Consider the following 48,916-nt stretch of genomic DNA (forward strand, 5'->3'; position numbering starts at 1 on the left):
GGAGTTGAAATGGCTTAGCGTATCGGGCTGCCCCTCAAGCGCATACTTGACCAGTCCGGTCGTTGTGCGGGCCGGGAGGGAGAGGCCAGGGTTATCATAGGTTTTCTCGGAGGCGTACAGCTCCCAGCAGCCCCGGCTGCCGCAGCTGCAAGGCTTGCCTTCCGCTTCAATCGTCATATGTCCGGTCTCGCCCGCATAGCCGCGCGCTCCCTTATACAACTCTCCGCCGATAATAATCCCCGACCCGATCCCCGAGCCTGCGCTGATATACAGCAGATGGCGAACATCGCGTGCTGCGCCGAAGTTCAGCTCCCCTTGCGCACCTGCATTGGCCTCATTATCAATGGTGACCGGCACCGCGAAGGCGCTTTCCAGAATCGAACGCAGATCAACCATCTCCCAGCCCAGGTTGGGTGCGAACAAGACAACGCCCTGCTCATCGACCATTCCCGGGACGCCGACACCAATGCCCACGAGTCCGTAATGAGAAGGCGGGGCGGTAGCGATCAGCTCCGAGATCATCTGCTGCATCTGCCCGAGCACATAAGGGAAGTCGTGGTTCTCCAGCACACTGTCCCGTTCATGAAGAATGCCGCCCCCCAGGTTGCAGAGTACAGCCTTAAGCTGTTTCACACGCAGCTCGAGCCCGATTACAGTTCCTGCCATTTCGTTAAAATGCAGCATTAGCGGCTTGCGCCCGCCGCTGGATTCCCCGGGTCCGGCTTCTGTAACCAGCTGCTGCCCGCATAGCTCGGCTACCAGATTGGAGACGGTAGCTTTATTAAGGCCTGTCACCCCGGATACCTTGGCCCGTGAGATAGGAGAATGCTTACGGATGGTATGTAAAATAATCGATTTGTTAATTTTTTTGACCAGCGCCTGATCACCGGTAACTTTCAAGCAGCACACTTCCTTTTGCAATATAAGAATTTATAGGTCTCATACAATAATGTTCGTCCGGTCTGCTGATCGGCGGCATGTAACAATGAGGAAAGCCGTTGTTTCAGGATAGAACGGGGGCCTTGCACGTGCGGGAAGAGGGTAGCTGTGAAGCTGCGCTCCGCTGCGCGGGTATGCCCCCTAGTCTAGAATGAAGAGCGCAAAAATGCAACTACATCCATTGAACTGGAGCGAAAGTGAAATTTCATAATTTTATATATATGGAATTTAAAAGGGTGGGTATAGGCTCTGGGATCAATCGAAATACCGAGAAAAATAAAAATAAAAAAACTTTGTTTAACCAATATACAAAGTCAAAGAGATGTGTTAAGATGATGCTGTAAACGCTTGCGGGCGAAGCAAAATATCGAGGAGGATTTTACAAATGGCTTATTTTGAAACAGTGAGCAAGATCTCTTACGAGGGAAGCCGTTCCACCAACCCTTATGCATTCAAATTCTACAATTCCAAAGAAATCGTAGCCGGCAAAACAATGGAAGAACACCTGAAATTTGCAATGGCTTACTGGCATACATTAACAGCTGGCGGTTCCGATCCGTTCGGCGCTGAAACTGCAGTCCGCGCTTGGGACAAACTGAGCACGCTCGACAAGGCTAAGGCCCGTGCTGAAGCAGCATTCGAATTCATGGATAAGATGGACCTGCAGTACTACTGCTTCCATGATGTGGACATCGCCCCTGAAGGCGCGTCCCTGCGTGAATTCTACAGCAACATCGATACCATCGTAGACATCCTTGAACAAGGCATGAAGGCTTCCGGCAAAAAATTGCTGTGGAACACTGCCAACATGTTCACCAACCCGCGCTACATGCACGGTGCAGGCTCCACATGCAACGCTGATGTATTCGCACACGCTGCTGCACAAGTGAAGAAGGGTCTGGAAGTGGGTAAACGTCTGGGCGCTGACAACTATGTATTCTGGGGCGGCCGTGAAGGTTATGAGACTCTGCTGAACACCAACATGCAGCTGGAGCAGGACAACATTGCCCGCCTGTTCAGCATGGCTGTTGATTATGCGAAGGAAATCGGCTTCGACGGCCAGTTCCTGATCGAGCCTAAGCCGAAAGAGCCTACCAAGCACCAATATGACTTCGATGCAGCAACCTGCATCGCATTCCTGCAGAAGTACAACCTGGATAAGCACTTCAAGCTGAACCTTGAAGCGAACCATGCTACACTGGCTGGCCACACCTTCGAGCATGAACTGCATGTAGCCCGTATTAACGGTATGCTGGGATCACTCGATGCGAACCAGGGCGATCCATTGCTCGGCTGGGATACAGATGAATTCCCTGCAAGCATCTACGATGCAACACTGACACTGTATGAAGTACTGAAGAACGATGGTCTGGGCAAAGGCGGAATCAACTTTGACTCCAAAGTACGCCGTCCTTCCTTCGAGCCTGAGGATCTGTTCCTGGCACACATCTCCGGTATGGACGTATACGCTAAGGGCCTGAAGGTAGCTGCTAAGCTGCTGGAAGACGGCGTATTCGAGAACTTCATTGCTGATCGTTACAGCAGCTTCAACGAAGGCGTTGGTGCTGACATCGTATCCGGCAAAGCGACACTGGCTTCGCTGGCTGACTACGCGCTGAACAACGAGAGCCCGCGTCCGAACAAATCCGGACGTCAGGAATTGCTGAGAGCTACACTTAACCAGTACATCCTGACTGCTGAGTAAGACGCTTCGGGATTTGCGGGATTGTCCGCAGATTCATTAGAGAATACACGCAACGGGGGTTGCTGAAGAGAGCATTCTTCGGCAGCCCCTTTTTTAATGCAGACTCGCGGGGTTTCCTGCGTAGTAGGGCATCGGAACTGCAGAAGTGAAATTATTCCATAAATGCGCTAAGTCTTGCGGATCTAGGACCGTGTGAGTGTATTTTGTGCAGTAGAATGCTCTAATTTCGCTGGGAAACAGCATTCTGCTGTATTCCGTACAACAGATATTTGAGGGTACCCTACAAAACAGACTTTTCAACAAATTCTAGTGTACAAAGTGCAATAGCTTACGATTTTTGGCCGATTTAACGAGAATCTATTGCAGGAAATACATTTGCGGCTGCATCTTAGGCGTACCTCTCGCGTACTTTGGCCGTCCCTTTAGTGAAAGGTGTTTTTGAACGGCTGCGGAGTCGTTTCAAGAGAAGTAATGCTTCATATAACTTTTAGGAGGATAACTATGAAATATGTAATCGGTGTCGATCTTGGAACCAGCGCGGTAAAGACTGTACTGGTAGATCCTCAGGGCAAGGTAGCCTTTGAGCACTCTGAAGCGTATCCGCTCAGCAGACCCCAGCCGAACTGGAGTGAGCAGAACCCGGAGGATTGGGTGAAGGGAACCATCGCCAGTCTGAAGCGTCTGATGGAAGTATCGGGCGCTAAGCCTGGACAGATCGACGGTATCAGTTTCTCCGGCCAGATGCACGGGCTTGTGCTCGTTGACGGCGAAGGCAAAGCGCTGCGTCCGGCCATTCTCTGGAATGATACGCGTACAACTGCGGAATGCCGTAAGATTGAGAAGAAGCTTGGCAGCAAGCTGATCGATATCGCCAGAAACCGCGCGCTCGAAGGCTTCACGCTTCCGAAGATTCTGTGGGTCCAGGAGCATGAGCCGGAGGTGCTCGCGAAGGCTGAATTATTCCTGCTGCCGAAGGATTATGTGCGCTACCACCTGACAGGTGACTATGCCATGGACTACTCCGATGCAGCGGGAACCCTGCTGCTCGACGTTGGCGCGAAGCAGTGGAGTGCGGAGATTGCCGGAGCGTTCGATCTGCCGGTCTCCCTCTGTCCGAGACTGGTGGAATCCTTCGAGCAGACCGGAACCCTGCTTCCGGCAGTTGCCGAAGCCTCCGGCCTGCTGCCTACCACCAAGGTGTTCGCCGGCGGGGCAGACAATGCCTGCGGCGCACTGGGTGCAGGCATTCTGGGTGAAGGCCGGACGATGTGCAGCATCGGGACTTCCGGTGTGGTGTTGTCTTACGAGAGCAATAAGGATCTTAACCTCGAAGGCAAGGTCCATTTCTTCAACCACAGTGAGAAGGATGCCTTCTACATTATGGGCGTGACCCTGGCGGCAGGACACAGCCTGACCTGGTTCAAGGAGACCTTTGCGCAAGACAAGAGCTTCGACGAATTGCTGCAGGGAGTGAACGAAATCCCGGCTGGCAGCAGCGGTCTCTTGTTCACCCCTTACATCAGCGGGGAACGTACACCGCACCCGGATGCAAGCATCCGCGGCAGCTTCATCGGTATGGATTCCGGACATACTCTGTCCCACTTTACCCGCGCTGTGCTGGAAGGCATCACCTTCTCGCTGCGTGAATCGATTGAGATTGTGCGTGAATCCGGCAAAGAGATTACCGAGGTTGTGGCGATCGGCGGCGGGGCCAAGAATGAAGCCTGGCTGCAGATGCAGGCTGATATCTTCGGCGCTACGATCATCAAGCTGGAGAGTGAGCAAGGTCCGGCTATGGGCGCAGCTATGCTGGCAGCCTACGGTGCAGGCTGGTTCGAATCCCTGGGTGAATGTGCGGAAGCCTTCATCCGTCCGGCAGAGACCTATACCCCTAATGCAGATCAGGCGGCGCTATATGACGGGATCTTCGCTTTGTATCAGAATGTATACGGCCAGACCCGCGAGCTGAATGAGAAGCTGGCTTCTTACCGGAAATAGAATATCCGCACGGAATGACTGCCATCCTGTACAGGGTGGCAGCTTATTTTCTTTTATATAGGTTATGGTATAAGCTTGCTGTAAAGTTTGTAATACGCTCTGTGAAGGGAGGCCCCAATTGATCAAAGTACTGATTGTGGATGATGAGCCCAAGCTGAGGGAAGGGATGCGCACCTTGATTCCCTGGGAGGAAAAGGGGTATACCGTAGTGGCGACAGCGGCTAACGGTTATGAAGCGCTGGACAAATTCCGTGAGCTGAAACCTGGACTTGTGATGGCAGATATCCGCATGCCGGGAATGACCGGGCTGGAATTGATCGCTGAGCTGCGCAAGGAGAATCCGGGCTGCCATGTGCTGATTCTGAGTGGCTATGCCGATTTTGAATATGCGAAGCAGGCCATCTCCTATCATATTGACGGCTATTTACTTAAGCCGGTGGATGAGGAGGAACTGATCAGCTATCTGCAGGAGCTGCGGGAGAAGATCAGCCTGGAAGAACGGATCAACGAATGGCAGGCGCTGGAGCCGGCAAGAACCACCGAGGTGCTGGTGCGGGAGCTGCTGCAGTCGAAGGAAGGCGGAGAGCCGGCGGCCGAGTTGGGTCTTAAGGACAGCAGCTGCGAGGTGGTGCTGCTGGAATTGAAAGGGCTTAACAAGGGGGAAGATGCCCGCGAAGATGCGGTGAAGCGGCTGATGGAGCGGCATTGGCAGGAGGAGGAGCGCGGCTTCTTCTTCACCCTTCCCCCATACATGGGAATTCTGCTGAAGGAGCCGCTCCGGGATGAACGCGCCCGGGCGGCGCTCTGGCAGGAGCTGTACCAGCTAATCTCGAAGGAGGGGCTGGAGTTCGTGGCCGCAGCGGGCGGAGCAGCTGTCCGGCCGGAGGAGGCCAGTGAGTCCTTCGGGGCCGCACGCGCCCGGCTGGAGGATGCCTTCTTCGGGCAGAAGAACACACTGCTCTGCGAAATGCCGGACCTCTGGGAGGAGCCTGCACAAGCTGCGGTTGAACCGGAGGAGGAGCCGGACCCCGAGCGTGACATCGAGGTGCAGCTGCTGCTGGCAGTGGAGGCTGGAAGCAGCGGGGTGGCCAGGGAGCTAACGCTGCAGATTATCCGCCAGCTCGTGCATACCCAGCGGGACGAGACCTATATCAAGGATCAGCTGCTGCGGATTGTCAGCAGCACAATTGCCCGGCTGGAGGCGGCGAGTCCTGAGCTGCGCCCGCTGATTGCCGGACAAGCCTCGCCGATGGGCGAGGTCTACAGCAGCAGATATCTGCATGATGCAGAGCGGCTGGTGTCGGGCTATATGGAGCAGCTCTCCCGGCTGACAGGCAGCGGAAGCGGGCGCGGCGATGAGATTAAGCGGATCACGGATCTGATCCAGCGGCGGTATAAGGAGAATTTGAAGCTGGGTACACTTGCGGAGATTTTTAACTACAATAGTGCCTATTTGGGTAAAATGTTCAAGAACCAGGTGGGCGAGCACTTCAATACGTATCTGGATAAGGTGCGGATCGAGAAGGCCAAGCAGCTGCTGTCTCAGGGCATGAAGGTCTATGAGGTAGCCGAGCAGGTTGGATACATGAACTCCGATTACTTCAACGCCAAATTCCGCAAATATGTCGGCGTCTCCCCAAGCGCGTACCGCAAGGAGAACTAGACTTAAAGCACTTAACGAAAAGCAAAAAGAAGCGGAAGGGAAATTTGGAACTGCAGGTCGCGGCAAGCTTGCAGATAATCAGGTATGAGGCTTATGATATACAGGCTGTTCCCCTTCTTGCAGAAGACCGGGAGCAGCCTGTTTGTATAGAGAGGGGAGATTGATATCAAAAAGCTGGTGCGGATGGTCAATAATATGAAGCTGAAATACAAGCTGATCTTCTTTTATATCATAGTGGTGATGATTCCCGTGCTGATTGCCGGGATTATTCTGACGAATTATTTTCGGGAGGGAGCCTTGAACAGAGCGATAGATCAGGCCACCAACAACGTGGAAAAGATCAAAAGCCAGTTGTACAGCAAGCTGCGTGTCCCTACAGATATTTCGAATCTGCTCTATTTCGATGAGGATCTGGAGCGGCTGGTTAATACGCATTATCCGAGTATCCTGGAGCTGACCAAGGCTTACCTGAATTATACCGACCTCAAGGAATATGTGCTGCGGTACCGGGAAATCTCCAATATCCGCTTTTTTATCGATAATCCCACACTGGTGGACGATATGTCCATCGCGCCGGTAACGCCGGAGATCCGTACGAGAAACTGGTATACACAGGCTATGCAGAACAATCAGATCTACTGGATGTATATCCACGATAAGGACCCTTATATCAACAGCCCCAAAGGAACCATCAACAAGCTGAGCCTGGTCCGCCAGGTGCCCTACCCAGAATATAGCAAGTCAGGAATTCTGATGGTGCAGGTGAATCAGAATGAGCTGAACCAGATGCTGCACCAGGAGCCGTTCGAGACCATTATTATCGATGAGCAGGGCTATATTGTATCTGCCAAAAACCCGCAGCTGGTGGGCAGCACGGTGGATGCTTTTGACATAGGGATTGATGTGCAGGCGCAGTCCAAGGGCGTGTTCACGACCCAGGTGAAGGACAAGGATTCCTACGTCATCATCGATGAGATGATCCCTGAGCTGAGTGTCAGCAGGCTGAAGATTATCTCGGTATTTGAGACCAAAAGTATTCTGAGCGATGCCAATAAGGTGAGTCAGCTGGGCCTGTTTATCGTAATCGGGGTGCTGCTGGTTGCGCTTGTACTGGTCTATACGATCTCGCTGCTGACGAGCAATCGGCTGCTGCGGCTGAGCCGCCAGCTCAATCAAGTGGCCCTCGGGAACCTGAATGTCGTCTCTCACATTGACGGAACAGATGAGATCGGCCAGCTGTCGCGCCAGTTCAACTACATGGTAGCCAGCATCAACCAGCTGATTACCCAGGTGATAGAGAGCAATGAGAAGAACAGTACGCTGGAGATCGCGCAGCGGGAGATTAAGCTGAAGATGATGGCCAGTCAGATCCATCCGCATTTTCTGTTCAACGCCCTGGAGTCCATCCGTATGAATGCCCATCTGAGGGGAGAGAAGGAGATCGCCAATATTGTCCGGCTGCTGGGCAAGCTGATGCGCAAGAATCTGGAAGTCGGCCGGGAGAGAGCGCCTATCAAGGAAGAGATTGAGATGATCCGCTCCTATCTGGAGATTCAGAAGTTCCGGTACGAGGACAGGCTGGAATATGAGATTACCTTCGATCCCGCCGCCGCTGAGGTGATGATACCGCCGCTGATTATCCAGCCGCTGGTGGAGAATTCGGTCGTTCACGGTCTGGAGAATAAGGAAGGCACGGTGCATGTCAGCATCGCTATTACCCTCACGGAGAATCAGGAGATTCAGGTGATTGTAATGGATGACGGGATCGGGATGAAGGAAGGACGGCTGTCCGAGATTATGGAGGTCATCACCAAGGTGGAGGAAGAGGAGCAGGGCCGGATCGGGCTGCGCAATGTGCAGCAGAGACTGACTCTGTATTACGGAGCGGAGCACGGGCTGAATATCTCAAGCCGGGAAGGAGAGGGGACACGGATTACATTTTCAATCCCTAGGGACAGTGATTTGAAGGCTTAAGGGGATACAGGCGGGGAGAATGTCTAATTTCTATAGGTTTTTACGTGAAATCTGTTGGGTATTCTCGCCCCCGGCGCTGGGATAAGATAAAGCTATCAAAGCGAAGGGGGAATATTGATCGTGAAAGCGCTCACTGAAAGCGGTGTTACAGCAAATGAAAGCGTAACCCCCCGCCCACCTGCGAAACGGAATAGTGGATTTTGGAAAAGCGTACTCCAGCAAAAGTACTTATACCTGATGTCCCTTCCATTCGTAATCTGGGTATTTATATTCAGCTATGTGCCTATATGGGGATGGCTAATGGCCTTCCAGAATTATAAGCCGGTCAGGTCGTTCAGCGAACAGAAATGGGTTGGACTGGATAACTTCAGGGAGCTGTTCCAGGATGAACGCTTCTACCTTGTATTAAGAAATACACTGGCGATGAGTATGCTGGGGCTGATCTTCGGCTTCGTGGTTCCGATTCTGTTTGCGGTCTTGCTCAATGAGCTGCGCGGAAGCGTCTTCAAAAGAACGGTCCAGACGATATCTTACCTGCCCCACTTTGTATCCTGGGTGGTTGTAGGCGGAATTGTCTACAAGACGCTTGCGATTGACGGGGGGATCGTGAATGATTTGCTGCTCTGGATGAATGTGATTGATGAGCCGATCCAGTTCATGGCTAAAGGTAAATACTTCTGGGGAGTCTTAACCGCAGCGGATATTTGGAAAGAAACAGGCTGGAATGCAATTATCTATCTGGCAGCGATTACAGGCATTGATAAAGAGCTGTATGAAGCGGCGAAGGTGGATGGGGCAGGCAGAATCAAACAGATGTTCAATATTACATTGCCGGGGATTCGTACGACGATTACGGTACTCCTGATCATGTCGATTGGTCATCTGGTCGGAATCGGCTTTGAGAAGCAGTTCCAATTGCAGAACAATCTTGTTACCGATTATTCGGAAGTGTTGGATTTGTATGCGCTTAAATACGGGATACAGATTGGACGGTTCTCCTATGGTACAGCGATAAGCATGTTCACCTCGGTAGTCAGTGTCATTCTGCTGTTCACGGCTAACGGAGTGATGAAGAAATTAACGAAAGAAAGCATTATGTAAGGAGGGGATCAAATGGGCGGCAAAGCTTTTCAAATGTCTAAAGGTGAACGCATATTCGACGTGTTTCTCTACATCACTCTGGGATTAGTCATGATTGTGACCTTATATCCCTTTCTGAACGTGCTGGCGATTTCCTTCAATGAATCTACAGATACGGTCCGGGGCGGCATCTATATCTTCCCGCGGGTCTGGACTCTGGAGAATTACCAGCGGATCTTCAGCTATACCGGCCTGATTCAAGGCTTCAAAATATCGATTCTGCGTACCGTTTCAGGTACACTGCTGGGTCTGGTGAGTTCCTCTATGCTGGCGTTTACGCTCAGCCGTCCGGAATTCAGAGCGAGAAGATTCATCTCGGTTTTTCTGGCCTTGACCATGTATTTCTCTGGCGGTATGGTGCCGATGTACATTCTGATGAAGGATTTGCATCTGATCGGGACGTTCTGGATCTACATTTTGCCGGGTGCGGTTGCCGCATTTAATGTGTTCATTATCCGCTCCTTTATGGACGGACTGCCCTTTGCCCTGCAGGAATCGGCTAAGCTGGACGGGGCGAATGACTTTATGATTTTCTACAAAATCATCCTTCCGCTCTGCAAGCCGGTACTCGCAACTGTCGCGCTGTTCCTGGCTGTAGGACAATGGAATGAGTGGTTCACCACCTATCTCTACAACGGCAACAAGCCGCATCTGACTACGCTGCAGTACGAGCTGATGAAGGTCCTGTCTTCGACCAATCAGGGCAGCGGCATGGCAAATGCGAATGATATGGCCAGACAGATGGCGCAGATTTCACCGGAGTCGATCAAGATGGCGATTACCATTGTCGTAACCGTGCCGATTCTCGTGGTCTATCCGTTCCTGCAAAAGTATTTTGTCGGCGGGATGACGTTGGGTGCAGTTAAGGCATAGGCTTTAACCCAGGAGTGACAGGGGAGAAGCTGCCGGGTTCAGTGCAGGGCCGGGCAGCTAACCCGCTTAGGTAATTAATGGAAACTTATATTTATAGTAGTTTTGCAAGCGTTCACAATGGTATATTCAGGTCTCACCTGATATGCATAGAGGCAATATATTAAGATACAAGGGGGATACACAATGAACCGCAAGAGTACCAAGACCATCTTCACACTCCTGCTGATGAGCTCGATGCTGATCGCTGGTTGTGGAGGCAACGGCAATAATGCAGCCAACAATACGACTCCTAACAACACAGGAACTACACCTGATGCTACTGCCGCAGCAGATGATACGGCTCTAGATACCTCGCCAGCTACATTCACCTTCTTCGGTGCCGATGCCAGTCCGAACTGGAACAAGATGCAGGATGATGTTGGTAAAGCCATTACAGAAAAGACAGGCGTCACCCTTGAAGCTGAATTCGATGTAGGCAGCGGCGGCGGCGACCAGAAGATTGCGATGATGGCAGCCAGCGGAGACGTTCCTGATATTATTTTCGCTAAAGGTAGTCTGAGTACCCTGGTGGATGCCGGCCTGATCCTTGATATGACGGACCTCATTGATAAATATGGCCCTAACCTCAAGAAGGTCTACGGCGAGAACATGAACCGTCTGAAGTACAGCCTGGACGATCAGAGTATTTATCAGATTCCTACGAATATGGGTGTCGGCCAGAAGTCCTTCGATGCCACAGGCGGATTTGAAATCCAGCATCGTGTGCTTAAAGAGCTAGGCTATCCGAAGGTACGGACTGTAGCTGATTTTGAAAAGGTGCTGAAGGATTATGTCGCTCTGCATCCGGAAACCGATGGACAGCCTACGATTCCGCTGACGCTGAATGCCGATGACTGGAAGATTATGATCACCGTGACCAACCCGGCCTTCACTACAACCGGCGCACCGGATGACGGTGAATATTATGTGGACCCTGAGACCTTCGAAGCGAAGCTTCACTACAAACGCGCCGAAGAAAAGGAATACTTCCGCTGGCTGAACGGCATGTACAATCAAGGCCTGCTCGATAAGGATACCTTCGTACAAAAGGATGACCAGTACAAAGCGAAAGTAGCCAGCGGCCGTGTACTCGGTCTGATCTCCCAGGAATGGGAATACTCTGATGGTGAGAATGCCCTGAAGGCTGCCGGCAAAGACGAGTATACCTATGGACACTTCCCTGTAACCCTGACCGAAGAGTATAAGGATCATTCCTTCATGCAGACCGGTATCGACGGTTACGGTATCGCAATTACTACAGCAGCCAAAGATCCTGAGCGGATCATCAAATGGCTGGACTGGATGTCCTCCGATGAAGGCCAGGTCCTGAGAACCTGGGGGATTAAAGACAAGCACTATACTGTGGATGCAAACGGCAAACGTGAGGTTCTGCCTGAGATCCGTGACGGCTTAGCCAATGATACAGCGAACACTCAAAAAACAACCGGGATCGGCCAGTACCTGATCTTCGGTGCACGGTATGGCGACGGCGTGAAGGATTCAACAGACAACTATTACACCACAAGCTTCCCTGAGCAGATTGTTGCTTCGTACTCAGAAGCTGAGAAGGAATCCCTTGCCGGATATAAAGCGACTACCTGGAAGGACCTGTTCCCGAAAGAGGATGAATTCCCTGTAAAAGAAACAGGTGCCCTGTACAACCTGCCGGTTCCGACAGACGGTAAATATCAAGTCATTTTCAAAAAGACCCAGGACATCGTACGTAAACGTATCCCGGAAGCGATTCTGTCCAAACCGGCTGATTTCGATAAAGTCTATGATGCCTTCCTGGCTGAGCTGGACAAAGCCGGCGCTCAGGATATGGAAAAAGAATTCACTGAGCTGGTGAAGAAGAGAGTATCCCTGTGGACAGGCAAAAATCTGTAAATCCTAATAGGATGTAGCATGATCCAGAGTATAGCAGAAGGCAGAAAGGCCCGACTTAGGTCAGGGCCTTTTGCTGTATTCAGAACTTAGTACGAAGGGTGAGGAGAATATGGAAACTAAACAAAAGAAATCCGCGTGGAAGCTTAGATACAGCCAGCCCGCAGCCGTCTGGGAAGAGGCGCTGCCGCTGGGGAACGGGCACATGGGGGCTATGGTATTCGGCGGTACCGCCAGAGAGCTGATCTCGCTGAATGAGGATACCTTATGGTCCGGGTTCCCCCGGGATACCAATAATTATGAAGCGCTCAGGTATCTGGAGAGAACCCGGGAGCTAATCGCTGCAGGCCACTATGGCGAGGCCGAGGATATGGTGAATGCCCATATGCTGGGGGTCAACGCCCAGGCCTACATGCCGCTCGGGGACCTGATTCTTACGCAGCCGGGCGCAGAGAACTGTACGGCTTATGAAAGAGAGCTGGATTTGGATAGCGGAGTTGCCAAAGTGACCTACCAGACGGAGCAGGGCAACTTCACCCGTGAGGTGTTCATCAGCACACCGGACCAGGTCGGTGTCGTGCATCTGACAAGCGGTCAGCCGGGAGGAATTCACCTGGAGCTTGCACTGGACAGCCAATTACAGCATAGCGTTAGTCCAGCGGAGGGGAACGGGCTGGTAATGAAGGGGCGCTGCCCCTCGCATATTGCTGACAATTACCACCAGGATCATCCGCTTGCGGTGCTCTATGAGGAGGGGCTTGGAGTTGCGTTCGAGCTGCACCTGCATGTACAGGTCACCGGGGGAAGTATCGGGAATTCCGCAGGCAAGCTGGTAATCAGTGGCGCGGAGCGTGTGCTGCTGCTGCTGGCTGCCGGGACAGATTATGAGGAGGTGCGGGCCAGAGCAAGCCATAGAGCCGCAGCGCCAGCTCAGTATTCCACAGCTATGCTAAGCCCGGCGGAGCTATGCGCCAGCAGATTAAGCGCTGCGGCGGGTAAGACTTATGAGGAGCTGCGGAGAAGGCATACCGGGGATCATCAGGCGATCTTCCGCCGGGTGGATCTGGATCTCGGCGGTCACGAGGCGGAGGAGCGGCCAACCGATGTACGTCTGGCTGCCTATCAGGAGGGGGTAGAAGACCCGGCACTGGAGGCCCTGCTGTTCCAATATGGCCGCTATCTGCTGATGGGCAGCTCACGGGCCGGAACACAGGCGGCGAATCTGCAGGGGATCTGGAATCCCCATGTTCAGCCGCCATGGAACAGCAATTACACGACCAATATTAATACGCAGATGAACTATTGGCTGGCGGAGGTCTGCAATCTCAGCGAATGCCATGAACCGCTCCTTGAGCTGACTAAGGAGCTTAGTGAGACCGGAGCCAGAACGGCTGCCATCCATTATGGAGCGCGCGGCTGGGCAGCCCATCATAATGTGGATCTGTGGAAGGCTTCCACACTGTCTGGCGGAGATGCCAGCTGGGCCTTCTGGCCCATGGGCGGCGTGTGGCTATGCCGTCACCTGTGGGAGCATTACGAATTCAACCCGGATTTGGAGTATTTGGGCGAGACCGCTTATCCGCTAATGAAAGGAGCAGCCCTCTTCTGCCTGGATTGGCTGGTGGAAGGACCGGAGGGCCGGCTGGTTACCAGCCCGTCTACTTCGCCGGAGAACCGGTTTGTCACGGAGGACGGCAGGGCTTGCAGTATATCTATGGGCTCGGCCATGGATATGAGCCTCATCGCTGAGTTAATGCAGCACTGCCTGGAGGCTGCGCGTATTCTCAGCGTGGACGCTAAGTTTCAGGAGGAGCTGGAGCAGACGCTTGCCCGTCTGTCTCCGCTGAAGATCAGCAAGAGCGGACGGGTGCAGGAATGGCTCTATGACTTCGCCGAAGCAGAGCCGGGGCACCGCCATGTCTCCCACCTGTACAGCCTGTATCCGGGCAACCGGATTAACAGGCGGGACACGCCGGAGCTGCTGGAAGCCAGCCGTTTAACGCTGGAGCAGCGGGTTGCTTCCGGCGGGGGACATACCGGCTGGAGCTGTGCTTGGCTGATCAATCTCTATGCCCGGCTCGCAGACGGCGATGCGGCTTACGGCTATGTGCGCACGCTGCTAACCCGCTCCATCTACACCAACCTGTTCGATGCGCATCCGCCGTTTCAGATTGACGGTAATTTCGGTGCGGCCGCCGGAATTGCAGAAATGCTGCTGCAGAGTCATCTCGGGGAGCTTGCGCTGCTTCCCGCGCTGCCGGGAGCCTGGAAGAACGGCCGTATCAGCGGCCTGAAGGCACGCGGGGGGTATGAGGTGGACATCGAATGGCAGGCTGGGGTTCTGGTATCCGCGCGGATTACAGCCCGGTTCGATGGAACGTTGCGCCTCGGCTATACGCAAGAGCTGATGCTACAGCTTGCAGACGGCCAACGACAGGCGCTGAACGGTACGCTTGAGGTTATGGCTGGCGGGGTGTATTGGGTGGGGGTGTGAGCACCTAAGGGACAAGTGATATGCGTAATTGCACTCTGTACAACTAAATCGTCTGATGTACCGCTGAATATCCGTTTAGCTGTATTCCATACAATTAAAATGCCTCTATATCGGTGTTCTCACCTAATCGGGCAGACTTAGTTGTACAAACTACAGTTAGAAGATGAAAGACTTCCTTTTCACTGTTTTTAAATGTACAGAATGCACCTATTCCTGTGTTCACCTCTATTCTCTATGCATTATTCTTCTGCTCGCAGCGGGAGAGAACTACTTATTATGCACGGAGAGGGCAGAGCCGATATAATGGATAGTACAGGCACGAACGCCTGCCTATTCTTCAGGTTGGAGTTGTAAACAGGGGATTATTGGCATTTACTATAGAGTATACGGCTATGGCCGATGATATAGATTGCAGGAGGCGCGCGGATCATATGGGGAAGAGACAGGGATCGCTGATGAAGACGGCGGTTGGACTGATGCTTGTGTTTGCAGCTCTACCGCCTGCGATGTACTGGGGATACGAGCATGCGTATGCTGCATCGGATTCGGCGGTGGTGCAGACCACACAAGGAATGATGCAGAAGCTGGCTGGTGCAATGAGTAACCGCAGAGAGACGATCACCTTCACTTATCAGGGCAAGACCACCAAGCTGAAGAGTGAGATTCAGACGGCAATTAATCAGGCGATGGGGAGCGACCCGTATCTGTATTATATTATTGACAGCTATGCCTTCTCCTACCGTGGAAGCACGCGTGCTGTTCATGTGACGGTTCAGGTGGAATACCGGGAGACGCTGCAGCAGACGGCATATGTGAATAAGCAGGTGAAGGCTATTCTGCAGCAGATCATAACACCGGGCATGAACAATCACCAGAAGGTAAAAGCGATCCACGACTGGGTCGTGCTGAATCTGGAATATGATCACTCGCACCGCAAATATACCGCTTATGAAGGACTTCAGACTGGAAGTGCGGTCTGCCAGGGCTATACACTGCTAACCTATAAGCTGCTGCTGGGGGCGGGGATTCCGAACAGAATTGTGGAAGGGACGGCCAGGGCCGCAGACGGTGTAACCCAGTCGCATGCCTGGAATCTGGTGCTCTTGAACGGGGCATGGTATCATCTCGATACCACCTGGGATGACCCCGACCCGAGTCCGGAGGGCGGAATCAGTACACTCTATTATATGAGGACCGATGCCCAGATGCGGCTTGACCACAAGTGGACCAAGTCCTATCCGGCGGCCTCCACCAGTTATGCCCAGACCTTGACTAAGCTGGTCAATCAGGGGGGCCAGGGGGTGGAGGCATACAAGACGCTGCAGAAGGATCTGAATTACTGGCTGTACGAGGAGAATCAGGTGGTTTCGTCGGCGGAACAGCTCAAGGAGCTTGCGATGCAGGCGGCAGAGTCCGGGCAGCAATCGCTGCTGTTCCGCTATCGCGGAAGCGACAAGTTGCTGAGGCAGGATCTGCAGGTGCTCTACGGGCTGGGACTGAACAACCTGGCCTTTAACAGCTCGCCGTTCGAGAATACAGGAGATCTTAAGGTATACGTGACCTGGAAATAAAAGAGTGTCAGCTATCCGGCGAACCAGCCAGGGTGGCACTTCAGGCATTGGTCTCCAGAAATTGAATGGTCTGAAGCTTGTTTGTTGAAGGGTTGAAGCGGACCATCACGATTACGCCGAATTCCCGGCCCGCCTTGCTTCGGACCAGCAGCTTGAATTTCTCTTCCGCAAGCTTGGGCCTGATCTGGGTCCGGCCGATGTGCTTGTAATCGATGATCTCGGCGTTGTATTTCTGCTGCGTCTCCTTTACGGCGATGGTTCCCCAATGGGCATAGTCAGGTGCAGCGGAGATGGAGTTTAACGGGCTGCTCAGGATTAGGGCTAACGTCAGCAAGGCTACTGTCCATATTTTTTTCATCATGGCCTCCTTGAGCTGGAATTACAGGTTAGCGTCCCCCGGCACCCGCGTTTTTATGCGATTCCCTAGAGCACAGCAGCTCTGGGGTTTTAGTGTTTTCCGAACCCGTCCTCACAGGTAATATCCATCTTTAGAAGCTTGTAAAGAGACTGCTTGGAAGCCTCCAGGTTTTTTTGTGCATCTTCAATTTCAGCTATTTTAGCCGTTATGATACGTGTTTGTTCATCCTTCGAAATTCCCTGCCTGGAGATCATCGATTAATATCCTGGATGGTAAATCCGACGGCTAAGCTATTCTTAATCACTTCAAGATAAGTAATAATCTCCGGGACATAATTCCGGTAATTATTTTCTTCTCTAAGGACATGGAGTCCGTTACTCACCCGATTGGCGACTTTCTTCCCAAATAAGAGCACCTCAGTCCGTTACGCTAAGCCAAACGCCCCTGAAGAACAACGCCCGCTTGGAAAAAAGATGTAATTTGAAGGGGGATTGCGTCTGCACCACTATTTTAAATCTGATAAGGTTCTAGCTATATATAAAAGACCGGTTTTGGCCCGCTGCTGCGGGATCAAAACCGGTCTTTTGCTGAAAGAGAAGAATTTATATGCTTCACGCTATAATTATCCTTATCTTTTTCGCTGAAACGGTACCGTCCTTTAAAAGGACGGCAATGCCGTTTCCACTTATGTTGCAAGGAATCAGTCAGCGTGGGTGCTCAGATCACACTTCTCCAGCGGGATCAGGCTGCTCTTGCGGAACCAGCCATAGCCCAGCCAGATCAGCAGGAACAGCGGCACGCTGACGTAGGAGACCAGAATGCCGTACCAATCGATCTTCGCGCCGGTGAAGGCGCCCATGTTCTGGCCGAATACGGCTACCATACACAGAGCGAAGGCAAACAGCGGACCGAACGGGAACCATCTTGCCCGGTAAGGCAGCTCCTCCAGGGAATGGCCCTGCTTCACGAAGGCCCGGCGGAAACGGTAATGGCAGACGGCAATCCCGAGCCAGTTGATGAAGCCGCACATTCCAGAAGCGTTAAGCAGCCAATTGTACACCGCGCCGTCTCCGAAGAAGGAGGCTAGGAAGGCAAGCATGCCGACAGCGGTAGTCACGAGCAGTGCGCCTACAGGAACACCTCTGCGGTTCAGCTTGCCGAGCGCGCGCGGTGCCATTCCATCCTTGGCCATGGCGTACAGGACACGGGTGGAGGCGTACATCCCGGAATTACCGGCAGACAGCACGGAACTGAGAATTACGGCATTCATTACCGAGGCGGCAATCGCCAGCCCTGCTTTGTTGAAGACGATTGTGAACGGGCTGACGCCGATATCATCAATACCGCCGCGGAGCAGATCGGGATTCGTATAAGGAATTAGCATACCGATGACGGCTATCGCGAAAATATAGAAGATTAGGATGCGCCAGAACACCTGGCGGATCGCGATCGGGACGTTGCGGCGCGGATTTTCGCTCTCCCCTGCGGCGACACCGACCAGCTCTGTTCCCTGGAAGGAGAACCCGGCGGCCATGAAGACCCCGACGAAGGCGAAGAAGCCGCCATGGAAGGAGCTGCCTCCAAGCTCAAAGTTGCTGAAGCCTACAGCTTTGCCGCCCAGAATCCCGAAGATCATCAGGACGCCGACCGTCAGGAAGACGACCACCGTAACAATTTTGATAATGGCGAACCAGTATTCCGACTCACCGTACCCTCGCGCAGACAGGAAGTTCAGGCCGAACATGAGTGCCAGGAAGAGCAGGCTCCACAGGAACGAGGGACTGTCCGGGAACCAGTACTTAATGATAACGGTGGCTGCTGACAGTTCAGCTGCTATGGTCACCGCCCAGTTGTACCAGAAGTTCCAGCCGATCGCGAAGCCGAAGGCGGGGCTGACGAACCGTGTGCCGTAGGTACTGAAGGAACCGGAATCGGGCAGATAGGTTGCCAGCTCCCCAAGGCTGGTCATCAGAAAATAGACCATAATGCCGACGGCCGTGTAGGCGAGCAGTGCTCCGCCTGGACCGGAGGAGGCAATGGCCCCGCCGCTGGCGAGGAACAATCCGGTTCCGATCGAGCCGCCGAGGGCAATCATGGTCAGATGTCTTGCTTTGAAGGATTTGCGCAGGCCCGGTGTATTGGCGCTACCCGCCTGTATTGCCGGCCGTTTAGGCTGCTGTTCTTGCATGAATAGGACACTCCCTTTAGATTGATGGTTCTGTTCACAGGGGGAGTGCTGCTGCCTGCATGTGCCGGTTCTTCTTCCCGGCATGATGCACGCAAAAAAACCGCAGACGGACGCTGCGGTTCCTCAATATGGGCTCCGCATCATACTCCCTGTTAAGATAGCGCAACACGGTGCAGCTCCCGCAGTCTCCTGACAGGCAGTATGCACAGTGACAGTTCCGCGCCTTTCGGCAAACGGCCCCAATCGTAGCTGCGGACTAAGAGCAGCAGTTACGACTTCGGCGGATATTCCTTTGGGCGCGTATCAACGATGGCTCTTAGGCATCTCCACGCGCTTACTCTTCTTATCCGCGACCTCTACCTCATCCTAGGTATGATGAGGCTATCTTTGAACGATATGAACAACAGGAATCAGTATAATGCATACCGGCTTCTCAGGCAATGACAAAATACGGCAGGTTCACGTCAGCTCCGCCGGCGCTCTGACATCTGCTGCCAGACGGTGCCCGCCGCCTCTTCGCCGGACAGAATCCGTTCCAGCGCCATCTTGGCCTGAAGCCCGACCTCGAATTCGGGGTCTTCGGCAGCAACGCTAAGTGCGTTCTGGGCCTCAGCGGTACCGACTTCGTAGAGGAAGCGTGCCGCCCGCCAGCGCACCAGCTTGCTGGCATCACTCAGCGACGCCGTCATCACCGGCGTCGCCGCCGGGTCGCCGATGTCGGAGAGCGTGTCCCCGGCTGTGCGCCGCACGGCCGGGGCGCTGTCCTTCATCGCCTCATAGAGCAGCTCCATCGCACCTGGCGTGCGGATGTCGCCCAGGTACACGACAGCCAATCTGCGAATCTGCAGCTTGGGGTCGTGCAGCGCTGCCCGCAGCTCCGGCAGGAGCTGCTCGCCCGGCGCCAGATCCTCCAGCGCGGCGTAGCGCACGCGCCAATCCGCATCCTGCAGGTCTCGCAGCAGCTCGGCCTGCTCTTTCTTGTGCCGCTGCTCGACGAACTCGCCGGCAGCCCCGTGCGCGATGGCCTGCTGCACGAGGGAGTCCAGGCGTTCCTGCGGATACGCCGCCTCCAGCTCCTGCTCGACCTCGCGGGCAATCTCCGGCGGCTCGCCGTAGCGCACGCCGTAATCGCTGAGCTTGCGCTCTTTGATCATCACGGCGCTGGCCACATCGGTCACCGCCTGGGTGAAGCGGCTGGAGAGGGCGATGCGCTCCTCCTTCGCGCCGGTCTTGACGCGGATCTGAATCGGGATGCCGCGGAACATCTGCACGAAGACCTGGGACTCCCCGTAGTGGGTACCGTCATTCTCATCGCCGAGACTGTACTCTGCGCTGAGGCCGTCCGCCCCGAAGCGGTTCTGGACCTCGCGCAGAATCGCTGCCCAGTCGGCACTGCCCTTGCGCTCCAGCGCAGCGAAGTCAGCGGCATGATAAATACTGGTGACGCCCGGAATCTCCAGCATCTCCTGCGCCCAGGAAGGGGCGGAGCGCCGGGACTCCGGGGTGTAGGTCCGGCGGATACCGGGGGCAAGGCTTTCGTCCAGATGAAGCTTCATGGTATTTGGACTCGGTGTCGGTTCAATAAATGTAATCTTCATATGTCAGCTCCTTGGGTTAAATGGCATAAGTTCCGTCCTGCGTTACCCGCATTTTACCTCATTTGAGCAGGTGAATACAAAGGGGCGGAGACGCGGACCCGCAAAATTTTAAATATTATTGAATTAGCAACCCAAACGGGAAGTGTTGCATATTTTGCAATTTTGACTTCTTGAATAATCGGGTTGTTGAGGGAATGTTGCAATTCGTGCAGGATTTCATCCTTCCTCATACCGCCCGCTAGATCCGCATCATCCCTGACAAAAGAGGCCCGGACGTTTCCCGCCCAGCCATTTGGGTACAATTTGTAGTGAGCGTTCTTCAGGGTCCTGTAATTTTGCAAATGATTCTGCGGAACCCTATAGTTAAGATATGTGGTTTGCCGCCAGTCAACAGAAACGGCAAATCTGCTATAAGGAGTGGTTCTTGGTATGGCCAAAATACGTTATAACAACATCGACAATGTCAGCACCGATAAAACGCTTAAGGAATTCCGCCAATGGCGTGAGGACCGCCGCAGGAAAAAGAAGGATTACACCTATAAAGTGCCGAATCATCCGCCGCGCCTCGACTATTTGGCCGGGAACCGGCTGGAGACGACGATAACGTGGATTGGTCACTCCACTTTTTTTCTGCAATACGAAGGGCTTAATATCATCACCGACCCGATATGGGCGCGGCGGCTGGGCTTCGAGAAGCGGATCGGTCAGCCGGGCATTCCGCTCGCGGATATCCCGCCCATCGACCTGATCCTGATCTCCCATTCCCACTATGATCATCTGCATATCGCGTCCATCCGCAAGCTGTACCGGGCAGGAACAACCATTGTGGTGCCTGCCGGGCTTAAGCGCAAAATGCTCCGCAAAGGCTTCCCTAACTGCCAGGAAATGCAGTGGTGGCAGGAGATTACGCTGGGCGCCGTCAAGCTGACGTTTGTCCCGACCCAGCACTGGACGCGAAGAACGCCGTTCGATACGAATTCCTCGCACTGGGGCGGTTATGTGCTTCAGCCGTCAGACCCGCAGAAGCACCCGGAGGGGGAGGAGGGCAAGGCGCAGCATAAGCTGCTTCCGCCGAACCTCTATTTTGCCGGAGACAGCGGCTTCTTCCCGGGCTTCAAGGAGATCGGCAGACGCTTCAAGCTGCATGTGGCGCTGATGCCGATTGGTGCTTATGAACCTGAATGGTTCATGAACTCTCAGCATGTGAATCCCGAGGAGGCCGTGCAGGCCTTCCTTGATGTAGGCGCAGAGCTGATGATACCGATGCACTTCGGAACCTTCAGGCTAGCCGATGATACCGCGCGCGAAGCGCTGGACCGGATGGAGCAGGCTAGGGTGGCGCAGGGGCTTGGTGAGGAGCGTATCCATACTTTGGGCTATGGGGAGACGCTGGTTGTCCAGCCCGAGGAACGCCCGGCGGGGAAATAACACTTCTACTTAAATAAGAGCCGTAATAAGGGCCATTTTGCTTGATTTTATGCTATAATGAGCCGGAACCTAAGTGAAAAGGATGGTAATGCTTAATGATTAGCACAAGCGGCGTAACACTCCGCTACGGAAAACGCGCACTATTTGAGGACGTAAACATAAAATTCACACCCGGCAACTGTTACGGTCTGATTGGCGCGAACGGCGCCGGCAAATCGACCTTTCTAAAGATTCTGTCCGGAGAGATTGAAGCGAACATCGGCGATGTGCATATTACACCCGGTGAACGCCTGGCGATACTCAAGCAGAACCATTTCGAGTATGATGAGCATCTGGTGCTGGAGACAGTAATTATGGGCCATACCCGGCTATATGAAATTATGAAGGAGAAGGATGCTCTGTACGCTAAGAGCGACTTCACTGAAGCGGATGGACTTCGTGCGGGTGAACTTGAAGGTGAGTTCGCAGAGCTGAACGGCTGGGATGCTGAGCCTGATGCGGCTGCAATGCTGATAGGCCTTGGTATTATGCGTGAGATGCACGATAAGAAAATGGCCGAACTCAGCGGCAACGAGAAGGTCCGTGTACTGCTGGCCCAAGCTTTGTTCGGACGTCCGAACAACCTGCTGCTCGATGAGCCTACCAACCATTTGGATCTTGAATCCATTGGCTGGCTGGAAAACTTCCTCATGGACTACGAAGGCACTGTTATCGTGGTATCCCATGACCGTCACTTCCTGAACAAGGTATGCACGCATATTGCGGACATTGATTTCGGCAAAATCCAGATGTACGTCGGCAACTACGACTTCTGGTATGAGTCCAGCCAATTGGCCCAGGCCCTGCAGCGCGACTCGAACAAGAAGAAGGAAGACAAGATGAAGGAGCTGCAAGCCTTCATTCAGCGCTTCTCGGCCAACGCCTCGAAATCGAAGCAGGCGACTTCCCGTAAGAAGCAGCTCGAGAAGATTACCCTGGATGACATCCGTCCGTCCAACCGTAAATACCCGTTCCTGAACTTCAAGCCGGAGCGTGAAGCCGGCAAGCAGCTGCTTACGATTAGCGGCCTGACCAAGGCTGTGGACGGCGAGAAGCTGCTGGATGAAGTCAGCTTTGTAGTCAACAAAGGAGATAAAATCGCTTTTGTAGGACCGTATTCCCAGCCTAAATCCCTGCTGTTCGATGTGATTATGGGCGAGAATGAAGCAGATGCGGGCGAGTACACTTGGGGAGTGACAACCACCCAGGCGTATTTCCCTAAGGATAACTCCAGCTACTTTGACGGGGTGAACATGAACCTGGTGGAGTGGCTGCGCCAGTATTCCAAGGATCAGGACGAAACCTTCCTGCGCGGTTTCCTGGGCCGGATGCTGTTCGCCGGCGAAGAAGCACTGAAGAAGGCAAGCGTATTGTCCGGGGGCGAGAAGGTCCGCTGTATGCTGGCCAAGATGATGCTGAACGGGGCGAACGTGCTTGTGTTCGATGAGCCTACCAATCACTTGGACCTGGAATCGATCACCGCGCTCAATAACGGCCTGATTGACTTTGACGGCACGATCCTGTTCACCTCCCATGACCATCAGTTCATCCAGACGATCGCCAACCGCATCATTGAGATTACTCCGGCTGGCATCATTGACCGTACGATGAGCTATGACGAGTATCTGGAGAACCCGGAGATCAAGGAAATGCGGGCCCGGATGTACCCTGTTGAGGCTTAAGAATCAGATATAGACAGAATGAACGGTTATGAGTTCATATGAAAACGGCTGCGTCGTCCCCGGAGGGATAACGCAGCCGTTTATGTTCACAATATACAACAACCTGGAAGTCTAAGACCCGCCAGTCCGGCGGCGCTGATTGTTAGGCTTCTTGTTATTCTGGCTTTTCAGCGGCTTCGCGGAGCCGGCCTGAAAGGTTGAACCCGGTTTTCCCGAAGCATGCTGTTTCTTCTGCTCCAGCTTCTGGCGGATGGCATCAGCCAAATTAATTTTTGGTTTCTCATTGTTCTCGCTCATTATGTTACCCCCTTAGGCAGCAAGTCCTTTTCCTTATTCTAAATGTTTTTAAATGCTGCTACAAGGGCAAGAATAACTCAAAGAAAGTTTTCCTGTATTTATGCGGCAGGGATGGGGAAGAGGGGCAGAGATGACTGATATTTATGAAGATATTCGCAAGGGTGAAAAGGGTGCGCTGGTCAGTATCGCTGCATATGTGATTTTGTCCGCCTTTAAGCTGGTCTGCGGCTACCTGTTCGCCTCCAGTGCACTCCTGGCAGACGGTTTCAACAATCTAACCGATATTGTGGCCTCGCTGGCTGTGCTGATCGGGCTGCGCATCTCCCGGAAGCCGCCGGATTCCGATCATACCTACGGGCATTTCCGGGCCGAGACGATTGCGGCGCTGATGGCCTCTTTTATTATGGCGCTGGTGGGCATTCAGGTTATTGTGGAGGCGGTGCGTTCGCTGTTCGGGGGGGAGAAGGCCACGCCGCAGCTCTGGTCTGCCGGTGTTGCGCTGGTGTGTGCCGTAGCGATGATGGGGGTATATATATATAACAAGCGCCTGGCCGAGCAAATTAATAACCATGCGCTGATGGCTGCTGCTAAGGATAATTTCTCGGATGCTATTGTAAGCGTAGGGGCCGCAATAGGGATTGTAGGAGCGCAGTTCGGACTGCCGTGGATCGATTCGGCGGCTGCCATCGGAGTCGGCTTGCTGATTATCAAGACAGCCTGGGATATTTTCCGTGATTCCACGTACCGCCTCACTGACGGCTTTGACGAAGATAAGCTGCTGGACCTGCGCAGCACCATTGCCCGGACACCAGGTGTGGAGGGCATCAAGGATTTGAAGGCCCGTGTACACGGCAATCATGTACTGGTGGATGTAGTCGTGGAGGTGAATGCCCGCATGACGGTCATGGAAGGGCATGAGATCAGCGACTCGATTGAAGAGCGGATGACCAAGCTGCATAACATCATGCATGTGCAAGTTCACGTGGAGCCCAAGGATTAACATTCCATGATTTCTCCTAGTTAGCTGTAATTTCCACCAAATCCAAGGAGGAATCGCGACTATAGACCTGTATGTTACCATAAGATGGAAAGGTTTTTTGTGAAATTTGGAGCATGTTCCAAATCCCGGGCCAGCCTATAATGAGGGCAGAAAGCAACAAACGTAGCGCGCGACGTTGTTGAATTTCTTAATACGTTAAGCGGGGGAACGCTATGATCGTATCACGCAAGAAATTTACAGCATCGCTATGGGTTTCCGCTTCACTGGCATTATCCTTGGGAGTGTTCAGTCCGGGACAGGTCTTCGCTGCAACTGATTCTTCGATTACAATGCTGGCGGCGTCCACCGGGCAGACTGGCATCATTGAAGCTTCAGTCCGGCTGCGTACAGATCCGTCTACCAGCAGTACGGTACTGAAATATCTTAATAAAGGCGATCAGGTAGTTATTCTGGAAGCTGCGAACAGCTACTGGTACAAAGTAAGAACTGCAGAGGGAATTGTGGGGTATATGAGCTCGGGAGATTCCTATATCCGGTTGGCTACGGTTTCTGCACCTGCGTCCCGGACAGCGGTGATTCAGGCCACAGTCCGTGTAAGGGAGACCCCTGCAACCAGCGGTCAAGTGGTTGGATATCTCTATAAGAATGACCAGGTAACCATTCTTGAAGAGACTAACAGCTATTGGTACAAAATAAAAACGGCAAATGGGACGGTGGGTTATACAAGCTCATCCGATCAATATATTTCAGCGGGCGCTTCATCGCCGTCTGCTCCAGCCACTCCAGCTCCAACACCGGTACCTGTTCAGACACCGGCGCCTGTTCAGACACCGGCGCCTGTTCCAACACCAGCACCGGTACCTGTACCTACAGCCGGGCAGACGGCTGTGATTGAACGTGTGATCGCAGCGGGGATGGGCTATCTGGGGACGCCATATGAATTTGGCTCCAGCCGTAATGATACGAGTACCTTCGACTGCTCGGATTTCATCCGCCAGATCTTCATGGATGCAGCGGACTTGAAGCTGCCTGCCGATTCCCGGCAGCAAGGGGACTGGGTCAAGCAGAACAGTGGTGTAGTTACGGATGTATCCGGCTTGAAGCGCGGCGATTTGATGTTCTTCATGGATTATAAAGGAACTTCTCCCTCTGCGTATGCCGGAATCAATAAGTATACGGCAAGAATTACACATGTCGCCATGTATTTGGGTGACGGGAAGCTGCTGCATACCTATTCAGTAAGCTCCGGCGGTGTAAGAGTAGATAATCTTAGCGCTTCTTGGATGAACCGTTTCCTGTACGGAGGCTCGGTCATCCGCTAATATATACAGCTAGGACAGCAAGAAGCGACAGGCAGTACAAGTTTGTGACGGGTGAACTACAAGCGGGTGTATGTCGGGGTTATCCCTTCAGTAGAATCTTCTACTGAAGGGATAACCCTTTTTATTGTCATTAGACACAAAAAAAAGGCCGTTTGGATTGGCGTCCACGGGCCTTGTCAGGGTACACCGGTTGAGTCATAGCTGCAGCATATGAGTGGAGCAGCTATGACTCTTATGTGTCGAGTCGCTTATGGATTGATTACGTATGCGGAGGAAGGAACCTTGATCCATGCTTTACCCAGCCAAGTGTAGACTTCTCTCCATTCGTTGCCCATTGCGTCAGTCATAATCACACCAGTAGTATCAACAGTCTGTGCACTCAGCCAACCAGCAGGGGTTGCCATGCTTCCCATAGAAAGATGGAATGCTGTGATCTTGGTCAGAATGATCTGAGGAGTTGCCGGCTTGATGTCAGCTGGCGTAATGACCGGAGCTGCCGGATTCAGGTAAGTCGCTCCGGTTACAGTAGTTACTGCATCAGAAGAAGTGGTTTTGGTAGTTGCTGTTGTCCCTGTTGTTACCTCAGCCGCAGAAGCTGTTGCTGCCAAGGAAGCCATAAGACCCATTGCTACTGTTAAACTGGCTAATTTTTTCATCGATGATTCCTCCTAGGTATGTTGGTGTGATTTTCTATGTTCATGCTGTGCTAATATGGATGTAAACATAATTTGCATTGAATGAACCAGCGTAAGCAAGAAATTTTATTCTTCTTGTCCAGCTTGACGGGTGACGCTTCATTCCGGTCAGAATCACCGATGACAATCTGAGCGGAAAGGCCTATACTTTTTGAAGGGCAGCAAGAAGCCCGGAGGTTTCCTGACGGAGACCTCCGGGCCTTGAGCACTGCCTGGCCGGCAGTTAATGGTATGCTTGCCTACATTGATCGTCCCCTGCGTCCCATAAAGAGTGAGACCACGAAGAGGATCAGGAAGATGTAGAACAATACTTTGGCGATGCCGACGGCTGCCGCCACAATGTTGAAGAATCCGAAGATACCGGCAATCAGGGCCACTACCAGCAGAATTATAGACCATCTTAGCATGAGATGTCATCCTTTCTGTGCATTGATGTAATCATTGTTTAAACGGGGCTTATCCATTTGAAACAGGGAGGAAAGGAAGAGGATTCCAGGGACTTGGCCTTTGTTTCGGCCGAATTCTGTAAGGGTAACTATGCAGTATCACACAGGGTAAACTGACAATTTAAACACTTTGGAAGGGGTTATCCACTATGATCATTGAACTTAGCGTAGCACTGGCTGCTATTGCCTTTGCAGTACTCGTATTCTTCTTAATCAAAACCTTGAAATCAGCGAAGGACTCGCTCGACAAGGTCAGCCAGACGCTGCAGGAGGTTCAGAAGACTATCGATGAGCTTACCTATGAAGTGAAAACAACAGTCCGGCATGCCAATGACATCACTGCCGATGTCCAGGGCAAAATTCAGAAGATTGACCCGATCGTGGATTCCGTGAAGAATCTGGGCGATGTCATGAACGAGCTGACATTGACCGTGAAGCAGGTATCGGTAACGGTAATCGAGAAATTCCGTAAATCACGTGAACTGAAGGATAAGGCAAAATCCGTATCTATCGCAGAAGCCCCGTTAACACCAGCCGAGGAGAGAACTGTACAATCCTATGAGGCAGTGAGTTCAAGCAAATCTAAGGGCAAGGTTGCTACAGCCCTCAAAGGCGTGGATGCAGCCGCCGCGATCTGGCAGAAATTCCGCCACTAATACCTTGATGGAATGATATACGGCGGTGCACAGGACGGGGCAATACCAGCTCATGAAAGGCGGGAACCCTTATGAAAATGGTTATTCTCTTGCTTAGTCTTCTTGCTCCCTTCATATCTGCACCGCCGCAAGGAGAGACGGTTTCGCCCGCTCCCGGTACTGCCGCACAGCTGCCGGCAATGTTCGCCTACGAGCATAGCGCAGTTGCCGATCCCTACATAAGCAGCTTCGATTCCTTGTCCGGTATTAGCTTATATATGACGGAAAAGGAGCTGCTGCAGGCCAAGGGAACGCCTCAGCAGATTGCAGAAGATCCTTGGGCGGGCTGCCTTGAATATCAATATGCCGATATCTCGGCGGGAGTATGCGGCAGTGTGGTCCTCTATGTACATGCTTCGCCTGCTCAGGCAGGGCAATACGGTCTGAGCCTTAACGGGCAGGTGCTCCATCCGCAGACTATGAACGTGCAGGATATGCTGGGAACGCCTGATTTTGAAGCTGAGGATGGGGATGTTTATATTAGAGGAGAGGCCGCGCTCAAGATCTACCGGAATATGGAGAGCGGCGAATGGGACGGCTTGGATTTGTTCGATGCTTATTCCTTCTGAAGCTGATTCAAGTTCGGCGATTTTGGTTAATGAAGGGTCAGTCATCTATACCGGTGGCTAGGCCTTATTCATTATGAAGGAGAGTGATTTCATGGATTCAACTGGTACACAGGCTTATGCCAAGCTGCTGGAGAACGGCGTTCAGGCAATAGAAGAAGTGAATCGGCTCCGTAGCAGCGGCTACACCAGAGAGGATCTTTATGTGATCAGTCATGATGAAGACCGCGAAGGACGTATCGTAGACGCCGCAGATTCTAATGAAGTGGGGCTGAGCGAAGAAGGGCTGTTCGGTGCCATTGCCAACCTCTTCCGTTCGCGTGGCGACGCTTTACGCTTCAAGATTACTTCACTGGGCTTCAGCGCAGCGGAGGCGGCCTTTTATGAGAAAGAGCTTGATACAGGCAAGGTTCTGGTCATTGCCAAAAGAAACCCACAATAATCGCGGGTCAGCTTCGTTGACCTCAATAGTACAATAGCGTAACCTCCAGTCCCACTAGTATGTAGTGGAGCTGGAGGTTACTTTGTTGAAGCCGGAACCTGTTTTATGCCAATATCTAGCTGGATGGTAACAGGCCGTATAAATATCGTATGATAGAACGATAGAGTTGCGGGTTCATAGTCTTAACACTATTCGCGTGAGGTGAAGAAGCTTGAGAATATTAATCGTAGACGACAATCCTACCAATGTAATTATTATCCGTGAGATCCTCAAGAAGGAAGATTACCGGAATTTCATAACGGCTTCGTCCGCTATAGATATGTTGAAGCTGCTCGGCGTCGGTGCAGGGGAAGAGAACGCACAGCCCCGTCCATCCGATGTGGACCTGATTCTGCTGGATATGATGATGCCGGAAATGGATGGGATTGAAGCCTGCCGTGTGGTTCAGCAATACGAGCATCTGAAGGATATTCCTATTATTATGGTTACGGCTGTAGGTGACTCTAAGAAGCTCGCCGAGGCGCTGGATGCCGGAGCGGTGGATTATGTGACGAAGCCGATCAACAAGGTGGAGCTGATGGCCCGTATCCGCTTGGCGCTGCGGCTGAAGCGCGAGAAGGACTGGCATAAGGAGCGGGACCAGCGGATACAGGATGAACTGAAGCTGGCTGCCCTGGTGCAGAATGCGGTACTCAGTCTGCCGCTGGCCGAGGAGACCTTGGAGGTGCATGCCATCTATCAGCCTTCCTTCGAGCTGGCCGGAGATCTGTATGCGTGGTATCCGCTGGGAGACGGGCGTTATGCTGTCATTCTGCTGGATATGATGGGCCACGGTATCTCGTCTTCCCTGTTCTGCATGTTCCTGGCCTCTGTACTGAAGGATACCGTAACTACGTATGTGGAGCCGGAGAAAGTCATTCAGGAGCTGAACAGACGGTTTAACCAGCTCTATATTGAGAAGCAGCTGGTTCAGTATTATTTCACGGCTATTTATCTTGTCATTGATACCCGCATGAAGCGGATTAATTATGTGAATGCCGGGCATCCGCCGGCGCTGTTCTTTGAAGGGGACGCTAAGACCCCGGTACTGCTTGAGAGCAACTGCCACCCTGTCGGACTGTTTGACCGGATCGATATCCAGCAGCAGAGCCTGAGCTATGAGGATGAGGGGCACCTGGTGCTGTTCACGGACGGCCTCTTGGAGATGGTGGAGGGCGGTCAGGAGGAGCAGCTGCAATTCATGATCGGACATTTGAATACCACGCATGACTGGCAGGAAGACCTGGTGCGCGCTGCATTCCTGAGCGAGCCTGTTAACGCGGACCGGGATGACGATAAATGCCTAGTCTGGATCTCGCTGAAGAAAGGAACCGATAAGGAATGAAGATAAAGGCTAAACTGCTGATCGGATTCAGTGCTATGCTGGCGATTATGCTTGCACTGACCCTGATCGGCTATGACAGGCTTCATTATATGAGCAGTCAGCTGGACAGCTACCAGGAGAGATACAGCAAGGGCCGGGCTTCGTCGGGACTTCGCGGGGAAGTGAACGACATGGCACGGATATTGACTACTTCCATGCTTAATGCCGATACTGTAACCCTGGAAGCGCAGAAGGCTGAGATTGACAGCAAGGTCCTCAAGTCTGCAGAGCATCTTAAGAACATTAAGGCCTCGCTGAAGACGGCAGAGGAACTCCAAATACTATCCCGGATTGAGAACTCCTATTCGGCTTATCTGAAATATCAGGACAAGGCTCTGGAGATGCTGAGCGCCGGATACTTTCAGAATGCCAACACCTACCGCAACGCAGAAGGGCAGGACGTTCAGAACGAGGTGCTGAACAGTCTGAATGCGTTGTCTGATTATAATGCCTTCCGCATGACTGAGGAGACTGCCAATGCCCAGGAGGCGTCGAACAGATCGATTCAGATGGTCACCCTGATTATGGTCTTGGGGCTGCTGCTTGGGCTGGGTGTCATTCTGTGGGTGATACCGAGTATCACGCGCGGCCTAAGTGTCGTGTCCATGATGATTACCAGCTTCGGCAATGGAAAAATGCGGGCGATCCGCCGGATCAAGGTGAAGTCCAAGGATGAGATTGGTGATGTAGCGCGGGTATTCCAGCGGATGGCCGAGGATATTGAGCAGAAGCAGGAGCTGGAGAGATCCTATTCCCAGGCACAGAGTGATCAGGCTTGGCTGAATGCCAATATTGCCCGGATTACGGAGCTGCTGCGCGGTGTCAGCTCGCTGGATCAGGTATCCCAGACCTTCATCAGTGAGTTCTCACCTGTGCTGGGAGCGCAGTATGGTGCCGTCTATCTGAAAAGCCAGGACAATCCGAATCTGCTGGTCAGCAGCGCCTTCTATGCCGGGGAGGAGGGGGTTCCGCCCAAGGAGAGCTTCGAGATAGGTCAGGGGCTAATCGGGCAGAGCGCCTTGGATAAGCTGCCGATCAAGCTGACGGAGGCGCCTGACAACTATATCTCCGTATCTTCGGGATTCGGGGAGGCGCATCCGAGTTATATTTCCATTCACCCTCTATTATTCGAGGATGAGGTGCTGGGTGTTGTAGAGTTCGCTTCCTTCACGCCGTTCTCGGTGCTGCAGAATGAACTGCTCCATCAGCTCTCCAGTAATCTGGGGATTATTCTGAACAACATCAGCCGCAGGCTTGTGGTTGAGGAATTGCTGCGCGAATCGCAGGCGCTGACCGAAGAGCTGCAATGCCAGTCGGAGGAGCTGCAGACCCAGCAGGAGGAGCTGCGCCGCTCCAACGAGAACCTGGAGGAGCAGACAGATGCTCTGAAGCGCTCGGAGGAGCTGCTCCAGCGTCAGCAGGAAGAGCTGGAGCATTATAATACAGAGCTGGTCTCCAAGACCCGTGCGCTGCAGGATCAGGTGCAGGAGGTTGAAGAGAAGAAGGATGAAATTGAGCATGCCCGTATGCAGCTGGAGAAGCAGGCTAAGCAGCTTGCGGTAACCAGCAAATACAAATCCGAGTTTCTGGCCAATATGTCCCATGAGCTGCGCACCCCGCTGAACAGCCTGCTCATTCTCTCCCAGCTCCTTACGGAGAATAAGGAGGGCAATCTGAGTGAGAAGCAGGTAGAATTCGCCCATACTATCTATATGTCAGGTGCAGATCTGCTTAAGATGATTGATGAGATTCTCGATCTGTCCAAGGTTGATGCCGGCAAAATGGAGCTGAATCATGAAGAGATTCCGCTGATTGAGCTAAAGACCTTCGTGAAGCAGAACTTTGCTCCGCTGGCCGCGAAGAAGGGGCTGTCGCTGCGCCTGTCCTTTGACGAGCCGCTGCCGGACAGTGTATATAGCGACAGTCACAGACTGAAGCAGATTCTGCGCAACCTGTTGTCCAATGCCTTCAAATTCACCAGCGAAGGCTATGTGGAGTTCTCTGTCAGCCGTGCGGACGTCAAGCGACTGCCTGCCTATCTGCCGCATGATTATGATTATATTGCGATATCCGTCAAGGATAGCGGAATCGGTATCCCGTCAGATAAAATGGATATCGTCTTCGAGGCGTTCCAGCAGGTTGACGGAACGACGAGCCGCAAATATGGCGGCACGGGGCTTGGCCTCTCGATCAGCCGCGAATTAGCCCGCCTGATGGGCGGAGCGATCGGACTGGAGTCCCGTGAAGGGCAAGGAAGTATATTTACACTGTATCTGCCGGTCCAGGGGAACTTCAGCCTGCTGCCGGGAGCAATCGAAGCCGCACCTGCCGGCGAGCCTGCGCAGCTTGAGGAATACCGTGAGGAACTGCCATGGAATGTGGCAGGGGATATCGCGCCTACACCTGCTACGCCTGTAGTTGTTGAAGATGACCGTGATTCTCTGGCCAGCGGCGACAAGGTGCTGCTGATTGTTGAGGATGACGAGAGCTTTGCCAAGATCCTGCTGAGCATGGCCCGCGGGCGCGGTTTCAAGGGACTGGTAGCCCTGCAGGGCGATATCGGCCTGCAGATGGCCAAGACCCTGCTGCCGGATGCAATCATTCTCGACATCCAGTTGCCTGTCCTGGACGGCTGGTCGATTCTGAGGGAGCTGAAGAGCGACTCCCAGACACGCCATATTCCGGTGCATGTGATCTCTGTGAATGATGAGATGAAGCAGGGGCTCATGATGGGAGCGATGGCCTATCTCAGAAAGCCGTCCTCGCGTGAAGCGCTGGACCGGGCCTTCTCGCAGATTGAGAACTACACCGCCAGCACGATGAAGCATCTCTTGATTGTCGAGGACGACGATATTCAGCGACGCTCCATCGAGGAGCTTATCGGTCATGACGATGTAGTGATTACGGCGGTGTCTTCAGGCCAAGAGGCTCTGAATGAACTGCACAAGCAGAGATATGACTGTATGGTGCTTGATCTGATGCTGGATGATATGACCGGCTTCGAGCTGCTGGATCAGATCCGCGACGATGAGGAGCTGAACGATCTGCCGATTATTATTTATACCGGCAAGGATCTGGACAGCAAGGAAGAGACCAAGCTGCGCAAATATGCGGAATCCATCATCATCAAGGATGTCCGCTCGCCGGAACGGCTTTTGGATGAGACCACGCTGTTCATGCACAGGGTAGAAGCAAATCTGCCGGAGGATAAGCGTAAAATCCTGCAAAAGCTGCACAATAAAGAGGAGCTGTTTGACGGCAAAAAAATTCTGCTTGTCGATGATGATATCCGCAACGTCTTTGCCCTCTCCAGTGTGCTCGAAGGCTATCACATGGAAGTGAAATTTGCCGAGAACGGCCGCGAGGCCATCGACATGCTTGTCGAACAGAGTGATTATGACCTCGTGCTGATGGACATGATGATGCCGGAGATGGACGGATATGAAGCTATGCGCCGCATCCGGCAGATGCCGCAGTACCAGAAATTGCCGATTATCGCCCTCACAGCCAAGGCCATGAAGGAGGACCGGGCCAAGTGTATTGAAGCCGGAGCCTCTGATTATATGAAGAAACCGATCAGCACAGATCAGCTTCTTTCGTTAATGCGTGTCTGGTTGTATTCGTAAGGGCGATTTCAGGGTAATAGCTATACAGCAGGTTCAAACCGCGTACGGAAATAAGGCTCAGGCAAGGGAGTATTGATGACAATGGCAGCGATGGAGCACGGATATGAGGGGCAGGGTAATCCGCCGGAGAGCAAGCAGGAGCTTGAACAGATTGAGATTGAACTGCTTCTGAACGGAGTACACCGTTTGTATGGATATGATTTCAGGAATTATGCCCTGCCTTCCTTGAAGCGGCGCATCTGGCATCATGTCCATGCAGAGAGCTTACCTACCATTTCTGCCCTGCAGGAAAAGGTCCTGCATGACCGTGCATGCTTCGAACGGTTCGTGTACAGTCTCTCGATCCCTGTGACAGAGATGTTCCGTGATCCGGGTCTCTTCCTGACTTTCCGTCAGAAGGTCATTCCCCTACTGCGGACCTATCCTTATATCCGGATCTGGCATGCCGGCTGCTCGACAGGCGAAGAGGTCTACTCGATGGCAATTATGCTTCATGAGGAAGGACTATATGACAAGGCAAGAATTTATGCCACGGACATGAACGCCCGTTCCTTGCAGCAGGCTAAAGAAGGCGTGTACGAGATTGGCAAGATGCAGCAATACACCAAGAACTACCTTGAGGCTGGTGGTACGGGCGTCTTCTCGGAATACTATACAGCGAAATATAACTCAGTGATTCTGCAGCCGTATTTACGCAAGAACATTATTTTTGCAGAGCATAATCTGGCGACAGACACTTCCTTCAACGAATTCAATGTGATCCTGTGCCGTAACGTAATGATCTACTTCAACGACGAGCTTCGCGATCATGTCCATGGCTTGTTCCATGAGAGCCTCAGCCGGTTCGGAGTGCTGGTCCTCGGTTCCAAGGAGTCCATTCATTTCACACGATACAGTGACAGCTATGAGCCCTTGGACCGGGTAGAAAAAATATACCGCAAAAATAAATAGCGGGTAAGGAGGGACCTATGGGGGTTCAGGAACCGATTCATATACTGCTGGTTGACGACCGTCCCGAGAATTTGCTGGCACTCGAAGCCGTCCTTGAGAGTCAGCATTACAAGCTTGTCAAAGCCAATTCTGGAGAAGAAGCACTGCGGTGCTTATTGAAATATGAATTCGCCGTGATTGTTCTGGACGTTCAGATGCCAGGTATGGACGGGATCGAAACCGCCAAATTAATTAAAGCCAGGGAGAAAACCAAGGATATTCCGATCATCTTCATCTCAGCCAACAGCAGGGAGTCGGAGCATCTGTTCGCAGGGTATTCTGCCGGCGCTATTGATTATATGGTCAAACCGTTTATCCCGCAAATTCTGAAGTCTAAGATTGAAGGCTTTGTGAATATGTATCTGACCAGCAAGAAGCAGCAGATTCAAGCCATGCAGCTGCAGCAAAAGACGCTGGAGCTTGAGCGCATGAACGGTGAATTGATCAAAGCCAAGGAAGAAGCGGAGATTGCGGCTAAGGCTAAGACTGAATTTCTTGCGATGATGAGTCATGAGATCCGCACGCCGATGAATGGCGTAGTGGGTATGATTGATCTTTTGATGGAGACCCAGCTTGCTCCTGAGCAGAAGGAATATACAGAGATTATCCGTAAAAGTGCGGACACACTAATTACGGTGATTAACGATATTCTTGACTTCACTAAGATGGAATCGGGTAAGATGGAAATGGAAGAGCAATTATTCGAGCTGCATACCACCGTTCAGGAGGTATTTAGCTTGTTCTCAGCTGAAGCCGGCAAAAAAAATCTGGAGCTGGCCTATTTCATCGACCAGAAGCTGCCGCGGCTGATCTATGGGGATATGGCACGGCTACGCCAGGTACTGATAAACCTCGTAGCCAATGCGGTGAAATTTACCAATCAGGGCGGCGTTTATTTAGTTGCTTCCAGTCTGCCGGCAGCGGATAATAAGCTGGTCATTGAATTTACGGTTAAAGATACAGGCATCGGCATTTCTCCGGAGAAATGTGACCGGCTGTTCCAGCCCTTCTCCCAGCTTGATTCCTCCATGACACGTAAATACGGAGGTACGGGCCTCGGCCTCGCCATCTGCAAATCCCTTGTGAGTATGATGGGCGGAGATATCCGTGTAGAGTCGATGGAAGAGAAAGGGGCGACCTTTGTATTCAGTATTCAGGTGGCCGTGCCGGAGCATGAGCTGGAGGGCAGCAGCCGGGAAGAGGGAGGCATAGCAGACCGGGTAGACGAGGCAAGCCGGAGCAAAGTGCTGGTCGTGGATGACCATCCGATTAACCAGCGGCTTATGGTTAGCATGCTGGATAAGCTTGGGTACCGTGCCGATGTGGCCGAAGACGGGAACCAAGCTGTAGAGCTGGCCCGGAAATCTGCTTATGATTTCATCTTCATGGACCTGCAGATGCCGGTGATGGATGGACTTGAAGCAACCTCCCTGATTCGTGAGGAGAGCAGCGGTTCTCCCGACAAGACTGTGATCATTGCGATGACTGCGAATGTGATGGAGGGAATTCAGGACCGCTGCACCGCTGCCGGGATGGACGGCTACATCAGTAAGCCTCTCAAGCTAAGCAGCATCAAGCAAATGCTCTCCAGATATTCCGGCAGGGATAACCCTGCAACCCAGCGGAACACCTCACTTTTTAACGCATGATCCATGAATTACCAGTGCCAACATTATCTCTTTTTTGTTTCAACCCTATGCTATTAGGGTTATTGGTAAAGAAAACATTTAATCAGGAGAGTTGTCTATGAATACACATAAAAGCGAAAAGTTTCACGCAAAGACCGAAACCGTTGGTTCGGTATGTACTGTCTATCTTGTAGGTGAACTCGATCTGTCTGTGGCGCCTGACTTTCGTTTGGTGATGGAACCGCTAGTGGGAGACACGGGGCTTGATCTCGTAATTAATCTGAAGGATCTGAAATATATTGACAGCACCGGAATCGGAATCCTGTTGTCCATCCTCAAAGCAAGACATGGAATGGACGTCAAGTTCACCGTTGCTGAGGTTCCTCCGCAAATACAGAAGCTGTTTGACATGACCGGCATTTCCAAATTTTTTGCCTCCCAAGAGAATTCCCACTAGGAAAGGATCGAACTAAGAATGAGTGATGACATACAAAGAGTACTTCTTCAGTTACCCGCCAGTGCAGAATATGTCGATATTGTCAGACTTAATCTATACGGCATTGCCTCTAAGATGGGTTTCACTTATGAAGACATTGAAGATATGAAGGTTGCCGTCTCGGAAGCATGCAATAACTCCGTGCTTTATGCCTATGGGCAGGCGGACGGTATGGTTGATGTAATCTTTGAGGTAGGATCAAGTGTCTTATCGATTACTGTCAAAGATGAGGGGGAGAGCTTTGATAGTTTGGATGCGTCCGGGGAACGTCTGACGCTTCATGACAAGGAGCTGAATGATGTTCAGGTAGGCGGGCTGGGATTCTATCTAATGCAGGCGCTAATGGATGACGTTAGCGTCGTTAGCGAAGCAGGGAAAGGGACAGTCGTTACCCTGACTAAACGGCTCAATTTCAGCGAGGAGAAAGTATGAATGACAAAGTGACTCCCCCAGAGTCCATGAATGAAGCAGTAAGCCTGATCTGGGAATACCAGCAGACGAAAGACAATGAAATTGCAACAGTGCTCATCCGCAAATATGAACCCATGGTGAAGATGGCCGCTGGCAAAATCGCCCGTAACCGTCCGGATCTCTACGAGGATCTGTATCAGGTGGGGCAAATGGCGTTAATCCGGCTGCTGGCGCAATACGACATCAGCTTGGGGATTCCCTTTGAGCCATATGCGATGAAGAGTATGATTGGACATATGAAAAACTTCCTGCGTGATAAATCCTGGTATATACAGGTTCCACGGCGGATTAAGGAAAAAGGCGCGCTTGTGCAGCAGGCTATTGATGAACTGACCGTGCGGCTCGAACGTTCTCCGGCGGTTGAAGAGATTGCCCATTACCTGGATCTTACTGTTGAGGAAACTGTGGAAGTGCTTGCCGGCAGAGAATGTTATCATTATGTCTCTCTGGATTCACCGCTCTCCCAGGAAGAGAGTGGAGCTACACTCGGTGAATTGATCAGCTCGGAGGCGAATGACTACGAGACCGTGGAGAAGCGTATGGATCTCCAGCAGGCGCTCGGACAACTGAAGGAGCAAGAGCAGCAGGTGCTGCTGTTGGCCTTCCAGGATGGTCAATCCCAGCGGGCTATCGCCCAAAAGCTGGGTGTCTCGCAGATGAGTGTCTCCCGTATCCAAAAGCGGGCCACCGAGAAGCTGAAGCAGATCATGGCTAATTCATCCTATTGAATATCAATGCCATTATAATTATCAGGGCAGTGTTCCGATTATCTATAGAGCATAAAATTACTTCATTAAACAATTCCGATGATTGAATGTATCGGGATTGTTTTATTTTTTGATGAGAGGATAAATAATGGTGCACAAATACGGTTATATTGATCGAGACGGCAACTTTGCCATGGAGCCTATTTTTGATTTTACTAATTCGTTCCGAAATGGCATTGCTTCATGTGATTTTGAGGGAAAATCAAGATTTATTACCGTAAAGGGAGATACCGTATTACAAACAAATTACTCTTTTGTAGGTGATTTTTATTGTGGTAGAGCTTTATTTACGAATGGAAGTAAATTCGGATACATGGACTTAGAAGGGAACGTAGTTATACCGACAATATATGATCACGCTTACAATTTTTCGGAAGGATATGCTAGTGTAACAGCACCAAACGGGAAAATAGGCATTATTGATATTGAAGGAAATTTGATCATTGATCCCATTTATGATACAGCGATGCATTTTGAAAATGGAATTGCAACAGTCAGTAATGAAGAAGGGAAATATGGGTGTATTAACATCGATGGAGATTTTGTAATCGAGCCGATATATGATTCTCATATTTTTTTTTCAGAGGGCCTAGCAGCAGTAAATGTAAGAAGTAAGCATGGATATATTGATATGCAAGGAAATTTGAAAATTCCACTTCAATATAAATACACAAATGGATTTAATGGCGGGTTAACTCCAGTATTGGTTGGTAGTAAATATGGTTTTATCAATAAAACGGGGAGTATTGTAATAGATCCTGTTTTTGATGATGTAGGCAAGTTTATTTCAGGGGATCTATCTGCTGCGAAACTGAGTAAAAAATGGGGATATATTAATCGAAGTGGAGAGTTCATAATTGAACCTAAATTTAAAAATGTTTCGCATTTTACCGAAGATAGAGCCTTTGTTATTGAAAATGAATATCAGGTAGTAATAAAAACTAGTGGGGAGTTTATTGATACGAAGTATTCGCTGATTCAAGCGGAATCCTTTAACGAAGGATTGAGTGCTGTTCAAGCAGAGGTAAGGAAATAAATATATTATTTAATCTGCGATCATGAGCAACATCCATCCTGCAGTCTATTCACGGTAGAGTAGGCTGCAGGAGGGATGCGCGGGAAATGTGTTTAGTTCGCATCGATATACTTTTTGATTTCTCCAAGATATTCCCCGATAACCGGTACGTTGAGAAACAAACTGAGGATATAGCCAAGAATACCGAGAATGACAAAGGTACCGAGTGAGAGGCCCAGGCCTCTGGAGATCCCGGCCATCAGATTGGTGATGATCCGCTTCTTGGGGTCTGTATAGTTCTCCAGGATATCCTTGAACTCGGATTTCTCCAGTGAGTCGGCGATCTTGTCGAGCCTCGCATTCAAGCGTTTGACCTCATGCCGCAGCTCGAAGGGATGCTCATCTACGTCATAAGCTTTGGTTCTGTTGTCCGCTTCTCCCATAAGGCGTACCTGCTTTCTGTAGCCTGAACCAGGCTTTATTGGAATATAAGGCATGCATAAATAGAGAGCAGCCAGCTATAGACGATCTGGCCGCTCTCTTGAATGTCTGTTCAGCCAGAGACCCGGCCTTAATAAGAAGATTTGTAAGTATTCTTAACTTCCTCTTTAGCATCCTTCGCTTCGTCTGCGACTTCTTTGGAAGCATCCTTTGCCTTGTCGGCTACCTCGCCGGAGGCATCCTTCACGTTCTCCGAAATATCCTTGGAAGCATCCGTAACTGTTTCGCCAATCTTTTTACCTGTTTCGGCCAGAGTGGCTGCAATCTGCTGCTTGCTGTCACTAACTGTTGTGAAGATATCAGAGGCCTTGGCGGATACTGTGCCGGCCAGATCGGTAGCCTTTTCGCTAACTGTTGTGGCCAAGGATTTAGTTTTATCCGTTACCGTTCCTGCGACCTCTTTAGTCTTGTCCGTAGCTACAGTCAGCTTGTCGGACAGGTCACTGCGCATCTCACGCCCTGGCTTCGGTGCGAATAACAGGGCCGCTGCTGCTCCGAGCAGACCGCCGATGAAGATCCCTTTAAAGAACGTGCTGCCGCTTTCTACCGGAAATTCCTTCTCTGCTTTATTCATTATCAATCACTCCTTATCAGAATTGTCATTCAAATTCAGGTTAGCCTGAATGTTCTTACTTCGTATATAAACTTTGGGCTATCGGCTGAAACAGCGGAATAGCTTGGCAAAGATTGCCGGAGGATAAAGAAGCATCGCTGTCAAAATCGTGCTTTTCTAACCTAATTCCGAAGAATTTGCGGCTTTACAAGTTTGATTGATCACGAAGGGAAGGGGGTAAGAAATAGTAAATTATAGCGCCTATATACATCTCATATTGAGGAGCATTCATTCCCCTGCTTAGGATATTGATAAAATAACAACATCTATGGAGGTGCAGCATTATGATTAAAGTAGTCACAGCAGCCGAGCGTCATACTTCGAATAGAGAATGGATACACAGTGAATTCAGCTTCTCCTTTGCCGATTATGATGATCCCAGCAACGCCCACTTCGGTGCCCTGCTGGCGCATAACGACAATGAGTTGAAGCCGGAGCAAGGCATGCATGAGCACCCGCATCATGATCTGGAGATTATCACATATGTGGTATCCGGTGTGCTGAAGCATCAGGATGATCTGGGGAATCATGCAGATCTGCAGGCAGGAAGTGTACAGCTGATGAGCGCAGGAACAGGCATTAACCATTCGGAGACGAATCCGTCAGGCCATGCGGATGTCCGGTTCCTGCAGATCTGGCTTTTGCCTGACCGGCCTGGAAAGACCCCGAAATGGGATGCCCGGTTCTTCCCGGCAGAGCTTAAGCTCAACCATCTGCTGCCTGTGGCTTCAGGCGGAGGGACTCAGGGCTCGCTTCAACTGGACAATGATGTTAACATCTACCTGTCCATTCTGCAGACGAACCGGGAGGTGAGTTATCCCCAGCAGGAAGAGCGGCGCACCCATCTGTATGTTATTTCCGGGAATCTGGAGATCTCATGCGCGGATGGTACATTCCAGCTCCAACAGGGGGATGCGGCGCGTATCCGTAAGAGCTGCGAGCTTACGCTCAAAGGCATAAGCAGTTCAGGGGATGCAGAATTTATTCTGATTGATCTCCCATAGCAGCCGGAGCGTGACAGCAAGATTATTATTGCAGCACATAAAAGCCCTTCAGCACCAACGTCCCGTCTTATGGACAATGAAGCTGAAGGGCTTTCTGAGCAGGTGCTACTTCTTGCGCAGGCGGCCAAGCTCTGAGACAATCGCCTCCACCTGGGAGATACTGAGCCGGTCACTGCCCATTGCCACCTCGTAAATATCCTGAATATCCTCATACTGCTCCACCGAAAAGGCTGACGCCTGCATTGCAGCAGCACTGGCCATTTTCAGCTTGTTTTTGATTCCCTCAATCATATATTCAACGTTCTCCTGGCTTGGGTTCGACAAATCCATTGAGTCTAACCGTCCTTCCTGAGTAATATAGAATTTGAACTGGTATAGTTCAAATATCTTAACATGTTTGGGCAGGGGATGACCATTTTTTTTGTCCAGATCACGCAAACATGTTAAATTAAAGGTAAATATAACAGGCTGCTGAGTAAGGGGGAGAGAGTCTTTGGCCATCAGAGAAGAAGAGAGCAGGAAACGGCGTAAAATGGATGCCGGGGAGCTGGCGGCTTTCTTCCGCAGGATCGCAGACGTGTATTCTGCTGAGCAGCTGACCTTCCTCTGTATCGGAACAGACCGCTCCACCGGAGATGCGCTGGGGCCGCTCACGGGAAGCCGCCTGCTGGAGTACGGATTTCCGAATGTAACGGGTACGCTTCCGGCGCCCTGTGATGCGGATAATCTGATTCAGCGGATAACAGAGATTCCGGAAGGGCAGATTATTATCGCTGTCGATGCCTGTCTGGGACCGCCGGCCGCACTGGGCTGCTATTTTGCGGCAGCGCAGCCGCTGCGTCCGGCAGAATCGGTAGGAGGACTCCTGCCTGCTGTAGGAAATTACAGTCTGGCAGCAATCGTTGATGTGAACAGCCCGCGCCCTTACCGTACGATACAGACTACCCCGCTCTACCGGGTAATGGTTATGGCAGATCAGATTGCCAAGGCAGCCGCCCAGGGATTTGGACTTATGGATTGAGAGCGTTTCAAATCAGCTTGTTCTAGCTTATTAATATAGACCACTACATAGAAAGAGGGTAAGCAGCCATGGAAAATGTTCGATGCGAGGGAAGCAACATCTGCTACAGTGATCAAGGCAAAGGGGATGTAATCGTACTGCTGCATGGATTCTGCGGGAGTGCCGAGTACTGGGAAAAGGTGATTCCAAGCCTGACTGCCCATTACCGTGTCATTGCCCCGGATTTGCGCGGGCACGGGGCTTCGGATGCTCCGCTTGGAGCCTATACCATCGAGCAGATGGCTGATGATGTGCTGTCGCTGCTGAATGCCTTGGAGATTCAAGAATGTTATCTGCTGGGACATTCGCTCGGAGGCTATATTACCCTTTCGTTTGCCCAGCGCCATGCCTCCCGGTTGAAGGGCTTCGGGCTGATTCATTCCTCCGGTTATCCGGACAGTGAAGAGGCCAAGGAGAACCGGCTCAAGAGCGTCACCATGATCCAGAGCGAAGGCATCTTTGCTTTTGTGGATCAGCTGGTGCCTGGACTCTTTGCCCCTGGAGTGGAACCCAAGCTGCTGGAACGTGCCAAGGAGATTGGCTACAAGACTCCGCCGCAAGGCGCGGTTGGCGCGTCCTTGGCGATGCGTGAGCGCCCGGACCGTCGCGATGTAATCTCGGCAACGGCGCTTCCAGTGCTGCTGGTTGCCGGAGCAGAGGATTCGAAGGTGACACCGGAGCGTACGTTCACTTCAGACAACCGGAACATCACCAAGGTGACGCTCCCGGGTGTCGGCCATATGGGCATGTTTGAAGCACCGGAGCAGCTGGCGAAGATTATTAAGGATTTCGTGCATACGCCTGTGAAGAAGTAAACTACATCAGGCATTAGTGACAGAAGGCAGCACTTCCGCTCTCCCGCGGGTGCTGCCTTCTGTTTGTTGTGCAAATATAAGAATTTATATGTTTCACATGATAAATTATCCTTCTATTTCTCGCTGAAACGGTACCGTCCTTTAAAGGGACGGCTAAGCCGTTTCTACTTGGCTGGATTCTATTGAAACTTACGGATCGCCGGAACGCACAGCACCAGGGCAACACAGGAGAGGCCCAGGCCGGAAAAAATAATAATGGTCGGTACTCCTCCGATCCGGTCGGCCAGCCAGCCGACTAAGATATATCCGACCGGCAGCAGGGCGAAGGACCCGAACATATCCAGACTGGCTACCCGTCCGAAGGCTTCCTTCGGAACAAGCTCCTGCAGGCTGATCTCCCAGATCAGCCCGAAGATCATTAATCCGAAGCCTTCCACGGCAAATAAAGTGACGGCTGCTGCCGGAGTGCCTGCGAACGGGAGCAGCAGCAGAGCAGCCCCGCTGATCATGGCGCCGCCGTAAGCCAGGATACCGCGGTGATTCCATTTCGGCCGCAGGCCGTACAACAGGCCGGCTGCTATGGCCCCGACACCGGAGAACGTAACGGCCAGGCCATAGAGATAAGGAGGCCAGCCGTGATGGACCTTGAACAGCCAAGGAAGAAGGACGCTGATTACGCCCGTATAACATATATTGACGAAGCAGAAGGCGAGAATTGTAATCCAGAGCCAGGGCTGGCTGCGCAGAACATGTATTCCTTCGGCGAAATCCTCCCTCCAGTGCGGAGCGGGAGAGGTCCTGGCGGCAGGCTTAGCCGGGAGTTCAGTCTCAGCGGCAGCAGACTGCAGCCGGGTCATCATCACTCTGCGCAGATAGACCAGGCAGATGAGGGAGATAAGATAGGTGAAGGCATCAATTCCGAAGCCGAAGCCTGCGGACAGGTGGGTAATCAGCAGTCCCCCTAATGCGGGACCGATCAGCCGCACGGACTGGGTTGTGATCTGAGTTAAAGAATTCGCTGCTACGCGGATATCCGGAGTGAATACGGTAGCGCGGACGGCAGCGTAGGCGGGCTGGAATAAGCCATCCAGCAGGCCGTAGCAGGCAACAAGTCCATAGAGAAACGGAATGCTCAGCACTCCGGTCAAGGACAGCGCAGCCGTCGTAATCATAACGATGAACCGGGCAATATCGGCCAGCATCATAATCCGTACACGGTCGTAGCGGTCGACAATATGTCCGGAGACCGGCAGCATGATTACATTAGGCAGCATGTAGGCGGCCATGACCATCCCCATAATGGTGGTGGAGCCGGTCAGGGAATAGACCAGGACAGGCAGGATAACCATTGTTACCGAGCTACCCAAAAAAGAAACTAAATGTCCCAGCCACAGGTAAGGAAAGGCGCGGGATTGCCGGAAAGGGGCGGCGAAGCCCTCAAGTAGATGATGCTTCCGTTGTCCGGAAGGGCCAATGGTGCTCATCTATTGCTGTGCCTCCTCTTCCGGCTGCGAAGCAGCATCGGCAGACTGCAGCCGGCCTATCATCACTTCCACACCGTATTCCTCACCTTCCGTTACCTTGGACTCCCAGGCGGTAATCAGCTGCAGTAGCTCCTGGTGGAATTCCGCAAGCTCCTGAGGAGAGAGAGTGAGTCTGGTAGTGAAATGCCGGGTCTGGTCTTCTTTGCGGAAGTGAAGGCTGCGAAGCGCCTCCGGGTGGAACATCGTACCTTTGGAACGGTAGAATTTCTGAATGATTCCTCCTGCGGCTTCTGTGCGGACAAGCTCCAGCAGACCGCCCTCATAGAGCTTGACGATATGGTAGTGAATATTACCCGGAGTCTTATTCAGCTTCTCCGCAACCTGCTTGGATGTAAGCGGCTCTGCCGACAGCGTGTGCATAATCTTAATCCGTAAGGCGCTCTCCAGCAGTTTATCCTGTTCCGGCGTAACGTTCAAAAGCTGGTTGCTTGTCTGCAGATCCGGTTGACCTGAAACGGCCGCTGTGATGGAGTCTTGCATTTTGCCGATTGGCTTGGTCATCAATAAGCCTCCTATGTAAGGTCCGTATTAACATGTATACAGTCTGTATCCAAGTTTCAATCTGTAAAATAGTTCGATCTGTATTACAGATCGATTAGCTGGATTATAGTTCATCATTATAGTGGGGTCAAGACTTAACTCCGCAGAGTGGCGCCGGAGAGACGAATGGTTTAAGATGAGTCCAACAGCAAGCAGAGGATACAGAAGAGAAGCAGTTGCGTAACGAAAGGAGCTAAGTATGTTCCGGAGAGATTATATTGTGCGGATGATCGAGGATATGACAGCTATGGTCGCCAAGGTGCTGACCTTGAAGCAGGATAAAAAAACAACGGAGGCCCTGTGGGAAGTGGATGAGCTGCTGATGCGGCATTTTCGTCTGAATTCGCGTCTGCTCAATTCGTTGTCCGTAGAGGATATTATCGATATGTTTCGTCTTGGGGGCGTGCTTGAGGCCGACAAGCTGCAAGGGGTAGCCCGGCTGCTGAAGGAGGAAGGCGGGATTTACACGGCCAAAGGAGACCGGGATGCAGCCCTGTTCAGGGAGATGCGTTCCCTGCATTTATTCATATATGCCAGTCTTCATGGTGCGGACCGTGAGCTGCTGAACATGACGGAAGAGATCAATGAGCTGCTGGAGGAGGTGGAGCCGTACCGCCTGCCCGCCAAGACCGAACGCCTCCTAATGACTTACCACGAATCTCTGGGACATTACGCCAAGGCGGAGAACAGTCTCTACAGGCTCTGGGAGCAGGGGGAGAATGTAGCGGAGGAAGGCAGGGAGCTGTATGGACGGCTGCTGCTTTTAAGTCCGGAGCAGTTAGCTCAGGGCAGTCTTCCGTTAGAGGAAGTGCAGCAGGGCAGGGAAGAATGGAGCAAGCTGACGGTTAATGCTATAATGTAACGATATTCAGGAGACTACGTGCTCTATTTTATAAACCCGAAAGTGAGATGTACCCATTTGGAAGCTTTGAAGGAATTGATCGAGCAAGTGATGACCGGCCGTACTCTGATTACGGCTACACTAAGCCAATTGCGCAGCAAGGGCGATGCCCCCTACAATAAAGTGCAGGTCAAGCCTGTGGAGCTAAAAGGAAAGCTGCATTATCAGTTTGCCTATTATATCGGCCCTAAGGCCATACATCGTAACATTCCGGCAGAGGATGCCGCTGAAGAGATGCTCTCCTTGCTGAGGGATACCTTCCGCCAAGGTCTGCTCTGTACTGCCGGTGCCGACTACCAGGTGCTGATCAGCAAGAAATATAAGGTATCTATTCTGACCAAATCAGCCAGCAAGCAGGAAGCGCCAGATCTGGCCCACAACCGCCGGAAGCAGTATGTGCTGGAGGAGGGGGAGCCGGTGCCGTTCCTGGTCGAGCTTGGCATTATGAACAGCGAAGGCAAGGTACTGGCCAAAAAATATGATAAGTTCCGCCAGATCAACCGGTTCCTGGAGATGGTTCAGGATGTGCTGGGTGATCTGCCGGCAGGCCGCCCGCTGACGATTGTGGATTTTGGCTGCGGCAAGTCTTATTTGACCTTTGCGCTGTATCACTATCTCGCCGTCCGCGAGCAGCGGGAGCTGAATATTGTCGGCCTTGATCTTAAGGCGGATGTCATTGCACACTGCGATGCGCTGGCTGCCAAGCTGGGCTATGACCGGCTGAAGTTCCTGGTGGGCGATATCGCGGACTATAATGAGCTGGATCAAGTGGACATGGTGGTCACGCTGCATGCTTGTGATACCGCCACCGATGCTGCACTGGAGAAGGCGGTGCGCTGGGGCGCATCGGTGATCCTCTCGGTACCCTGCTGCCAGCATGAGCTGTTCGCACAGGTAGAGAGCGAGGTGCTGAATCCGCTGCTGTCACACGGTATCCTGAAGGAGCGGTTCTCGGCGCTCGCCACCGATGCAATCCGGGCGAAGCTGCTGGACCTGATGGGCTACCGCAGCCAGCTGCTGGAATTCATCGACATGGAGCATACCCCGAAGAACATCCTGATCCGCGCCGTCCGCAGCGACAGCGGTGACCAGGCTGCCAAATGGCGCGAATACACCGCATTCCGCGATTTCCTCGGTGCCAAGCCTTACCTGGAGCGCGTCTGCTCCGATCTGCTGCCCGCCGGCAGTCTGGAAGCTTAATTCATGTGTTGAATAGTTTAGGGTATGACAGACCGGCTGCTTCCTGATGGGGGCGGCTGTTTTTTTGCGGTTCGAGGCTGGATAGTGCTCCTCAATTGAGCGTGTGAGCTAACTCGTGCGGATTGGCTGCCTCTTCTGATTTCCGGTAAATATGGGCAGACTGTTAAGCATCATGAGCAATAGGAGATTTAGGATGCGGGTGAACAGGTATGGACGGCAAAGTGATTGGTTGGTTACTTTGGTTTGCGGGTTGGCGTTAACAGCAGCGGGGATGGCGGCCTGTGTGCTGAGAGGGTTCTTTTTCACCGGGGAGATGTATTTGTTCCTGACGGTGTGGTTTGGCTTATGCGGAGTCTTACTGGGATTGCTACTTATCTATATGGCGGGTGGTAGAGGGGTACAAGTAGAGGAGCAGTCTGAACGCAGAGAGAATATACGGGAGCTGGCTGGCAGTGCAGGTAGAGGGAGGGGGCTGGCTGTATGGGGGTTACTCAGCGGTTGTCTGCTACTCTGTCTCTTGTATGCTATCCAGGCACTGGGCAATCCTGTATCTGCGCAAGGAACACTACATGAAATGCTGCGCTCAGGCTTCTACACTAGCTTTGTGACATTCGCTTTGTTGGCGGCAAGAACCCGTCGGGGAGGAACTCTTCTTGCAGCAGTGTGGCATATGCTTGGAATCACTATTAGTTTGTCGGCTCTTTTGGCGGTCTGCGGAGGTCTCCCGGTTCCTTATGCGGTGGCGTATACCCAATCTCCCGGAGTCAGTGCCACTGGTGCGAGGCTGGCAGGGCTGCTTCAGTATCCGAATGCCTTTGGTGCGGTGATGGCTGTGTATCTGCTGGAACGGCTGTTTGCTGCCGCTTATAGCTTCGGGTCTGGAGATTCTGGGAAAGCAGAGGATGGGGAGAAGAATGGTGCGCTTGGAGGCGTGGCTGTAGCCGGAGTAGATAAGGGAGATGCAGGCAGCAGTGCGGTGCGTGCGAGTGTCAGCGGAGTAGATGAGTTAGGTGCAGAAGGTGCGGATGCGGGAAATAATGCTGAGCGTATGGATGTCAGTGGAGCGGGTGAGGTAGGTGCAGAGGGTTCGGGTACGTGCAGCAATAGTTCGGCGCGTGCTGGTGTCAGCAGAGCGGGCAAGGTGGGTGGAGGTGCAGGCACCCATGGAGAGCGGACCAGAACCTGGTCCGCTGCGCACTGGCTAAGAGCGGCGCGCCTGCTGCCGCTCTTCCCGTACGCCGCCGCGCTGCTGCTCAGCGAGTCGCGCGGCGCATGGCTGGGCGCGG

41 protein-coding genes, 1 pseudogene and 1 riboswitch are annotated in these 48,916 nt (G+C 52.3%); of the genes and pseudogenes, 30 read left to right on the top strand and 12 right to left on the bottom strand.

The window, feature by feature from the left end:
• On the bottom strand, positions 1-900 hold a 900-nt coding region (locus C162_RS13220; RefSeq protein WP_036694947.1), incomplete at its 3' end, for an ROK family protein.
• A gap of 424 nt (positions 901-1,324) precedes the next feature.
• Between C162_RS13220 and xylA the strand changes: the two genes are divergently transcribed.
• The 9 genes from xylA to C162_RS13265 all read left to right on the top strand — a co-directional run bounded on the left by xylA (position 1,325) and on the right by C162_RS13265 (position 16,280).
• Positions 1,325-2,644 carry a xylose isomerase gene (gene xylA, locus C162_RS13225; protein WP_036694948.1) on the top strand — a complete coding sequence of 440 codons (1,320 nt, stop codon included), beginning with the start codon at positions 1,325-1,327 and terminating at the stop codon, positions 2,642-2,644.
• 501 nt (positions 2,645-3,145) lie between these two features.
• On the top strand, positions 3,146-4,642 hold the full coding sequence (gene xylB / locus C162_RS13230; protein ID WP_036694949.1) for a xylulokinase: 1,497 nt from the start codon (positions 3,146-3,148) through the stop codon (positions 4,640-4,642).
• A gap of 118 nt (positions 4,643-4,760) precedes the next feature.
• A complete protein-coding gene (locus tag C162_RS13235) occupies positions 4,761-6,305 on the top strand; it encodes a response regulator transcription factor (protein WP_036694950.1) in 1,545 nt (514 codons plus the stop codon).
• A gap of 195 nt (positions 6,306-6,500) precedes the next feature.
• Positions 6,501-8,279 (top strand): sensor histidine kinase, encoded by a 1,779-nt coding sequence (locus C162_RS13240; RefSeq protein WP_235218425.1) that lies wholly within the window; start codon positions 6,501-6,503, stop codon positions 8,277-8,279.
• A gap of 114 nt (positions 8,280-8,393) precedes the next feature.
• Positions 8,394-9,380 (top strand): ABC transporter permease, encoded by a 987-nt coding sequence (locus tag C162_RS13245; protein ID WP_372238090.1) that lies wholly within the window; start codon positions 8,394-8,396, stop codon positions 9,378-9,380.
• A gap of 12 nt (positions 9,381-9,392) precedes the next feature.
• Positions 9,393-10,292: a carbohydrate ABC transporter permease gene (locus C162_RS13250; RefSeq protein ID WP_036694953.1), complete on the top strand. Its 900-nt coding sequence runs from the start codon at positions 9,393-9,395 to the stop codon at positions 10,290-10,292.
• Positions 10,293-10,475: 183 nt separating this feature from the next.
• Positions 10,476-12,218, top strand: coding sequence for an ABC transporter substrate-binding protein (locus tag C162_RS13255; protein WP_036694954.1), 1,743 nt, complete (start codon positions 10,476-10,478; stop codon positions 12,216-12,218).
• A 109-nt stretch (positions 12,219-12,327) separates the two neighbouring features.
• Positions 12,328-14,709 (top strand): glycoside hydrolase family 95 protein, encoded by a 2,382-nt coding sequence (locus C162_RS13260; RefSeq protein ID WP_036694986.1) that lies wholly within the window; start codon positions 12,328-12,330, stop codon positions 14,707-14,709.
• A 431-nt stretch (positions 14,710-15,140) separates the two neighbouring features.
• Entirely contained in the window at positions 15,141-16,280 is a 1,140-nt protein-coding gene (locus tag C162_RS13265) for a transglutaminase domain-containing protein (RefSeq protein ID WP_036694955.1), read from the top strand.
• Between the two features lie 40 nt (positions 16,281-16,320).
• On the opposite strand, the gene C162_RS13270 is transcribed toward C162_RS13265, so the two are convergent.
• The 3 genes from C162_RS13270 to C162_RS13285 form a co-directional block, all read right to left on the bottom strand.
• Positions 16,321-16,641 (bottom strand): DUF3889 domain-containing protein, encoded by a 321-nt coding sequence (locus tag C162_RS13270; protein ID WP_235218426.1) that lies wholly within the window; start codon positions 16,639-16,641, stop codon positions 16,321-16,323.
• A 697-nt stretch (positions 16,642-17,338) separates the two neighbouring features.
• Complete coding sequence (locus tag C162_RS13280; RefSeq protein WP_051493461.1) at positions 17,339-18,826, bottom strand: amino acid permease; 1,488 nt, start codon at positions 18,824-18,826, stop codon at positions 17,339-17,341.
• A gap of 150 nt (positions 18,827-18,976) precedes the next feature.
• A riboswitch (Lysine riboswitch) is annotated at positions 18,977-19,193 on the bottom strand.
• 97 nt (positions 19,194-19,290) lie between these two features.
• Positions 19,291-20,424, bottom strand: coding sequence for a virulence factor (locus C162_RS13285; protein ID WP_036694957.1), 1,134 nt, complete (start codon positions 20,422-20,424; stop codon positions 19,291-19,293).
• Positions 20,425-20,853: 429 nt separating this feature from the next.
• On the opposite strand from C162_RS13285, the gene C162_RS13295 reads away from it, so the two are divergent.
• A complete protein-coding gene (locus tag C162_RS13295) occupies positions 20,854-21,852 on the top strand; it encodes an MBL fold metallo-hydrolase (protein ID WP_036694959.1) in 999 nt (332 codons plus the stop codon).
• A 95-nt stretch (positions 21,853-21,947) separates the two neighbouring features.
• Entirely contained in the window at positions 21,948-23,573 is a 1,626-nt protein-coding gene (locus C162_RS13300; RefSeq protein ID WP_036694960.1) for an ABC-F family ATP-binding cassette domain-containing protein, read from the top strand.
• A 111-nt stretch (positions 23,574-23,684) separates the two neighbouring features.
• Here C162_RS13300 and C162_RS13305 read toward each other — a convergent pair whose 3' ends face one another.
• Positions 23,685-23,870, bottom strand: coding sequence for a hypothetical protein (locus C162_RS13305; RefSeq protein WP_036694961.1), 186 nt, complete (start codon positions 23,868-23,870; stop codon positions 23,685-23,687).
• Between the two features lie 130 nt (positions 23,871-24,000).
• On the opposite strand from C162_RS13305, the gene C162_RS13310 reads away from it, so the two are divergent.
• Both C162_RS13310 and C162_RS13315 read left to right on the top strand, forming a co-directional pair.
• Entirely contained in the window at positions 24,001-24,870 is an 870-nt protein-coding gene (locus C162_RS13310) for a cation diffusion facilitator family transporter (protein WP_036694962.1), read from the top strand.
• A gap of 212 nt (positions 24,871-25,082) precedes the next feature.
• Positions 25,083-26,192, top strand: coding sequence for a C40 family peptidase (locus C162_RS13315; protein WP_036694963.1), 1,110 nt, complete (start codon positions 25,083-25,085; stop codon positions 26,190-26,192).
• 248 nt (positions 26,193-26,440) lie between these two features.
• Here the strand turns inward: C162_RS13315 and C162_RS13320 are convergent, their stop codons facing one another.
• Positions 26,441-26,848: a hypothetical protein gene (locus C162_RS13320; protein ID WP_036694964.1), complete on the bottom strand. Its 408-nt coding sequence runs from the start codon at positions 26,846-26,848 to the stop codon at positions 26,441-26,443.
• A 278-nt stretch (positions 26,849-27,126) separates the two neighbouring features.
• A complete protein-coding gene (locus C162_RS35385; RefSeq protein WP_036694965.1) occupies positions 27,127-27,294 on the bottom strand; it encodes a DUF1328 domain-containing protein in 168 nt (55 codons plus the stop codon).
• A gap of 188 nt (positions 27,295-27,482) precedes the next feature.
• Here C162_RS35385 and C162_RS13330 point away from each other — a divergent pair, with 188 nt between their 5' ends.
• The 11 genes from C162_RS13330 (at position 27,483) to C162_RS34365 (ending at position 39,473) form a co-directional block, all read left to right on the top strand.
• Complete coding sequence (locus tag C162_RS13330) at positions 27,483-27,989, top strand: DUF948 domain-containing protein (protein ID WP_036694967.1); 507 nt, start codon at positions 27,483-27,485, stop codon at positions 27,987-27,989.
• 71 nt (positions 27,990-28,060) lie between these two features.
• Entirely contained in the window at positions 28,061-28,597 is a 537-nt protein-coding gene (locus tag C162_RS13335) for a hypothetical protein (RefSeq protein ID WP_036694968.1), read from the top strand.
• Between the two features lie 91 nt (positions 28,598-28,688).
• Positions 28,689-29,036 (top strand): general stress protein, encoded by a 348-nt coding sequence (locus C162_RS13340; protein WP_036694969.1) that lies wholly within the window; start codon positions 28,689-28,691, stop codon positions 29,034-29,036.
• Between the two features lie 211 nt (positions 29,037-29,247).
• A complete protein-coding gene (locus tag C162_RS13345) occupies positions 29,248-30,420 on the top strand; it encodes a PP2C family protein-serine/threonine phosphatase (RefSeq protein ID WP_036694970.1) in 1,173 nt (390 codons plus the stop codon).
• Positions 30,417-34,085, top strand: coding sequence for a response regulator (locus C162_RS13350; protein WP_036694971.1), 3,669 nt, complete (start codon positions 30,417-30,419; stop codon positions 34,083-34,085). Before C162_RS13345 ends, C162_RS13350 begins: the two co-directional genes overlap by 4 nt.
• Before the next feature lie 81 nt (positions 34,086-34,166).
• On the top strand, positions 34,167-35,036 hold the full coding sequence (locus tag C162_RS13355; protein ID WP_036694972.1) for a CheR family methyltransferase: 870 nt from the start codon (positions 34,167-34,169) through the stop codon (positions 35,034-35,036).
• 17 nt (positions 35,037-35,053) lie between these two features.
• A complete protein-coding gene (locus C162_RS13360) occupies positions 35,054-36,724 on the top strand; it encodes a response regulator (RefSeq protein ID WP_036694973.1) in 1,671 nt (556 codons plus the stop codon).
• A 97-nt stretch (positions 36,725-36,821) separates the two neighbouring features.
• On the top strand, positions 36,822-37,160 hold the full coding sequence (locus C162_RS13365; protein WP_036694974.1) for an STAS domain-containing protein: 339 nt from the start codon (positions 36,822-36,824) through the stop codon (positions 37,158-37,160).
• A gap of 18 nt (positions 37,161-37,178) precedes the next feature.
• Positions 37,179-37,631, top strand: coding sequence for an anti-sigma B factor RsbW (rsbW, locus tag C162_RS13370; RefSeq protein WP_036694975.1), 453 nt, complete (start codon positions 37,179-37,181; stop codon positions 37,629-37,631).
• A complete protein-coding gene (locus C162_RS13375) occupies positions 37,628-38,398 on the top strand; it encodes a sigma-70 family RNA polymerase sigma factor (RefSeq protein ID WP_036694976.1) in 771 nt (256 codons plus the stop codon). Before rsbW ends, C162_RS13375 begins: the two co-directional genes overlap by 4 nt.
• A gap of 127 nt (positions 38,399-38,525) precedes the next feature.
• Entirely contained in the window at positions 38,526-39,473 is a 948-nt protein-coding gene (locus tag C162_RS34365) for a WG repeat-containing protein (RefSeq protein ID WP_051493463.1), read from the top strand.
• A 92-nt stretch (positions 39,474-39,565) separates the two neighbouring features.
• Here the strand turns inward: C162_RS34365 and C162_RS13385 are convergent, their stop codons facing one another.
• Both C162_RS13385 and C162_RS13390 read right to left on the bottom strand, forming a co-directional pair.
• Entirely contained in the window at positions 39,566-39,895 is a 330-nt protein-coding gene (locus tag C162_RS13385) for a DUF5665 domain-containing protein (protein ID WP_036694977.1), read from the bottom strand.
• A gap of 128 nt (positions 39,896-40,023) precedes the next feature.
• Entirely contained in the window at positions 40,024-40,527 is a 504-nt protein-coding gene (locus C162_RS13390) for a YtxH domain-containing protein (protein ID WP_036694978.1), read from the bottom strand.
• 323 nt (positions 40,528-40,850) lie between these two features.
• Here C162_RS13390 and C162_RS13395 point away from each other — a divergent pair, with 323 nt between their 5' ends.
• Complete coding sequence (locus C162_RS13395; RefSeq protein ID WP_036694979.1) at positions 40,851-41,570, top strand: pirin family protein; 720 nt, start codon at positions 40,851-40,853, stop codon at positions 41,568-41,570.
• A 105-nt stretch (positions 41,571-41,675) separates the two neighbouring features.
• Here the strand turns inward: C162_RS13395 and C162_RS13400 are convergent, their stop codons facing one another.
• Complete coding sequence (locus C162_RS13400) at positions 41,676-41,900, bottom strand: DUF1128 domain-containing protein (RefSeq protein WP_036694980.1); 225 nt, start codon at positions 41,898-41,900, stop codon at positions 41,676-41,678.
• A gap of 163 nt (positions 41,901-42,063) precedes the next feature.
• On the opposite strand from C162_RS13400, the gene yyaC reads away from it, so the two are divergent.
• Both yyaC and C162_RS13410 read left to right on the top strand, forming a co-directional pair.
• A complete protein-coding gene (gene yyaC / locus C162_RS13405) occupies positions 42,064-42,591 on the top strand; it encodes a spore protease YyaC (RefSeq protein WP_036694981.1) in 528 nt (175 codons plus the stop codon).
• Positions 42,592-42,659: 68 nt separating this feature from the next.
• On the top strand, positions 42,660-43,445 hold the full coding sequence (locus C162_RS13410; RefSeq protein WP_036694982.1) for an alpha/beta fold hydrolase: 786 nt from the start codon (positions 42,660-42,662) through the stop codon (positions 43,443-43,445).
• A gap of 179 nt (positions 43,446-43,624) precedes the next feature.
• Here the strand turns inward: C162_RS13410 and C162_RS13415 are convergent, their stop codons facing one another.
• Both C162_RS13415 and C162_RS13420 read right to left on the bottom strand, forming a co-directional pair.
• Positions 43,625-44,929, bottom strand: a complete 1,305-nt coding sequence (locus C162_RS13415) for an MFS transporter (RefSeq protein WP_051493464.1) — start codon at positions 44,927-44,929, stop codon at positions 43,625-43,627.
• Positions 44,930-45,490 carry an ArsR/SmtB family transcription factor gene (locus C162_RS13420; RefSeq protein WP_051493466.1) on the bottom strand — a complete coding sequence of 187 codons (561 nt, stop codon included), beginning with the start codon at positions 45,488-45,490 and terminating at the stop codon, positions 44,930-44,932.
• Positions 45,491-45,728: 238 nt separating this feature from the next.
• Between C162_RS13420 and C162_RS13425 the strand changes: the two genes are divergently transcribed.
• The 3 genes and pseudogenes from C162_RS13425 to C162_RS35965 form a co-directional block, all read left to right on the top strand.
• Positions 45,729-46,391, top strand: a complete 663-nt coding sequence (locus tag C162_RS13425) for a DUF6483 family protein (RefSeq protein WP_036694983.1) — start codon at positions 45,729-45,731, stop codon at positions 46,389-46,391.
• A gap of 57 nt (positions 46,392-46,448) precedes the next feature.
• Positions 46,449-47,630 (top strand): class I SAM-dependent methyltransferase, encoded by a 1,182-nt coding sequence (locus C162_RS13430; protein WP_036694984.1) that lies wholly within the window; start codon positions 46,449-46,451, stop codon positions 47,628-47,630.
• A gap of 193 nt (positions 47,631-47,823) precedes the next feature.
• Positions 47,824-48,916 (top strand): annotated as a pseudogene (locus tag C162_RS35965) (hypothetical protein); the annotation flags it as partial.

This window comes from Paenibacillus sp. FSL R7-269, assembly GCF_000517865.1.
Classification (GTDB): Bacteria; Bacillota; Bacilli; order Paenibacillales; family Paenibacillaceae; genus Paenibacillus_AQ.

Excerpts from the sequence above, each read along its gene's own strand:
- xylA (WP_036694948.1), top strand. The coding sequence starts at position 1,325 with ATGGCTTATTTTGAAACAGTGAGCAAGATCTCTTACGAGGGAAGCCGT.
- xylB (WP_036694949.1), top strand. The coding sequence starts at position 3,146 with ATGAAATATGTAATCGGTGTCGATCTTGGAACCAGCGCGGTAAAGACT.
- C162_RS13240 (WP_235218425.1), top strand. The coding sequence starts at position 6,501 with ATGAAGCTGAAATACAAGCTGATCTTCTTTTATATCATAGTGGTGATG.
- C162_RS13250 (WP_036694953.1), top strand. The coding sequence starts at position 9,393 with ATGGGCGGCAAAGCTTTTCAAATGTCTAAAGGTGAACGCATATTCGAC.
- C162_RS13255 (WP_036694954.1), top strand. The coding sequence starts at position 10,476 with ATGAACCGCAAGAGTACCAAGACCATCTTCACACTCCTGCTGATGAGC.
- C162_RS13260 (WP_036694986.1), top strand. The coding sequence starts at position 12,328 with ATGGAAACTAAACAAAAGAAATCCGCGTGGAAGCTTAGATACAGCCAG.
- C162_RS13265 (WP_036694955.1), top strand. The coding sequence starts at position 15,141 with ATGGGGAAGAGACAGGGATCGCTGATGAAGACGGCGGTTGGACTGATG.
- C162_RS13270 (WP_235218426.1), bottom strand. The coding sequence starts at position 16,641 with ATGATGAAAAAAATATGGACAGTAGCCTTGCTGACGTTAGCCCTAATC.
- C162_RS13280 (WP_051493461.1), bottom strand. The coding sequence starts at position 18,826 with ATGCAAGAACAGCAGCCTAAACGGCCGGCAATACAGGCGGGTAGCGCC.
- C162_RS13285 (WP_036694957.1), bottom strand. The coding sequence starts at position 20,424 with ATGAAGATTACATTTATTGAACCGACACCGAGTCCAAATACCATGAAG.
- C162_RS13295 (WP_036694959.1), top strand. The coding sequence starts at position 20,854 with ATGGCCAAAATACGTTATAACAACATCGACAATGTCAGCACCGATAAA.
- C162_RS13300 (WP_036694960.1), top strand. The coding sequence starts at position 21,948 with ATGATTAGCACAAGCGGCGTAACACTCCGCTACGGAAAACGCGCACTA.
- C162_RS13305 (WP_036694961.1), bottom strand. The coding sequence starts at position 23,870 with ATGAGCGAGAACAATGAGAAACCAAAAATTAATTTGGCTGATGCCATC.
- C162_RS13310 (WP_036694962.1), top strand. The coding sequence starts at position 24,001 with ATGACTGATATTTATGAAGATATTCGCAAGGGTGAAAAGGGTGCGCTG.
- C162_RS13315 (WP_036694963.1), top strand. The coding sequence starts at position 25,083 with ATGATCGTATCACGCAAGAAATTTACAGCATCGCTATGGGTTTCCGCT.
- C162_RS13320 (WP_036694964.1), bottom strand. The coding sequence starts at position 26,848 with ATGAAAAAATTAGCCAGTTTAACAGTAGCAATGGGTCTTATGGCTTCC.
- C162_RS35385 (WP_036694965.1), bottom strand. The coding sequence starts at position 27,294 with ATGCTAAGATGGTCTATAATTCTGCTGGTAGTGGCCCTGATTGCCGGT.
- C162_RS13330 (WP_036694967.1), top strand. The coding sequence starts at position 27,483 with ATGATCATTGAACTTAGCGTAGCACTGGCTGCTATTGCCTTTGCAGTA.
- C162_RS13335 (WP_036694968.1), top strand. The coding sequence starts at position 28,061 with ATGAAAATGGTTATTCTCTTGCTTAGTCTTCTTGCTCCCTTCATATCT.
- C162_RS13340 (WP_036694969.1), top strand. The coding sequence starts at position 28,689 with ATGGATTCAACTGGTACACAGGCTTATGCCAAGCTGCTGGAGAACGGC.
- C162_RS13350 (WP_036694971.1), top strand. The coding sequence starts at position 30,417 with ATGAAGATAAAGGCTAAACTGCTGATCGGATTCAGTGCTATGCTGGCG.
- C162_RS13355 (WP_036694972.1), top strand. The coding sequence starts at position 34,167 with ATGGCAGCGATGGAGCACGGATATGAGGGGCAGGGTAATCCGCCGGAG.
- C162_RS13360 (WP_036694973.1), top strand. The coding sequence starts at position 35,054 with ATGGGGGTTCAGGAACCGATTCATATACTGCTGGTTGACGACCGTCCC.
- C162_RS13365 (WP_036694974.1), top strand. The coding sequence starts at position 36,822 with ATGAATACACATAAAAGCGAAAAGTTTCACGCAAAGACCGAAACCGTT.
- rsbW (WP_036694975.1), top strand. The coding sequence starts at position 37,179 with ATGAGTGATGACATACAAAGAGTACTTCTTCAGTTACCCGCCAGTGCA.
- C162_RS13375 (WP_036694976.1), top strand. The coding sequence starts at position 37,628 with ATGAATGACAAAGTGACTCCCCCAGAGTCCATGAATGAAGCAGTAAGC.
- C162_RS34365 (WP_051493463.1), top strand. The coding sequence starts at position 38,526 with ATGGTGCACAAATACGGTTATATTGATCGAGACGGCAACTTTGCCATG.
- C162_RS13385 (WP_036694977.1), bottom strand. The coding sequence starts at position 39,895 with ATGGGAGAAGCGGACAACAGAACCAAAGCTTATGACGTAGATGAGCAT.
- C162_RS13390 (WP_036694978.1), bottom strand. The coding sequence starts at position 40,527 with ATGAATAAAGCAGAGAAGGAATTTCCGGTAGAAAGCGGCAGCACGTTC.
- C162_RS13395 (WP_036694979.1), top strand. The coding sequence starts at position 40,851 with ATGATTAAAGTAGTCACAGCAGCCGAGCGTCATACTTCGAATAGAGAA.
- C162_RS13400 (WP_036694980.1), bottom strand. The coding sequence starts at position 41,900 with ATGGATTTGTCGAACCCAAGCCAGGAGAACGTTGAATATATGATTGAG.
- C162_RS13410 (WP_036694982.1), top strand. The coding sequence starts at position 42,660 with ATGGAAAATGTTCGATGCGAGGGAAGCAACATCTGCTACAGTGATCAA.
- C162_RS13415 (WP_051493464.1), bottom strand. The coding sequence starts at position 44,929 with ATGAGCACCATTGGCCCTTCCGGACAACGGAAGCATCATCTACTTGAG.
- C162_RS13420 (WP_051493466.1), bottom strand. The coding sequence starts at position 45,490 with ATGACCAAGCCAATCGGCAAAATGCAAGACTCCATCACAGCGGCCGTT.
- C162_RS13425 (WP_036694983.1), top strand. The coding sequence starts at position 45,729 with ATGTTCCGGAGAGATTATATTGTGCGGATGATCGAGGATATGACAGCT.